We start from the raw sequence: 57,671 nt of genomic DNA, 5'->3' as shown, positions 1-57,671 counted from the left end.
TGAGGTCAGTCGAATAAGTCAATAGGTTAGTACGGCTTGGCTCAATTAACAAGCCAAGAGACTCCAAAGTCATTGCATTATGGATAAATCTCGGTTGGTTAGCAGACGCCACACGAAGTACTCCATTTTTATCAATGTAGGTAGCGATACTATTTCTGGTAAAATAGCTTGCATCAATCATTCTGGCATTAGCGAAGTCCAAGACATGAGCTACTTTCTGTGTTGGTCTTTGAAAACCTTTCACCACCGTATCCAGATTGGTAGAGGTTTCATTCAACTGCTTTCCAACAGTATTAGCAGGGTAGTCCGTTCTAGCAGGGTTATGAGTAATTTCCTCAGACGCATACGCATGAATCAATGATGGGTCTATTTGACTTGGAGCATAGGAATCTCCAACAGTTGTGTACGTAGTGTACAAGAAGTCTCGAAGCTCGTCTTCGGTATTGTAGATTTGTACAAGGGTTGCTTGAGAAAGGTCGTTGCTCAAGATAATCCCATTGTAGGAGTTGCTAGATTGTACAGCGATTTTGCCGTTATATTCGGGTTTTACCCGTACTACCATTGCCATAGGAGTATAAAAATTTATAAGGTGACAAACTGAGAATTGACAGTAAAAAGAGAAATCCCATCTGTATAATAAGATGGAGCTGGAGTGAGTGTAGAAAACTGCACTTGCCAGGTGTTGGTAGATTCTTTGTTGATACCTACCAATTTTAAAGGCTGTTTGAGCGTACCAATAACTTTACACGTGCCGTTTTTGTCTTTTATCAGCGCTATAAGCTTTTTGCCTCTGTAGGAGTTGATGGCTATAGTCTGGTCTTTTGAATCACGAGGTACTTCGATATCAATCGTTCCTCTAAAAGCCTCCCCATGTTCGGTGGTTTCTAAGGGTTCGGAGTACATCCCATTCACAAAAGGAATGCTAACCACATCGCTTGCACTGGTGACTTCAATTCCTCCCATTGGAATATTCCATAAGCCTTTATTTACCTTGATTCCACGAACCCTCTCAACAAGAATAAGCCTGAGCTGTCGGAGCCCAGACGCATTACTTTTGCCATTGATAGACTTGGTGCCAATAAGTGTATTCATGGCTCAAATCTATGTTCAAAAAATCGAAAATGTTAGGATAGAAATAGAGGATCTACCAACACCAAAAAGCCCCCATACACGATGTACGAGGGCTTTTTGGTAAGTTAATCTAGTGGATTATAAATGACAATATGCCTAATTCATTGAATAGGTCTGAAATCTAATGAAAACTACCCCAACTTTTTTTCCAATTTTCTTCGCTGGTAGGATTGGTGATTGCGCCACATTTGGCGTAAACGTTCTGCAATTTTGCCATCATCCTCGATAGCATACTTATCCATAAAGTTTTCGACAGCGTTGTAGTCACTTACGCCAAGCTCTACAAAAACTTCACAGTGCGCCAAAAATATCTCTCTGAAATGGAATTCCAAAGCTTGTACAAATAATAATACTTTGGCAGGGTGTAAAAAATGATTCTTGAGCGAGTCGGGTAGTAGTAGTGTTACCAATGTACTTTCGTCGTGTTCTGTTCTGGGCAAGCTATGAACATAACCAATCTTCTGACAACCCAACTCGGTGAGTTTTCCTAAGAAACTTCTACGAGTCAGGTCAATTACAGACGTATCGTCACCATAGCGGCTTATCACAAACTTTCTTACATGAGGTTCCTTGATACTTATTTTGGTTTTGAGCATCTGATTAATTGTGATTTTGTACTTTTCTAATAAATTCGGAGGGTGCGATTGGCATTTCGTGTGTTTTGAATCCCTAGGGTAGAGTTGAGTTTCAATGCAAAATCGCTGTGTTTTTGTAACCGTGTGTAACTCTACTGATTATCAGGATTTTACCACAATTTATATAGCTGTAACCACTTTTCCAAATTTGTAACCAGTTTGTAACTTGTTGTAACCAGCCTTTTTCTTTCTTATTTGGTTACAAACTATTTGTAACTTTTCTACAAACTTTAGAATAAAAGATAGTTAGAATACATTGATGTAAATAAATGATAGTCAGATGGTTACAAATTTGAAAAGTTAAGCGGTTACAAAGTTACAAGGATACTCAATTTTTATGAATCAACCCTAAGAGAGTCAGAGAGAGAAGGGAACGCCAACTCAAGACGGAGAGAAATGTATTAAAAAGCGGATTGTATTTTTGTATAATATTTATAAGGTAGATTAACTAGAGTAGTGTATCGCATAAAATACCTACCCACCTACATAAAAATACCCCTGCTGTGGTTATCAGCAGGGGTAGCAGGGGATTTAGCTTAAATTGTTTTTGAGGGTCACTTTATTAAACTTGCGAGCTCTTGGGCATATAGGTAAGTTATATACTGTTGAACATCATTTGTACGATATTCTCTATTTCGCCAAGCAGACTCTATTTCATAAATCCACTGTTCTAAAAGTTCGATTTTAAATGGAACTTCGCCATCATAAAAGACTACTTCATTTACAACTAAATTTTCGTAATAATTTTCGTAATCTTCATATTGCTCGTCAATTTCCTCTTGTGTTAATCTATACACATCAATTTTACTGATATAATTGAAAATTGACTCTACATTAAATTCAATTTCATCAACAATATGTCCCCGCTTTTGGGGTAGAATCTTTAGTTTCTCTTTAATAAAATTCTCTATTTCAGTTTTCATCATACACAAAGTTTTAGTTTAGGTCTGAATAAACCACCCTAGGTTCATCTTTGCCAGTGCTTATGCGAACTCCATGTTCATTAGAGTAAAAGACATTCACATTAATACTTTTGAGGCTCCCATCCTTATTTAGAAGCTCTTGATACATGATTCTGTTATCGGCTATTTGGGTTCCCTCACATCCAATAGTGATATCATTCAAGTAACCCTTCGAGCCATTAAAGCTCACGGTAAATTTATTTCCTGTTGCCTTATACCCCATGGTCACAATGGCATTTACAACAGCCAAGCTTTGAATCATCGGTAGCTTAAATTTTATTAATAATTGCTCTTTCATGATATTCTGAGGTTTTATTCAAACGATGGGTGTTGTCAACAATCTCAAAGCCGACTTCATTAATCTCCAATAACCCTGGTCGAGTGACTAAGTGTTGCTTCACACTTGGAAAGGCTTTTTCTGCCTCGTTAGCATTACCTTCAAAAATATCTAATAATGCCTCCTTTACTTTTTCAAAGAATATCGTTTCGTCTACGTGCTCCTTGTTTAAGACAGTCCTCATAGGACCTACATTTGACATTTTACAGACAATATATGTTTTCATTTTCTAGCTGTTTAAATACGATTTATAGATGGTTTCTTTACTGACGTGTATCAAAGCTTCTTCATCAACCTGAGCTTTGAATACCTCAAACGATATGTATTTGCTCTGGTCTTTGCCGTACTCCCAGAGGTCTACATAAAACTCCTGGGCGCTCTCAAGGAAGTCTATCCCTATCAGCAAAAATATTCGCTGACCTTTTTGGTCTCTCCACCAAGTACCACGTCTAAATTGTGCTGCTATTATATCCATAGGTAGTAAATGATTGTGCTCCAAATCAGAATGGACAATAGTATAATTACTCTCCAGCACCATTTACTTACTGTTAGATCTCTTTTTGTCTTCATCTTTTTTACGGTGTTTTGATGAGTTCAAATGCCCCGCCCAGCTTTGTGGTGTATGAAAAGTTTTGCCACAGCAGGTTTTGGCTTTAAAAGTATATTTCTCCAAGTGTTCTGGCGTTTTTGGCTCATAGGTAGGCTCTGGAGGTATATGCCCCAAGTCCTGCTTAATCTCTCTGACAATACCCTCAGCTTGGGTTAGCATCAACAACAATACAGACTTTCGGTAAGAAGTAGTCTGAAGCTCGTCAAGATACTTCTGAAGAAACTTGACTCTTGCAGGCAGGTTATTCGTCATTGGCTAGTATCGGACAAAGTTGATAACCACGTTCCCATAATTCAGCCAATACCTTTTGTACCTTTTTCTGGCTGACTTCTTCTATTTCCTCGAAGTTCTCCATCAGTACGTCTGCCATATCGTCCTCGATGTTTGGTAATAGATTGTAATGCTCTCTGAGTTTTTTTCTTTCGTCTTGTGTCATTTTCTTAACTTTGGTTTGGTTAATAATTTTTAATCAGGGTGGCCATGCTGTGGAGCTTTGTCCGGCAAGATTTCGACTCCTCAGCATTGGCCACTTATTCTTATCATACTGTACTAGAATGGTAAGCTCTTTTTCTCTGGTAGTCCTCGGCTCGTAAGATCGGTACCAGGTGTTTGTATATAGAAATGTTCTATTGACTGCGGTTTGGGTAATTCTATGGTAGACCAGGACTTTATCTTATTATCATATACCTCTCTGGTAGCACACTTGATATTAATCCTTCTATCTTCCTGTATATGTTTGGCATCAAGTGGGTTCAATGTCCAGTTTTTCATTCTACAGTACATCACAATCTTGTCTTTGAAGGTGGCCGCTGTGATATCACTGCTTACTTCCATTTTATAGGTTTCAAAGATTTTATACCTTGGTATGTAGCAGTTAAGGGTTTCGTTATCCTCCTGAAAGTACATATTAGCCCACTGTAAGAAATTAGGTCCCAATTTGTTGCGGTAGGTATTCGCCATGATTTCAGACATAGGAGGCTCCACTTTACCGTACTCCATAAATGCCTGAATACATTGTGCTGCCATATTCATAAAGGCATTCCATTCGTCACGGTTAAAATGCTGGAAAAGGCTTTTCCCAAACTCATCTATAGGTCTACGGACTTCCCTATACTCGCCAGTACTGTTGTAGTGATAGTAATCCGAAAACGCCAAAAACCACAATCGACGAAGTGTACTGTCGTCTGAGTCCATCGGTGGAAAATTGCTTGAGATATGGAGCTTTGGCGTATCCTTAAACATCAAGTTGTACGACTTGGTACCCTTGGGGTTTACCTTCATAAAGGTGGTAACAAGGGCAAAGAAAAACGGGAAATCCAAGTACTTCGCACCATCATCTACCAAGAGGTAATCGGTATGCTCCGTTACGTTTTCATAGATATGTCGGTTTTTGGTAAGGTCTTTTTCTCGTCCATCTAGGGTTTCGTACTGCATCAGGTGCATAAGGCTTTTACCGAAAATAGATTTACCAGTACCACCCTGCGATTTTTCAGAATCACGCATGACATAATCCAAACTCCACACACAGTAGGTATTGGCATCATCCTTTTCACGATGCAAAAAATACCCATAAGCGCAAAGCTTGGCTATGAGGTGTTGCATCTGTTCCTTTTGCTGTTCAGGTTTTAATAATGGACCAGCTATTGAGAATTGGTGCTTTTTACGATAGGCTTCTTTGTCCAAGCCTGAGCGGTCAAGATTATCTTCCAGCTCGTTGCGCCAGTAGATTCTTGAGGTGTTAATCAAGAAGTTTAAGAAAGGGTTATCGTTTCGCAATATGTCGATAATTAAGTCTCCCTCTTCGTCTTTACGGATTTTGAAGTAGGGTTCATTCCGTTTTACTTCCAGCTCCAAATCGTTACCATGTTCGTCAAAACACAAAGGTTTTATTACCTCATTTTCCCACACATATCTATCAGCTTTTTGGGCTTTGATAACCTCGATATCGTTTTTGGTAACTCGCCAAACCTCATTTTTGAAGAACATAAATTGCGTATTGCGGTCGTGATCCTTAAACTCCAAAGTGATTTTGGGCAGACGACTAAAAGTAGATTCGCTAATGTCCTTCGAGCGGATAAAGGCATCCAACAGTTCAGGTTCGGCATGAATGCTTTCCAAGAAATTATCAATAAACTCCTTGATTTCTTCGACCGTTACCGACTTGACGATATTCTTGTCTATTCTGACATACTGAAACACGCCAGCTCTGGTGGCTATCTGGGCAAAGCCATTGCGATACAAGAAGTTGAGTAATACTTTTGGGCGTCCACTGTATTTATAGACCTCTTTACCCTCTACAATTTTGGGTAAACCTTTCGAGTCTAAAGCCTTTACTTTATTCCAAAACCTAAATGGATAAGATACATTTAAAAGATTACGGAAGTCATTGGCTCCGTAATGGTTCAGGTAGTCTCGTACATCCTTGCAGTATTTAGGGCGGTTCTCATCGTCAAACTTCCCTGTTTTGATATGACGTAGGCTATCAGGTAAATAAATCGTATGGATATCCAAATGATACATGGCCAGCTCAAAAGCTTTTGATTTGCCAGTGGCATCTATGTCTGGCAAATTGTACACCCTATGAGCCCATCCCTTCAGCTTTTTGATATCGATATTCCAGGGCTTTACGGTTTCGGAGTTGAACCACACCACCTCAAACCCTAGCGCTGCCACATTGAGGGCATCGCTACCACCAGTACAGATAATAATATCCAGAAGCTTTACTTCTTCTTCATCATCGCCATTGGCATAGCGCTGTACATTGGCGTACATTTTCGCAATACGAGACTCCCCAAACATATAGTTTTGGGGTTTGTCACCATAGCTTACAAATCTACGAGAAGGGTCACTTTTAAGCGGTTCATAAAACTTTTGCCATGTACCCTCATTGTACATAAAAATAGGGTAGGACTCCGTAGAGTAGAAAGTATGCACTACCTTCTTGCCAGTTTCCTTGTCACGCCCCACAAGGCTCGACGACTCCAATACAAACAAATTATAACGCTCAAGTAGTACCATAGCGTTACGATAGGCGGTATCGTCGGCTTGCTCGTCGTTTTTGGAATCCTGCTTTTGCAAATAGCTCCATACATACTTAGAAAAAAGAATCTTGAGGTGGCTCAATAAAGGTTTTTCCTGAATTACCCACGAGCGTTTACCGATTGGATCTGATTCCTCAGCATCTGTTTTGCGGTATTCAGGTTTGGGTTTGGATGTGGCCACACCCAGCGTTTTAGAAGCTATATTGAAAGTTTGTTCTATCCATCTGCATGCGCCCCTAAAGTCAAGATTTTGCTCAGTCATTACCAAGTCGATAGGACTGTACATCTTATCGCCAAAATCATTGACATAGTAATGTTTACGGCCTTCGTTGAAATATAAAGTAGCACTTGGGGTGCGTTCGTCTCTAATGCTAAACTTATGGTTCTTTTCCCTGGAGGCTTTTTCAGCTTCAGGGAAAAGTTCTACTATGATATCGAGACCTCCGTTTGTATGTTGATAGTATTCTTCTACTGTGATATAAGACATTTTCAGATAGGGGCTTGTTGTGTTTCAGAAAGTTGCATTAAGTGCTCAAGCATATTTTCGAAGCGTTGTTTATAGTCCAACCATATCTCCAAATCTTCGTCTGCTCCACTAATGCCCCAAGCCTTATCTTTATGGGCTCTGCCAATACAAGTGTTCAGAAAGTCCAACTTGTTTTTACAAATCTCGATAGCCGCAGGGCAATCGTCTTGCGAGAGCTGCCCCGCCAGATAAAGGCGCAACAATTGATAGCTAGTAGTATGTGAGGTAACAGTCATTGTATTTGGAAATTAAAGCCGATGGTATGGATACGTTGAAAAGAATTACACTGTGGGTTCCAGATTTTTTCGGAGAAAAAGGCATGAGAGTATAGCTCCGAAGGCCAATCGTTAACCGAGTTCCAGTAGTTAAATTGTTGATAAACAGTAAATTCACATTCCCAGAATCCACCACCTAGGTGTTTGATATTTACCTGAGACCCTTGCGAAAAGGCCATAAAGGTTCTGGCAAACTCCTGAATCGTCCGTGGAGTTTGCAAAGACGTAGCTTTGTTCATTATTGTAAGTGGGGGTTACATTTTGATGTTTAAGCGAGCTTTAATTACCTCAAGAGTGCTGGTGTCTTCTTCAAGTTTTGATAAGTACAATTTAATTGTATCAACGACTCTCTTTGTTACTACTAGGGAGGCTCTATTTGCCTTGGCATTTTGAAAGTCAAAGAAACCTTTTTTTGTACCAAAGTATGGATCTACAGATTCAAGTCCTTTTAAAAGACTCCTTTCTAAGTTATTGTTTAACAATAAATTACTTAGCTCTCCTCTCCAATATTCCACTGAAAAATGATTTTCAGTAGTTCCCGCTTGATAAGTTTCAAAATTTTCCATGATGTTCGGTTCTAATAAATTGTTATATTTACTCATTAGATTTTAGTTAGTAAAAACTACTTTGTAAAAGTAAAATTTATTTTTACTTTATCCAAGCGTGTTTTACAAAAAATATTAACATGAACGAAAATTTTGCATCTCGTATAAAGAAGCGCAGGGTTGATTTAGGACTTACACAGGACGAATTGGCGCAAAAAATACATAATACATCTAAACAAACTATTTCTAATTGGGAGAAAGGAGTATCCAAACCAAAATATGATGAATTAGTAAGTTTAGCAGCAGCACTTCATACAACAGTTGGGTATTTAGTTGATGGGGTTCAGCCAGTAGCTCAAAATGAGCCACCTACTGGTTTTCTACTAGTAGAGAAAGATGAGCTTATAAAAATGCAAAGACGCATGATAGAGCTACAAGAGCAGATAATTGAAAAACAAGCCCAACAGAATCAAGCTATTTCTACACCTTCGGAAAATTCTGTTCTTAGGTGAAAATTGAAAGCGTAAATTATTTTTTAACATCTATAAACATACAATTAAATGGGAATCTTTGATAAGTTTTTCAAGAATGCATCTAGTGAGTCTAAGTTTGTTTACACTCCAAAATCAGAACAAGAAGCATGGGTTGCAATTCTTTATGCTTGTGCAGGAGCTGAAGGAAATGTATCTGACGTTGAAATTGAAAAAATTTCATCAGTAGTCGTTTTAAAAACCTTGTTTAATCCTTACAAAACTCAACTCGTACCAACACTTTTTAAACCTGTGGTTGATGCTTTTAAACAAGTTGGTTCAAAAGCCTTAATTGATAGCAGTGCTCCATTAATTGCTGACGATAATAAAGCTACTCTATTCTGTTTAGTATTTGATTTATTACTTGCGGATGGTACACTTGGTGAAGGTGAAAAGGAAATTGCTGAATATTTAATTGAAAAGTTAAATCTCGATTCAGGGATAGCAGAAAAAATAATAGAAGTACTTCTGATTAAGAATAAGTATGCTGTTGTAATTAGAGGCTAATAATTAAAAAAAAGCTGAGTGGCAGTGGAAATTCTCTATACGTCAACGAGAAAAATGCCCCATACGTTAAAATAAGCGGTATTAGTGGTAACTTTTCGGTGTTCGAATCTCTCCGTCTCCACCAAACAAAAACGCCTCTCGAAACATTTTCGAGAGGCGTTTTTTATTTTATTTGAAAAGCCTTTTAACAATCTTATCTTTTAGTTTGATGAGTTTTAAGATTTTTTTAACATCATCTAATCGATTGTTCAAAATTGCTTTGTCATTTGCTGTTTGTAATGGATTGATCACGTGCCCATTGAAGTTGGATTGAACCGATTCTCCGGTTTTAATATTCTTGAAACCATTACGCAAATATAGTTCGTTGGTTACCATGTTTGACAACATTGGCGTGTAGTAGATACAATCTTTGAAGTAATAGTGAGTTACTTGTGAATAACGAGTACTACCTTCTGCCTCTACTTTTGAACCTCCGTGAATAATATTTGAAGACCAAATCAACGCATCCCCTTTTTTAGCATAGAAAAATTTCTTATCAAATTCAGAAACATTCATGATGCTTTGCATGAAGTCTTCGTATTGTACGTAGTCGTTGTAGGTTGTATCCTCTGGAGCATCTTTGATGTGCGCAAAGTTGTATTCTGGCATACGGTGTGAGCCACTGTAGTAGAATACTGCACCATTTTCTGGAGTGACATCTTCCAATGCAACCCAAACTCCACACATAAAACGTGCAGGAATTGAGCTAAAGTGAATTGTATCTGAGTGTGCTCTTTGTTGAGACCCAAACTTGAAATTTAGGGTTTGGAATGGAATAGGCTCACGGTCGTAAAGCATTTCCAGGGTCTTCATGATAGTGTCGTTTGACGAAATCTGTTTGGTACTATCTGAATATTGCCAAAGGTCCTGAATACGAGTTTTATCTCTGTAAACAGTTACAGGAAAGTCTTCGTTAAAGCCCTTTTGATTCATATCGGCTTTTACTTGGTCGATTACATCCTCTGGAAAAACATTTCTTAATACAACAAAACCATTCTTGTTATATTCGGTCGCTAGTTGTTTCTCTTCTTCGGTGAGATTCTTGGTTTTGAGGATTTCGTTAAAAAAAGGAGATTCTACCCAAGGTAAATTCATAATATAAATGATTTATTATTTTTGATTAAACTAAAATCTTTAATAGGATTTTTTTACGGGTTCCTCTGATAGCAATTGATAGGTATATGCATTAGCCACAAAGGAAAAGACTCTACAAGATAGCTTATTTTTCTGAAATTTTGAAAAACTACTTTACATCCCACTATTTCGAAGTGATAGATCATGGTAATATGTATCTTTGTGTAAAACTAGGGAAAAGTATTGTTTCATGGAAAACAAAGCTATCCAAATTCAAAATTGATTAAAGAAAATTAATACTCTGTAAACAGCAGAATATAGCTTGTTTAATTTGATAAAATGTCAGAAATCTTAACCAAATATTTAACCCAAAGAGAGTCTTCTCAGCTTGAATTTAAAAGTAAAATTGATAGTCCTTTTAAAATAGCCCGTACTATTTCGGCATTTGCTAATACCGCTGGAGGTACTCTTTTGATTGGTATCAACGACGACCGTTCGGTAAAAGGTTGCTCGGAATTAGAAGAAATGACTAAGTTGGCAGAGGCTGCTGAGCACTTGGTTATTCCTCCTCTCGAAATTCGTTATCGTGCGATTATGTGGGAGAACAGGAAAAAAGTTCTAGTCGTTGAAATCGATGAGAGTTCTGATAAACCTCATGAAGCTTTGGACGAAAAAGGCAATCGGACTGTTTATGTTCGTGCCAATGATCAAACAACGCCTGTATCCAAAGAAATGTCTCAAATTTTGGATAAGACCGACAAAGCTGTTGAAAGTGAATTGTTGGAACAACAAAATGTAAAATACTTAATGGTATTTTTGAAGAAAAATAAAAGAGTGTCTGCAAGAGAATACGCCAAATTGGTTAATATTTCGGAATACCGTGCTAAAAAACTATTAGAGACATTAACCTATGAAGGAATATTATTGATGTTGTCCAAACAGCGACCTCCACAGTTTGTGTTAAAACAACAATAAATATCAGACTATTTCAGATTTGGGATTTCTGATTTTTTGTCGTTGTTGGTCTTTTTTGCCATTGTTGGTCTTTTGACCGACAATACGTGCGAAAGCAAGTATCAAATTTACCCTTATGAAATACAGTATTTCTACTAAAGTAAATGTTCGTTTTTATAGTCTACGAGTTTCTGATACTTGTGTTGTTGCTCAAAAGACCAACAACGGCTGAAAAAAAGCCTACAGCTCAGGCACTAAAGCCCAACTCAATGTACAATTAGCTTAGTGTTTACTACAATGTCTTCAGGTTCAAGTGTTTCCTTTTCTGCTTGGATGATTTTTAACAATAGTTGCGCCGCTTTTTCTCCCATTTGATACGCGAACTGTTCTACCGACGCTAGTGGAGGGTTATCCAAATAAGTAGTAATAGGAAGATTGGCAAAGCTTACAAACACGATATCTTTATTCGGAACAAGACCTTTTTGTTTGCAGGCTTGCATGGCATACAGTGCCACATAGTCATTGAAGCAAAAAACTGCCTCTGGCAATTCTTCACCATTCAACAGCTCAATCATTTTCTTCGTGGTATCTTCTTTACTTAAATCAGTAGATTTAATATAGTTTTGAATGATGGGAAGATTAAACTTTTTCATAGCGCCCCAATAACCCATTAGGCGCTCGTCGGAGATTTCTAAACTGGCAGGGCCATTCAGAATGGCCACTTTTTTAATGCCTTTTTTGGCCAAAAAATCTATTACTTCAAAAGCAGCATCTGCGATATTCCCTCTTACTTTATTGACGGCAACATCTTTGGGCGCTCTGTCGAAAAATACAATTGGGATACCATATTTTTCTAATTCTCTAAATTGATAATATTGGGTAGTTTCGGCCGAAATAGAAGCAATAACGCCATCGACACGGCTACTGATGAAGGATTTGATTGCTCTATTTTCTCTTTCCAGTTTATCACGAGATTGACTAACAACTACATTATAATTTTCTGCTGAAATAACATCTTCAATGGCGGTAATCGCTTGGGAAAAAAACTCTTCTTGTAAATGAGGAAGTACAACGCCAATTGTATAGGTTTTATTCTTTTTGAGCAAAATTGCCGCAGGGTTCGGAACATAATTGAGTCTTTGAGCCATTTCAAAAACCTTCTCTTTCGTTCTCAAACCAATTCGTGGATGATTTTGCAATGCGCGTGAAACGGTCGAAATCGAAATATTCAACGCTTGCGCTATATGTTTGATTGTAACTTGTGTCTTTTGCATATTTTTCAGGAAGTCCCAAGCCTAGGCTTATGGAACTGCTAAATTACAAACATTCCTGCAATAGTCTTAGTAGGATTTACGATTCCCTAAATTGTGCAAATCTGTGCAAATGTTTGATTATACCCTTTACAGCCCATTTTACTTAAGATTTGTTAAATTGAGACTTTACCCAATCGGCTATGCTAGCTTTTTGCTTAAAAAATTGATTCCTTTGAATATCCATTTGTGCCAACTGTATAAAAAAACTTTCAGATTGTGTTTTTTCAAGCTGTTTGGCCTACGGTGACAAGTAGGTTACAAGTCGAAGAGTAAAGCTTCTTGTTTGATATTCATCGAAAAGTACCAAGTCTATGTCATCTTACCTTATGCAATCTTTTTGAAACAACTTAACATGTATCCTGAATCAATCATCAAAAAATTTGTCGAAACCTTCTCGGCTGAACCAACCATTACAGTTCGTGCACCTGGACGTATCAATCTCATTGGCGAGCATACGGACTATAACGATGGCTACGTTTTGCCAGCTAGTATAGACAAGGCTATTTACTTTTCTGTTTCTCCACGTCCAGACAACGAATGTCATGTTGTTGCTTTCGATTTGGATAGTTCAACCGTTTTTTCGGTAGATAATCCTGTTGCTTCTGAGCATTCTTGGTGTAATTATTTGATTGGGGTAGTAGATGAGCTTCAAAAAGCAGGTAATCAGTTTGGTGGTTTCAATTTGGTTTTCGGAGGGGATATTCCTTTGGGCGCTGGAGTTTCTTCTTCGGCTGCAGTCGAAACAGGTCTTTCATTTGCAATCAATCATATCTATGAATTAGGCTTATCGACTTTGCAAATGGTGCAAATCTCGAAAGCTGCCGAAAATAATTTTGTTGGTGTAAACTGTGGTATAATGGATCAGTTTGCTTCAATGTTTGGCAAAAAGGATTCTGTAATCCGTTTGGATTGTCGTGATCTTTCGTACCAATATTTCCCAATTGCATTACCCGACCACGTGGTTGTTTTATGCAATACTGGCGTAAAACACTCATTGGGCGATTCTGAATATAATACTCGTCGCTTGGAATGTGAAGAGGGCTTACGCTTGATTGCAACTCAATTTTCTGAGGTTAAATCTTGGAGAGATGTGTCATTTGATATGTTGGCTCAGGTGCAGGCTTCGATGACTGATGCTGTGTATCGTCGTGCCAGATATGTGATTGGAGAAATTGAGCGTGTAGAAGTGGCTTGTGAGGCTCTTTTACAACATGACCTAGCCACTTTTGGGCAAAAAATGTATGAAACCCATCATGGTTTACAACATGATTATGAGGTTAGTTGTCCAGAATTAGACTTTTTGGTAGACCAAACCAAAGATAACGCTGCGGTCATTGGTTCTCGTATGATGGGAGGTGGTTTTGGTGGTTGTACTGTTAATATTGTCGAAAAAGCCCAATTAGACGCTCTTATTTCACAATTGACAGAGGCCTATCAAAAAGAGTATAGCCGTGAATTAGTGTATTACGTAGTCGCATTGACCAACGGAACAGAATTAGTCTAAAAAAATAATCATGTCCCTAAGTAAAATTTAGGCATGGTAAAAAACAAAAAAGCTCAAAGTATTTTGCTAACAGCTTAAAACTATTTATGAATTTCGACGAAAATCCACATCGTAGATATAACCCACTTACTGAAAGTTGGGTATTAGTATCACCGCACCGTGCCAAACGTCCTTGGCAAGGTCAGGTAGAAAAATTAGCAAATGACGAACGTCCAGCACATGACCCTGAGTGCTATTTGTGCGCAGGAAATACGCGTGCCAACGGCGAAGTAAATCCTAATTATGAGCAAGTGTATGTCTTCGATAATGACTTTGCTGCATTACTGAAAGATACGCCAGACGAAAAATATGAAGATGGCGAATTGTTTTTAGCAAAAACGGAAAAAGGTGTAGGTCGTGTGATTTGCTTTTCACCTGCTCACAACCTTACCGTTCCAGAAATGTCGGAGGAGGGAATCCGTGCTGTTGTAGATGCTTGGGTGGCGGAATACAATGTTTTAGGGGCAAAGGATTTTATCAATTATGTTCAGATTTTTGAGAATAAAGGCTTTGTCATGGGATGTTCAAACCCACATCCACATGGACAAATCTGGGCACAAAGTGGTATTCCTGATGAGCCTTTGAAAAAGCAAAACGCACAAGCTAAATATTGGGCAAAACACAATCGTTCGCTTTTGGCTGATTATTTGGAAAAAGAATTAGAGAAAAAAGAGCGTGTATTGTTTGAAAACGAGCATTTTGTAGCTTTAGTGCCATTCTGGGCAGTATGGCCATTTGAAGCCATGTTGATTCCAAAACGTAAAATGGCGCGTATCAGCGAAATGACTTCTGAGGAACGTGATGCATTAGCAAATGCTTATAAGCGTTTGACGGTGAAATATGATAACTTGTTTGAGACATCATTTCCTTATTCTGCTGGTATTCACCAAGCGCCAACCGATGGTTTGCCTCACGAAGAGTGGCATTGGCATTTTGTGTTTTACCCACCTTTATTGCGTTCCGCAACGGTTAAGAAATTTATGGTAGGTTATGAGATGTTAGCCAATCCACAAAGAGATATTTCAGCGGAAAAAAGTGCTGCAATTTTGAGAGATTTATCAGAAGTGCATTATAAAAGTATCTAGTAAGTTAGCGAATTGTGATTGAGTGTGTGAAGATGAACCATTTGAAAAGTCTCCAATCACTCAATCACAAAACGCCACAGATGCCTATATTTCAGAAGTAAATTTGACAACCTTATTTTTTACAGGTTTTATACTTTTGAGGTAGGTATAAATAGCTTCTATATCTTTTACCTTCATACCACTGTACATGGTCCAAGGCATCATAGTTTGAAATTGACCTTTGCCAACTTTTGGAGATTGGTAGGTACTATCTGCATAAGCTTTGAATCTAGCTACAAACGCTTCTTTGCTCCATTTTCCTATCCCTGTTTCAGGGTCTGGTGTAATATTGGGCGAAACCAGTGTCCCGTATCCTGGCATTGGGAATACGAACCCTCCTGCATAATCCATTCCCGGTACTTTTCCTCCTTTATCGTCTGGTTTTGTATGGCATTCTCTGCAAGAAGCTATCGTAATTAAGTATTCTCCATACTTTAGCACATCATCTTCACGAGGTTTGGACATTGCTTTAGCTTTCTGCGGAATGGTATTAATGATAAAATTCATTGGAAAATCCGAGGTAGAAGGAGGCGGTGTATTTTCAAGGGGCTTTAGTGTTCTGATATATGCGATAATATCATTGGCATCTTGAGGATCCATCGAGGCGTAATAAGGGTATGGCATAATAGGAAAAAGTGCATGTCCGTCTTTACTCACACCAGTAGTCATGGCTCTGTAAATTTCACCATCTGTCCAATTTCCAAGACCCGAAGGGGTGATATTTTTGGCAGTATAACTTCCGGGAAAGCCTAATTGATGATCGAAGGTCTCTCCGCCTTTACCTTCTGTACCTGCAATAGGAGGGGCAGCAAATAGGGTATAATCCCTCGTACTGTGACAGTCAATACAAACCGCCACGTGATTGGCCAAGTATCTACCATTTTCGATAGAAGCAGCGTTGGGTTTAATACTAATCTCAGGAGGAGGACCCACATCGGGCAGGGCAAGAGATACATAGGATAGGATGCCGACGATTCCGATTATTACTATTGCAAAGATTAATAAAAGAATTTTAGGTAGTTTTTTCATAGTTTATGGAGTTATACATTGTAGGGTTTACATGAGAAATAATCTTAAATACCTAAAAAATATATAAACATCCAATCAAACTATTTGAATCTTATTAAGTGGTATGTATTTGTAAATGAGTTGATTGTGTTGGGCTTGGTGGCAAAGGTGTATATATACGCAAAACCTTGATAAGATTCTTTTGTTAATATCTTTACCACCAATTTTTTTCTACAAAATATCTTTTTTTATTCTTGCCGAAAACTCTTCTAAATCTTGGTCTGTAAAATCCAAATGGGTTACAAAACGAACTTGATGTTTGCCAAATGTCGCTGCCTTGATACCAACTTCAGCCAATTTTTTGACATAGTCAGAAGATAGAATACCATTATCCAAGGTGAAAATCACAATATTGGTATCTACTGGTAATACTTCCAGAACCTCTGCTTTTTGAGACATTAATTCGCCAATGGCTCTTGCACGCTGATGGTCTTCTGTAAGTCTGTCAATATGATTATCTAAAGCATAAATCCCTGCGGCAGCCAAATACCCTGCTTGACGCCAACCGCCTCCCCAACGTTTACGCACACGACGGGCTTTTTTGATAAAGTCTTTTGTTCCCAATAAAACAGAACCCACAGGAATACCAAGTCCTTTGGATAGGCAAATCGACATAGAATCGAACAGTTCACCATATTGTTTTGGCGATTCTTTAGTTTCGACTAAGGCATTGAAAATACGGGCTCCATCCAAATGCAATGCCATGTTGTGAGCCGTACAAACTTCTTTAATCTTGGCAATCTCTTGAATATCATAATAGGCCCCCCCTCCTTTGTTTACGGTATTCTCTAAAGATACCAATCTCGAAATAGGATGGTGCAAGTTGTCTGGCTGAATTACATCGATAATTTGCTCAGCAGTGATTCTTCCTCTATTGCCATGAAGTAAATTCACAGATGCCGATGAGTTGGAGGCAATACCACCGCCTTCATACAAATACACGTGTGAGAGTGCATCACAAATCACTTCGTCACCTTGGTTGACATGGACATTGATGGCAATTTGATTGGTCATAGTGCCTGACGTACAGAATAATCCAGCTTCATAACCGAACATTTCAGCGGCTTTGGCTTCCAGCTTTTTGACGGTGGTATCTTCTTCAAAAACATCGTCGCCAACTTCTGCACTAAACATGGCTTCTAGCATGGCTGGCGTTGGCTTGGTAAAAGTATCGCTTCTTAATTCTAAAGGTCTTAATTCACTCATGGGATTAGTAGTTGATGATAATGTATTGTTTACAAAAATTGCTATCTAGATTTTCGGCAATTTACTTAATTTTGGAGAAGTGAAAAAATAACTACTTCTGTTTCCAAACTAATCAATACCTTGAATCAACTAACTAAAGCTTATCTGTGCCTATTACTAGGCGTATTTTGTATTGCATGGTCGGCAATATTTGTCAAAATGGCTCATGCTCCAGCGCTCACTTCTGGTTTTTACCGATACTTTTTTTGTTTTGTGGGGTTATTGCCTATCTGGTTAGTAAAAGGTGTAAAAGTACCTTCTGCGAAAACGATGAGCTGGATTGGTCTGGGTGGACTCTTATTTGTGCTGGATATGTCTTTCTGGAATATTTCTATCCTAAAAACTTCGGCTTCGGTTTCTACTTTATTGGCTAACAATGCCTCTGTTTTTGTGGGTTTGGGGGCTATGTTTTTCTTCAAACAACGTCTCTCTCGACGCTACTGGATGGGCTTAGGTGTTTCTTTGCTAGGTATTTTTATTGTAGCAGGAAAAGATTTAGCGCAGAATCAAAGCGTAGGTGTTGGGCATCTAATGGCGATTACAGCGGCGGTATTTTATGCAGGATATATGCTTGTGACTCAAAAAGTACGCGGAGGCATAGATACGGTCAATTTTATGGCATGGTCGCTCATACCGTGCATGATTCTTTCCTGGGGAATATGTTGGTTTGGTGACTGGCAGTTGCTTGGTTTTGATACCCAAACATGGTGGGCTTTTATCGCCATGGGCGTAATCTGCCATCTGGCGGGTTGGTTGTCCATAAATTATGCTTTGGGACATATTCCTGCGGCGGTGGTGTCACCAACCTTGTTGCTCCAACCCGTATTGACGGCTGTTATATCTTATTTTTTACTCAATGAAGTTTTAAGAACAGAACAAATTGTAGGTGGTCTGATTGTAATGCTTGGTATTTATTTGGTCAACAAACGCAATTGAGATTGTAGTCTCTGAACCAAAAGATTGATAAGGCGTTTGGTCAATTCTTCTTCATTTTCTAGAAAAAGTTGATATTCTTCAAGTGTAAAATGCCCTGCAATGACACCTTCGAGATAGTGCTTAAACTTCATGTCTCTTTTTACCGAATGACTAATATATTCTAGTTGTTCTGTTTCAGATAATTTGTAAAATGCTCCTTTTCTAACCGAAACATACTGTCGAAAAATAGCAAGTAATAGCTCATTCTGTTGTTTGAGGATAGGTCTGAGCGTTTGATTTTGAAAGTTTTCTAAAACAGACTCACTGGGTTGTGTAATGATTTCTGGACGCATAAATACTTTTTTATACTTTCCTAGAGTCTATACTTGCAAAGGATATTCAGGGAGAAAATGTTAATTTTTCTCCCTGAACTTTTACCTAAAACTGCTTCAAATAAGATATTTTACTAATCAGATGTTGTTCTTGTTGTTTGGTAAAATCAGTGCCTGTAAATCCTCTTTGGTTGAATACTAAATAAATATATGAAAGCGGGCGGTATTCCCACGAAAATCTAACATTGAAAGTATCTCGATTGTTTTGGGTATTTTTTTGGTAAAAACCAATCAATTGCAAACGTGGATTCAGCGCCAAACGTCCTTCTATGCTATAAAGCTGAACGCTTTTAGATTCTTTCAAAATACCTACTTCTTTAAACTCATTGTTCTCAAAACCTAAATTAAAGGACGAATGAGGTGAAGGCGCCAGTCTCAAACTAAAAGAGGTATAGTTCAAGCTTCCATCATAATATCCTCCACGTTCGTGGTTTAGGAAATAAGAAATCTTTTTCGACTGGTCACTTCCCAAATAAAGTGTGTAGCGATTGTAATTGTATTCAGCAGGTTTGATTTCGATATCTAAGGGTGCAAAAGATTCGTCGAGTCTTTGATAATAGTTGGCATAAAAAATACCCGCAAATCCACCAGATTGAAGATTGACCCAAATAGGATTAAAATTAAGCTGGCGTTCTTGTAAAGTACCTGTTGAGGCTTTATGATAATACTCGATAAATACGCCAGGTTCGAAGCTACGTACCCATTTTGGCAACCAAGGTTTTCGAACAGTCAAATAAAAGCCAGGGGTATTGCTCAGTACATCGTTTCTTGACACAAAACCCATTTCAGGATTATACTCCTTGCTGACGTAAGACTGCGTGTACCACGCCACTACCTGATTGTTTCTGTAATGAAGCTGATTGTAAGCAGCTAAGCCTGTATTTGATTCGTTGGAGTTTTTAGAAAACATCGCCATCGAACTCAGCGAAAGCACATTGGATAAGCGGAAAAAGCCGTCTACAGCACCTGTCAGGTTGTTATAATCATTGGTGTTTTTGAGTGTAAAGAGTGCTCCAATACGGTTTTGAGAACCAATGTTTTCCGAAAACCTTCCTACAAAAAAATCTGTATTACCAATATTTCCGCCGTCATGCTGACGAATAGCAATAGCGCCAAAATTCCTTTTCTCAGAGCGATAGACCATTCTTGCACCTACTTCAATGGGTACAGGACGGGCGTTTGCATCTAAGCCAATTCTTCTACTAAAAAATGGTTGAATACGCATCGCACCACCTGCCAAATCTTCAATGGGTGACAAACCTACGCCAAATAAAGAAGCATTTTCAAGAAAAAACTGACGACGTTCTGGAAAGAAAACCGAAAAACGTGTCACATTATTCACCTGACGATCGGCATCAGCTTGGGCAAAATCTGTATTGAATGTTAGGTCTAAAACGGTATTAGGATTAATCGCCCATTTGATTTCGCCACCGGGCTTGAAAGTGCCATAGCCACCTTGTTTTTCGTAGTCTGTTCCTTTGTAATTATCATACGCATACAACATATACGGGATAGCACGAATATTCGTGACAGAGGGTGGAGGCGCCATAAGACTATCCAAAATGCCTGCATATTCCATTCGATTGACCGTAAAGGAGCGAGGATATGGCGACCAAGAATACGTGGAGTTACTCGAACGACGATTTCGGAAAAAATTAATTCCCCAAGAGTGCGTTTGTTGATTTTTAGGATAACGAAGTGTTTGCCAAGGAATAGCCATTTCGGCTACCCAACCAGAGTCGGAGCGAGAGGTACGTACACGCCAAAGTCCATCCCAGTCTACATCATATAAACGGTCGTCAAATGCCAAAAGGTCGCGCTGTGTCCCGTAAGGATTGGTTACAAGGGTCATGGCATTTCTTTTGTCATTGAAGCCATCAATAGTTACCCCGAACGAGTCGTGATTACGAAGTTCAAAATCTCTTCTAAAGTCTGGGGCTCTCAAAAACTTTTTTCCTAAAGAATCATGACAGATGCCTGCGATATACAAGAAATCTTTGTTGTACAACAGCTTGACAGAGGTGATTTGTTTGGCTTTCTCACCCTGATGCGGTTCTACCTCAAACTCAAGTTGGACTGTGGGCGCATTTTTCCATTCAAGCTCATCGAGCTTTCCATCCACTTTTAAGGATTTTGAGATGCTATTTGCAGTAGTTTTTTGGCGTTCTTGCTTAGGTGTGAAGGTATTCTGAGCCAATATCGATTGAGAGAGAAGTAAAAAACTTCCTAGCTGTAAAAGCTTAAACATACTGATAAAATTTACTTGTTGATGGAAGAAAGAGGTTGATTTTTGGAAAAACAAAGTTCTGAAAACTAATTAAAAGGTACTGTAAATTTGTGTTGAATGGCAATTGAAATCAAGGAGTAATCGTTTGTCCATTAGCGTGCTAACTCTTTTTTTGCTAAAATAAAACTTTGAAAGTTGAATACTTGAAGCTATAACTAGCCAAGAAAAATTATGCCCATTGCTCAAGGCCGACTCCCGTTAGCTATACGCCGATTGCACATAAAATTAGGGACAAAGCAAAGCTAAGTCCCTAACCCCTAACCAAATTAATTTTAATCTTTTAACCAAAGTTGAGATTCACAAAATGGATGTCTCACCAGTCCATTCGCTACGTTCAGAAGAACCTCAACAAGTTTGTTAAACGAAGTGTAACCAAAAAACTTCTTGCAAAAATCATATTATTAGGACTAACCGCTAAATTTATTCGCCAAGCTTGAATAAGTACTCGACCAATGACGTTTTCAGCGTAAAAGGCACTTATCATTCGCTCGAAGTTGTTTGTCGAAAAAGCTTTTATTTTTTAACCTAGGGCGTTTTTTACACAAAGGATTATTCTTAATTTTGGTAAACAAGATTACCAAGAAATAGCCTTAGGTAAGATTTTGGATACAGACAAAATAGAATTTGATTTTTATACGAAGTTGAAATACAGAATTTTAACCAAAATTCTTGTTTACACATATTAACGCATTACATTGGAAACATCAGCCGCTCTCAATCATACACGCACTGTTATTTTACAGGATATCCCGCTAAAGAAAATTCTGGCTAGACGAGCAGTTTATCATACGCTTTTCTGGATAGTAATTAGCTTGTACAATACCCTTTATCTAGGTTTTTTGAAGGATGACTATTCAGAAGCTTTTTTTGAGTTTGCTGTAAAATTTCCTTTTTACCTGACCCTTGTGTACGGTAATATCTACTACTTTATTCCAAAGTTTTTATTGAAAGGTAAATATCTCCAATACGTAGTCTTGTTGACAGGCTCCACTTTGTTGGCCGTAGCCTGCTTCCAAACATTGATTAATCATTTGATTTATATCAACTATTGCCCTGTTGGTTACCGCTCAGATATTTTGTTTGATCCCAAGCCAACTGTCAAACGAATGTTTGACATGATCTCGGTATTTGGTATGACTACGGGAATTAAATTGACTAAAGATTGGATTGGACACCAAGAAAAAATCAAAGATCTTGAAAAACAAAATTTGAAGAATGAATTGGAGTTTTTGAAATCTCAAATTCAACCCCATTTCTTTTTCAATACCTTAAATAACTTATATTCATTAACGCTGAAAAAATCTGATTTGGCTCCAGAGGTTGTAGTAAAGCTTTCTGACTTAATGAGTTATATGTTGTATGAATCAGACAGTTTAGAAACGACTCTTCGCAAGGAAGTAGAACATATCAAAAACTATTTGGATTTGGAAGGTTTGCGATTTGGCAAGCGTCTACACTTGAATTTTGATATCATAGGAGAGGTGGACAAAAAGAAAATACCACCGCTTTTACTTTTACCATTTATCGAAAATGCATTTAAGCATGGTACTTCTCATGAAACTGGAGAAATTCATCTTAAAATCGAGTTGAATATCCTTCATGACAAATTGGTTTTTGGTGTGACAAACCCAAGGTTTGAAAATCAATCTTCAAGGAAAAAACACAAAGGACTAGGCTTGAAAAATGTACAACGTCGTTTGGATCTTTTGTATGGTAAGAACTATAAGCTCCAGATATTACCAACGGCCAAAGAATATTCGATTAGTCTAGAATTACCTTTTGAGCCTGTTGTTTTAAGCGAATCAAAATCAAATAAATAGCAGCATGACCCTTGGTAATTGGATTTCCACTTATGCTTAGGTCATGTTTAAACGCTATTTTTCCAAGGTTTGACGATATTCCCAAAACTAAATTTATATGAAATTAAAAACGCTAATTGTAGACGATGAGCCATTAGCCCTTGACGTGCTTGAGACTTTTATTCAGCGAGTAGAGGGATTGGAGCTTGTAGGGCGTTGTGAAAATGGCATTCAGGCATTTAATTTATTGCAAAAAGGAGGGATTGACCTTTTATTTTTGGACATTGAAATGCCAACTTTAGATGGATTAGAATTATTGAGAAGCTTACACAATCCACCCAAGGTAATTATTACAACTGCCTATCGTGATTATGCTGTAGAAAGTTATGAGTTGGATGTAGTCGATTATTTGGTAAAACCTATCCCTTTTCAAAGATTTGTCAAAGCTGTGAATAAGGTTCAACAAAAATCAGAAGAGATAGACTTAGTGACCGAGGCCAACGCTTTCAAACCTCAAGCTCCTGCTGGTAAGCCAGAGGCAATGTTTATCAAAGTAGACAAACGAATCGTGAAAGTGTATTTCAATGATATTTTGTTTATTGAAAGTTTGAAAGATTATATTCGAGTGCACACAACTTCTGAATCTTATGTGACTTATCAAACCATGAATGGCATAGGAGAAATACTACCAGAAGATGATTTTGCTCGAATTCATAAATCATTCATTGTAGCGATTCATAAAGTAACTTCTATCGAAGCTAATGACCTGATTGTCAATAATCGCTCATTGCCGATTGGAAGAAGTTTTAGAGAAGATATTCTTGAGAAAATTTATAAAACAGGAGTTTTAGCAGTGAAGTAAGTTCTGACTCGGATGATAAAAAAGCCTAATTTGTCTCGATTGCGGAGTCAAATACATATCTCACTTTTTTACCTACCTCCGAAATCCAACATCAGAAATCCGAAATAGATAATTCTCTCAATTTCATCAAAAAAGCGGTCAGAAATTATTTTTCTGACCGCTTTTTTGATGCTACTACGCTCTATCCAACTCGGCTCAAGACGTAATCATTGCGTCTCTACTGCTAGAATAAAAATTTTTTTAATTCACTCTATATCAACTCACTCAATTAGGAATAACACATGTTTTGATGGTATAATGCTGAATATGAATCGTATAAGTAAGTAAAGTATGACGTTTCTACAGCAGCAAATACGATATTTAGCATAATCACTCAATCACTAAATCACAAATCACTCAATTCTATAAGCAGGACAAGCCCTTTAAAAAAGTAACACTATTTGCAGTTATTATACAATTTACTGGTAGTTTTGCGCTGGGATGTAAAGAGGACTTTATGGATAGTAATCTAAGGAATACACAACTTTGGCTGGCATTTAAAAGTGGCGATAGTGAAGCACTAGGGCAATTAGCTAGTGAGCATTACCGTGTACTTTATAACTATGCCACGAAGTTTACCAAGGATAGAGAACTGATCAAAGATTGTATTCAGGATTTATTTTTATACCTATGGGATCAACGCGAAAATCTTCATTCGTCTCCTTTTGTGACTATTTATCTCTTAAAATCGCTTAAGCATAATCTTTTCAAAAAACTCAATCAAGAGAAGAAATGGGTCTTAGATGATTTTGATACAGAGTCACCTTTTTCGGAAAATACCAATATCGAATCTACTATTATTGCTTTGGAGCTTTTTGCAGAAAATGAGCAAAAAGTGAGAAGTGTCTTAAATAACCTTCCTAAACGACAACAAGAGGTTATTTTTCTCAAATTCTACGAAACGCTAAGCATCGAAGAAATTGCTGAAATTATGGATATGAACAAGCAATCTGTTTCTAATTTATTACAAAGAGCTATTCATAACCTAAAACAAAATTGGCAATTAGCGGTGTATCTTCTTTATTATCTGTACTTTAATGTCAGACTTCAATAGTTTTTTCTTTTCTAGAAAAAATATTTCAAAAAAATAACTTCCAAAGTGAGTATCTGAGTAGGAGCAAAGGCTATTACTAGCAAAGTGCGAAAAATACAAGATATTCTATGTTCGATTACAAAAACTTTTCAGCCAATGATTTTGCGATGGACGCATTCTTTCGAGAATGGGTACTGAAGCCTACACCCGATGCTTCAGCATTTTGGAAAAACTGGTTGTGGCAAAATCCAGAAAAATCAGAAGTCATTGAGAAGGCTCGAAAAATTGTAATCACGCTAAAAAATGCCCAAGAGGAAATTTCTGAAGATGAAATTGATATGGCTGTTGCGCAAATTGTAGCCGCTGCCAATCAACGTGGAGCACAGCCCAAGCCTGTTATTCGTCCAATTTGGTCTTCTACAAACATGATTCGCTGGGCTGCCAGTATCGTTGCTGTATTGGGACTTACTTGGTATGCTTACGATTATTGGGGCAATAGACCCTCAGAACTATATACCCAAACGGTGGCAACTGTAGTAAGCAACCCTAAAATGCTCGAAACTTTCAATAAATCATCCGAGCCTATGGTGATTACCTTGCCAGATGGAAGTTCGGTCATTTTACAACCCAAAAGTAGGATTAGCTATCCTGCTCAGTTTGAAGATTCTGTTCGTGCGGTGGTGCTTTCTGGAGAAGCATTTTTTGAAGTTGCTAAAAATCCTCAACAGCCTTTTTTGGTATATGCCAACGAATTAATAACCAAAGTGCTCGGAACGAGTTTTACCATCAAAGCTTTTGCTAATGATTCGCAAGTAAAAGTGATTGTGAAAACGGGAAAAGTGTGGGTCTATACAGCCAAAGACGCTCAACGACCTCAGGCAATAGAAGCGACGGCCCAGGCTATTTTGACACCTAATCAACAAATTACGCTACTCCGAGAAAGATTAGCTTTACAAAAAGTAAATATCTCGGCGCAAATGATGCGTGAATTACCAAGTATCCAAACGCAGAGCTTTGAGTTCAAGCATACGCCATTGTCGGAAGTTTTTCAGATGTTAGAATCAACTTACCATGTAGAAATTGACTATGACCAGCAATTAATGTCAGCTTGCGAACTTACGGCATCCTTGGGCGATGAGCCTTTACCAGAAAAGTTAAAATTGATTTGCTCAGTAATCGAGGCTACTTATGAGGTGCAGGAAGGAAAAGTAGTCATTCACGGAAAAGCTTGCAATTAAGATGCTTTAGGCTTTAAGCAAACTTTTATGCATTCATGAGAAATGTTTTTCCGTGAGCCCATAACTGGGAGCCGAAAGCCCAATAGTCGCTAACTAAGCTTATTTTTTATCAATCAAAAACAATCAGCAATCTCAAATTTACTCTAAATGCCTTTTTTCTATAAATCAAAATCACCTCCGATGAGTGGAGAGATCTTTGAAATCTCGCTCAAATAAAAAAAGCCGACGGTGCTACCAACACCATCGACTTATTCTTGTACATCCGAAAGTTTCTCAGGCTTTTCATCAAGATTCTTGATGGACAGGATGCTTTATGTCAGTTTTTCAACCAACCAATCAAAATTATGTCAAAAAAACGACAATTCACTAAGATTCCAATCAAGATTATGCGAATCTCCTTTGTGCAGATGATTGTCTCAGTTTTGTGCATGTCAATTGCCAATGCTGGGAATGTAAAAGCTCAAGATTTACTCGACCAAAAAGTGAGCATTGTCTCTACTAATCAGGCTTTTGAAAAAGTGTTGGAAACGCTTGAGCAGGAAGCTCATGTGAAATTCATGTATAGTCCTCAGCTTATCGCTTCTGGGCGTAAAGTTTCCATTTCAGCCAAAAAAGAAAAGCTTTCTACCCTGTTGGAAAGTCTTTTAAAACCTCTCAAAATTTCCTATGAAGTCGTAGACCGAAAAATACTCCTCAAACGTACAGAGGTTGGAGGTTTTTTAGAAAACAAAGTGACTACAAGCGTAGCTCAAACGATCAAAGGGAAAATCACCGACGCCGAAAAAGGTGATGGAATTCCCGGAGTAAGTATCGCCATAAAAGGTACTAACCAAGGTACTGTCTCCGACGAACAAGGTAATTATTCCCTGACAGTTCCTGACGAAAAGGCTGTTTTAGTGATTACTTCGGTGGGTTATATCAAGGCTGAAGTAGTAGTAGGAAATAGATTTACGGTAAATATTAGTCTTAATCCTGATACTCAAAACCTAGGTGAAGTAGTGGTGGTAGGATATGGTACTCAAAAGGTTACAAACGTTTCTGGTGCTATTGCCACGGTGAAAGGTGCTGATATTGAGCGACTTCGCCCTGTACGTCCTGAAGATGCTTTACAAGGTCGTGCTTCTGGGGTAACGATTATTTCCAATGGTTCTCCAGGCTCAAAGCCAACGGTGTTGATTCGTGGTATTCCTTCTTTTTCGGGTACAGACCCTGTGGTAATTATCGATGGTGTACCCCAAACCTTAAATGACTTGAACGCTATTAATGCAGCAGATATCGAGTCAATGAACGTATTGAAAGATGCTGCCACTACAGCGATTTATGGGGTAAAAGGAGGAAATGGCGTAATTGTAGTAACCACCAAGAACGGTGCGAAAAATCAAAAAGCTGAAGTTTCGGTAAGTTCAAACTACGGTGTTCAACAAGTAATGAGAACCATTGGGGTACTCAACGCTACAGAATACGCCGCAATCCTTAACGAAGGAAGTACTTTAGCGGGTGGCGGTCTGATTTTCAAAGACCTATCTAGTGTTGGTGTTGGAACAAACTGGCAAAAGCAAATCTTCAAAGAAGCTCCTTTGCAATCGCATAATGTTACGGTTCGTGGCGGAAGTGAGCAAGTCCAATACTTTGTTTCTGGAGGCTATACTGGGCAAGATGGTATTGTCGGAGGTGGAAAAAACTCAAACTTTAACCGTTTGAATTTGACTTCTAATTTGACTTTTCAACTTAGTAAAAAGGTTAAGTTATTATCCAATACCAGCTTTGTAAATATCCAAAGTGTTGGAGTTCAAGAGAATTCATTTAACTCGATTATTGGTAGTGCACTCAATTTTGACCCAACCGTTCCTGTCTTGAATACCGTTCCAAATACTGTCGGGAAATATGGATTTAGTAATTTGTTGTTATCTGAAATTTTTAACCCATTGACTAAGCTTGACAACAACTACAATCAAAGTAATGGTAACAAATGGTATGGGAAATTAGAGTTACAATATGAGGTTATTAAAAACTTGACGCTTGCTTCTCGATTTGGCTATACCAATTGGAATAACACTTACAAATCATTTACTCCTCTGGCTTTCTACGGTCCACTCAATGTTGAAAATACCATGAATGCCGATGGTTCAACCGTGACGGGTCGTCATAATAGTGTTTATGAATCAAAACGTACTGATAATACTTACACATTCGAAACATTCGGAACATACAATTTTGCGCTCCCAAATGAGCACCATTTTGAAACAGTTGCAGGTATTTCATTAGCCAAAGTTTCTGGTGACGAAACCAATGGTTCTCGCCAAGATGTACCATTTAACTCATGGGAATTTGCCGATATTACTGCCGCAACAGGTGTTAATACAGCCGACAATGTTAATGCTATTTCGATGGGAAATAGTCAATATTTCCGTAAAAACCTTTCTTATTTTGGACGTGTCAATTACGATTGGAAAGATAAATATCTGGTATCATTTTCTGCTCGTCGTGATGGTTCTTATGCGTTTGGGGTTGATAATAAGTTCGCGAATTTCTATGCAGGTTCTTTGGGTTGGGTAGTTTCGAGCGAAGACTTTTTCAATGTAGATTTTATTAACTACCTCAAAATCAGAGGAAGTTACGGTACAATTGGTAACGAAAACGTAAGTCCACAATATGTTGGCATTATTTCGGGTGGCCCAAGCTATGCAGGCGATGCCAACAGTAATGGATATACCTTTGGTAATACCTTTGTGAGTGGCTCAACCGTTGGTTCTTATGCCAATACTACCTTGCGTTGGGAAAAACAGATTCAAAGTAACGTAGGTTTTGATGCTCGCTTTGGAAAATACTGGTCACTTTCGGCTGATTATTTCGATAAATCTGTGGATGGTCTTTTGTTTACTCCTTCTGTTTCATTATACCTCGGAACTGCTGCACCTCCAACTGCCAATATTGGTTCTACGAAAAGTAATGGTATTGATTTGAACTTAGGTTTTACGTATCCTATTTCAAAACAAGGACAATTTAGCACGAATATTACTTTTACTACGGCTAAAAACCTAGTAACAGCCACTAACTCAGATGGTACTGCCATCATTCCGGGAGGCAACTATTTCAATGGACAATCTCAAAGCGTGACCCGTTTCCAACAAGGATATGCGCCAGGGTATTTCTATGGATATAAAACAGCAGGTTTATTCCAAAATGCTGCTCAAATCAGTGAAGCACCGACTCAAACAGGAGCAGTGCCGGGAGATATCCGTTTTGTGGATGTAAACAAAGATGGTAAGATTACAGATTTAGATAAAACAGAAATTGGTAATCCATTCCCTGATTTTACGATGGGTTGGAACCTTAGTTTAAGTCTGAAAAACTTTGATTTTACGATGTTTACCTATGCTTCGGTCGGAAACGATGTATATCGTGCCTATGAGAGAAATGCTATTTATTCTAATAAAGATAGAAGCGTTTTAGGTCGCTGGAGAGGCGAAGGCTCAACTAATGATGCCAAATTCCCTCGTTTCACTTTTGTTGATGCCAATAGCAATATCCGTGTGTCAGACAGATATGTGGAGGATGGTTCTTTTGTGAAAATCAAAAATGTTCAGGTAGGATACACTTTGCCAACTAGCTGGGTATCAAACAAAGTATTTAGTAAGATTCGTGTTTATGCACAAGTAAAAAATGCTTACACATTTACTCGTTATTCAGGGTTTGACCCAGAAATCCCGGGAGGAATTTTGGATACGGGTGTTGACCGTGGGGTATATCCACAGGCACGTACTTGGTCATTAGGACTTGACTTGAAATTTTAGTTTAATCTTATTAAAAAACACTGAGAAAATTAACTCGGTACTGGATTATGAATACGAAAAAATACATATATACATTCTTGGTCATTGGGGCACTTTGTGGAGGATGCACCCAATGGGTTGACTACAGTCCAAAAGACGACTACAAAGTTACAGATGCAGATTACCTTAAGTCTGAAACTGATTATAGAAGTATGGGAGTAAGTGTTTACACACCAATTCAATGGCTAAATCAGGTAGTTCCTATTGGAGATATCGCCTCTGATAATGCGGTTGCAGGGGGTGAGAATGCTTCTGATGTACTGAGCCTACAACAAATAGATGACTTTTTGGTAAACAGTCAGAACGGAACTTTGACAGAAATTTGGAAGGCAGCCTACGAAGGCATAAACCGTGCGAACTATCTGTATCAATATAAAGATAGCAATCCATCAGGAGTCGCTGTCAACTTTACTGGTAAAGATGCTTTATATGGAGAGGTGGCGTTTTTGAGAGCCTATTATTATTTTACCTTGGTTAAAGTGTTTGGAAATGTTCCACTTTTTGTAGATAAAAAATTGGGAATTGCTGATTCTAGAACGCTCAAACAAGCTAAACCAGCTGAGATTTATGCTCAGATTGAAAAGGATTTAACCAACGCCATTGCGGTATTACCAACTACTGATCCTAAAAATGGACGAATTACCAAATATGCAGCTCAGGCGCTTTTAGGCAAGGTATATCTCTATCAGAATAAGTTTGACGCCGCCGCACCAGTGTTAAAAAGCGTAGTCGATGGTCCATATACTTTAGTAAGTAATTTTGGAAGTATCTTCTTGCAATCTGGTAAAAATGGTTCTGAAGCGGTATTTGAAATTCAATATTCAAATGCTTCTCCTTATTACAACTGGGGTGGTACTACTCGTGGACAAGGTAACTATGCTGTTCAACAATGTGGTATTCGCGGCTTAACGGGCAATAGTCCTTATGCTGCGGGTTGGAGTACCAATTTGCCTACTCAAGATTTGGCGAATGCCTATGAAGCAGGAGATACACGTAAGGCTGTGACTTGCTTAGATATAGAAGCATATAAGGCTGCAAATCCTAGTTTCAATATTACTTATCAGGTAGCACCATACAAAAATACAGGTCTGTACAATCAGAAATATCTTCCTCGCAAAGGAGAATCAAGTGGACAGATTGAGTTGAACTATTTGAATAATCAACGTATTATTCGCTTGTCGGAGGTGTATTTGATGTATGCGGAGGCATTAAACCGCAAAGCGTCTCCCGATGATGCAACAGCTTTAATATATCTTAATAAGGTTCGTCAAAGAGCATTTGGCGATAATAACCACAATTTATCGGCTACTGGCACAAGTCTTCGCGATGCCATCTGGAAAGAGCGTCGTCTCGAACTTGGTATGGAAGGTGACCGCTTCTTTGACTTAGTAAGAACAGGTCAAGCAGCTACAAAGTTGACGGGTTTTACGGTGGGTAAAAATGAAATTTTCCCCATTCCACAAGTCGAGATAGAAGTTTCGGGTCTTGTACAAAACCCTGGTTATTAATCTAAATCTTTATTTTTTCTTTGAAAAACATGAATCTTAAAAATATAGCATCCAGCATTGGATTGGCATTGGCAGTATTCGTATTGCCATCTTGTCAAGACCAACTCTATAATGATATTGCATTTGTGGATAAGGCAAGTGTGCCAAGTAAGCTTTCGGCTTTATTTGAAATCACACAAGACAATACGGGTATGGTAACCATAACACCCAACGGTGAAGGCGTTGCCTACTTTTCGGTAGCTTCTGGTCTGGCTGGTGCCACCCCAGCTACGGTAAACCCTGGCGGGAAAGTTCAGTGGAAATATCCTGAAGGCAATCATAGTGTGGTGGTGAAAGGCTTTAATGTGGGAGGAAAGAGTACAGAAACGACTTTACCTTTGACTGTATCTTTTAAGGCTCCAGAAAATGTAGAAATGACTGCCACCATTGACCCAACTAATCCTAAAAAGGTTAATGTAACGGCTAAAGGCTTATATGAAACAAATTTCAAAGCCTATTTCGGTGAAACTGCAAATGAGGTACCTGTTTCATTCAACGAAGGGCAAACAATAAGCTATACTTACAACTCTGTTGGCACATTCACTATCAAAGTCGTAGCGTTGAGTGGCGGTGCTGCTAGCACAACGGTTACCCAAAATGTAACAATTGTGAGTCCTGTGATACTTCCGTTGGATTTCGAAACTGCTGGACAAGAATATACTTTCTCAAACTTCGATGGAGGTTCGGTAAGTATCATCAATAACCCTCAGAAAAGTGGTATCAATACTTCTTCAAAAGTTGGGAGAATGATCAAATATGCAGGTCAGCCTTGGGGTGGAAGTTTGATTACTTTAGGTAGTGCGATAGATTTTTCGGTGAATAAATTCTTTGCCATGAAAGTGTTCTCTCCAAGAGTGGGCGCGAAGGTGTTATTGAAGGTTGAAAATGCTACTGATGGAAGTGTTAGTTATGAAAAAGAAGTAACTACCACAAAAGCTAATGCTTGGGAAGACCTCAGTTTTGATTTTAGTGCCATTAATACCACTAAGTCATACCATAAAATTGTACTAATCTTTGATTTAGGTACTATGGGTGATGGTTCTGCTAATTACACATTCTTATTTGATGATATTCGTTTGTACAAGCCAGTCACGGCTGAAAGTCTGACAGTGCCATTGACATTTGAATCTTCTACCTTAAAATACGATTTCGTCAATTTTGATGGAGGAAATGCTAGTGTTGTTGACAACCCACAAAAGACAGGTATTAATACTTCCTTGAAGGTAGGTAAAATGGTTAAATCTGCGGGTCAGTCTTGGGGAGGTTCATTTATCACTTTAGAATCGCCAATTGACTTTTCTGCTAAAAAAACCTTTAAAATGAAGGTGTATTCTCCACGAGTAGGAGCTAAAGTCCTTTTAAAAGTGGAAAATCTAACCAATGGAGCTGTCAGTTTTGAAAAAGAAGTAACCACCACCAAAGCTAATGCGTGGGAAGAACTAACCTTCGACTATAGCGGTATCAATGCAAGTCAGTCATATCAAAAAATAGTGCTGATTTTTGATTTGGGAACTATGGGCGATGGGTCAGCCAATTTTACTTATTGGTTTGATGATATTGTTCTTCAATAAAATGGAGTAAAAAAAGAAATATGTCAGAGTAATAGTGCGACATGAGCAATACATCATTTCCACTATTACTCATTAGACTAATTTTCTAGAATTATTTATTCATGTTTAGATTTTGACTTTTATGAAATATACAATAAAATCAATTACAGCATTTTTGCTTGCAAGCGCACTTGGTCTGACAGCCTGTAAGCAAACAGAATTTGGTTTTGGTGATATTATTACTCCGAGCAACTTAACTATTGTTGCTGATGTGATTGGAGTAGATGCTAATAATCCAAACGGTAATGGAACAGGAAGTGTGAATATCGCTGCACAAGCAGGTCAGGCACTTTCTTATAAAATAGACTTTGGCGATGGTAATTCTCAGATGGTACCATCAGGTAAAGTTGCCTATAAATATGCTAACCCTGGCACCAACGAATATGTGGTTTCCGTAAATGCGATTGGGACAGGTGGGGCTATGACCACACTTAGTAAAAAGGTAAAAGTGTTTGTGGCATTCGAAATTCCTAGTAATATCCTTACCGCTATGACTGGTGCTGGCTCGAAAGTTTGGATTACGGATAATGAGGCAATAGGACATGTGGGAGTAGGGCCTTCGGATGGTTTTACCCCAAGTTGGTATGCTGCCGAGCCAAACCAAAGACCAGCCTGTTTGTACGATGATGAAATTACTTTTGCTAAAACTGCCAATAATCAAATTACCTTGAATGTCGATAATAAAGGTCAGTCATCATTGATTGGCGCTGCAACGTCCTTCTACGGTGTTTCAGGACCAGACGGTTGTTATGATATTAGTACAGGTGGTACAAAAGAGTTGAATTTTTCACCAGCAACTTCGGCTTCTACGTCCTCAAACTCTACAAGAGTACAGTTTAAAGTTCCGGGAAATGGGATTGTGAATTTTGGAACAGGAGGAACCACTTATGAAATTTTAGCACTTTCAGAAAATAGTATGACACTTAGAAGTATTGGCTCAGATGGAAATGCTTGGTATATGAAGCTAAAACCTAAGTCAGCAACCACGCCAGTGACTGAAAAGAAACTCGTTTGGGCAGATGAATTTAATACTGATGGTGCTCCAAACCCAGCGGTTTGGGGATATGATTTGGGAAATAATAATGGCTGGGGAAATAACGAGGTTCAAAATTATACCAATCGTGCGGATAATGCTGTAGTGCAAGGTGGCGTTTTGAAAATTACTGCTAAAAAAGAGAGCTATCAAGGCTCAAACTACACTTCAGCTCGTTTACTTTCTCTCAATAAGTATTCATTTACTTATGGACGTGTAGATATTCGTGCCAAACTGCCTGCAGGTGGAGGTACATGGCCAGCGTTGTGGATGTTGGGTTCTAATATTCAGACAGTTGGTTGGCCTGCTTGTGGTGAAATTGACATTATGGAAATGATTGGGAATAAGCCCAATGTAATCTTAGGAACTGTTCATCACCCTAATCATTCAGGTGGAAATGCTGATGGAGGAAGTACCACTATTACCAATGCTACCACAGAGTTTCATATCTATTCTGTTGATTGGTCGGCAAGTAGTATTAAATTTTATGTTGATAACAAATTATTTTACACTTTTGCCAACAATAGTACGCTACCATTCAACAAGGACTTTTTCTTTATCATGAATATTGCCATGGGAGGAAACCTAGGTGGAACAATAGATCCAGCCTTTACTTCAGCGACTATGGAGGTGGACTATATCAGAGTTTATCAATAAAAGGAGTATTAATGGTGTTATGCCAAAAATCAAAAAGGCGGTCGAGAATTATTCTCTGACCGCCTTTTTTGCGAATATCAACGCTTTAGGAACAAGTATTGCGTCTCTACGAGTGAAATTTAACTAAAAACATTTACTCATTCACACAATCAGGATTCACTGAATATTAGTAAGCTCTAGCAAAGATTACACGACGAGACGAAGGATTTCCTGTATAAATACATTTGCCTTCTTCTTCTTTCGCATCCAAAGGAATACAACGAATAGTAGCTTTGGTTAATTCTTTAATTTTTTCTTCTGTTTCTGAAGAACCATCCCAGTGTGCTGAAATAAACCCTGGTTTTTCGTCCAAAGTTTTTACAAACTCATCCCACGAATCAACTTCAAGGGTATTTGCTGTTCTGAAAGACAAAGCTCGGTTATAGATATTCTCTTGGATTTCTTCCAATAGATTTTGGATAACCTCTACCACGCCATCAATTTCATACGTCTTTTTCTCTTTTGTATCACGACGGGCAATTTCAACCGTGCCGTTAGCAAGGTCACGAGCACCAATTGCCAAACGTACAGGAACACCTTTCAATTCGTATTCAGCAAATTTGAAGCCTGGGGATTGTTTGTCAGAGTTATCGAATTTGACAGAAATTCCCAATTTTTTCAAAGTTTTAACAATAGGTAAAACTTTTTCAGAAATAGCCTCTAATTGTTCAGCACCTTTGAAAATAGGTACGATTACCACTTGAATTGGCGCTAATTTTGGAGGTAATACCAAACCTTCATCATCAGAGTGAGCCATAATCAAAGCACCCATCAAACGAGTAGAAACACCCCAAGAAGTACCCCAAACATAGTCTTGTTGGTTTTCTTTGTTAGAGAATTTTACATCAAAAGCTTTGGCAAAGTTTTGACCTAAGAAGTGAGAAGTGCCTGCCTGTAAAGCCTTTCCATCTTGCATCATCGCCTCAATACAGTATGTATCATCTGCACCTGCAAAACGCTCGTTGGCAGTCTTTTTACCACGAATAACAGGAACAGCCATAAACTCTTCAGCAAATGTAGCATATACATCTAGCATTTGTTCCGTTTCAGCAATGGCTTCTTCTTTAGTAGCATGAGCTGTGTGTCCTTCTTGCCACAAGAATTCGGCAGTACGTAAAAACAAACGAGTACGCATTTCCCAACGCACAACGTTTGCCCATTGGTTAATCAACAAAGGAAGGTCACGGTATGACTGAATCCAGTTTTTATAAGTACTCCAGATAATAGCCTCAGAAGTTGGGCGAACCACTAACTCTTCTTCAAGACGAGCATTGGGGTCAACAATTAATTTACCTTTATTATCAGGGTCGTTTTTCAAACGATAGTGTGTCACTACAGCACATTCTTTGGCAAAGCCTTCTGCATTTTTTTCCTCAGCCTCAAACAAACTTTTCGGTACAAAAAGAGGGAAGTAAGCATTTGTATGTCCAGTTTCTTTGAACATATCGTCCAAAGCACGCTGCATTTTTTCCCAAATAGAATAACCGTAAGGTTTGATCACCATACAGCCTCTAACGGCAGAATTTTCGGCTAAATCGGCACGCTTAACAAGTTCGTTGTACCACTCAGAATAATTTTCGCTACGTTTTGGTAAGCCTTTGCTCATGGGTTGTTTTATGGTTGGTTAATGCCTCTTTAGCTTAAAATGAGATTAGAATAACGCTAAATCGGCGAAAAATGTACAAAACTAATGGGGGAAAACGTTCTTTTAATAGTCTAAATACCAGAAATGAATATAAAATAAGTATTTGTTACCCATTCGGTTATGTTCGAGACCATGGTAATAGCATGATCAACAGTCATCCCAAATCTATTACTAAATAACAAAACTATAACCTTAACTTAACCTTATTTAGTTCATTTTCAAAGTATTGGATAATTGGAACATTTAAAGATTTAATTTTGTTAATGTTGTGTTAATTATCTTGCAAAGATAAGTTTTTGTAGTAAGTTTGTTACAAGAAATTTTTGCTAAGTTATTAATCTGGCCAGTTTATCTTAGAAAAAAACAATTCATTACCTTTTGAGATAGTACTGGTTAATATTTGAAAACGTAGCAAAACGCACTGATTGCTGATAAATATTAATAAATTATTTGTTTTATTGACAATACTCCTACAATCTAAAATTCAAACAGCTATGAGCCTTCAGCATTCAATAAAGCACCTTTCAGCTATAGCGTTGATTGGTTTAGTTTGGGGTTGTAATACCTCCAAACAAGCAATTGTTTCCAAAAGCTCAAGTGGTGAAGTTTACGACGACTTGTACGCTTCGACAAGTGACGTAAGACCTACTACTTTGGGTGGGCGCATATACAATGAGCAAGGTTATGATGAATCTACTTATCAAGCTCCTGTATATCGCAATGGTAATTCTACGAACAATTCGACACAGGGCACCAATGAATATTATTCTCAAAATTGGTTAAATTCTCGTTCAGTTTATCAAAATCAAGACGACTATTCTGCTGGTTATAACAATGGCTACAACAATGGTTTTGCGAATGGTCTAAACAACGGATACGGTAATTTTGGTTTAAATAACTGGTACTCAAATCCAGCTATCTCATTCGGTCTAGGATATAGCCGTTGGTCTCCTTTTGGTTATTCAACTATGGGTTATTACGATCCATTGTATTCTAGTTTTTATGACCCATATTGGGGTTGGTCAAGTAGCCGTTGGATGTATGGTAACTCATTTGGGTATGGATACAGTCCTTATGGCTATGGCGGTTTTTATGATCCTTATGGTTATGGATATTCGTCTTTGGCCTATGGTGGTTATTATGGAGGATACTACGGTGGCTATTACAACAACTACAATAATTATGTAGGTTCTGTTATTGGTGCTGAGACTCCAGCCAAGTATCGTTCAAGACCAGCTTATGCAGCTTCTGCGTATAACTCGGATTTCAACAATAATAGAGGAGCAGCCTATAATCGTGGTAGTCGTACCAACGCAGATTATTCAAATACCAACTCAGACTATTATTCACGTCCGAGAAGAGATGGTAGCAGTGCTAACTACAACTCAGGTACTACTACGAACTCTTCAAGAAGTGCTAACAGTAGCTATTCTAACGGACGCAATAGCTCTTGGGATTGGTCATCTAACAACAACAATAATAGATCGACTAATTCGAACACAAATTCAACTTGGAACAATTCTTCAAGTGGAAGTTCGTCAAGTGGCAGCTCTGGCGGCGGTGGCGGCGGAGGTCGTTCACGTGGTCCAAGATAATATTAACAAATGATTAACACTCGAAGCCTCGCAGAGTTGTACTTTGTGAGGCTTTTTTACGTTAAATTAACAACAAAGTCCGTTATACTACCTCCGCATGATGAGGGGTAATTCTCATAGAACTGTCCTTATTATAAAGAATATGATTTTAAACCGTAAGAATAACATGAAAGATATTCGTAAAGTATTACTTGCGTCTCTACTTATGAGTTCGATAAGCGCTAGTTTTGCACAAGATAATAATTATGATGCATTGGCGAGACTCTTTTCACAAACTGCACCAAGTGGTTCTGCTCGATTTCAAGCACTAGGTGGCAACCACTCAGCTTTGGGTGCAGATATCTCTTCCAATTCTAGCAACCCTGCTGGTCTGGGTTTTTATACTCGTTCTGAATTTTCTATTTCTCCTTCTTTTCAAATCAATTCAAACACTAGTAGTTATATCGATACCAAGAAAACTAACGCCAATACCGATAATTTTAATATAGCCAATATTGGAATTGTATTTGGTGGACAAGAACCAAGATATAAAGATAGCTGGAGAGGAAGTTGGTCTATTTCTTACAATAGACAAAGTTCGTTGTATAATAAAGTAAGTTTTGCAGGACGTAACCTTCAGAGTTCACTCATGGATAGTTTTGGTGAGATTACAAACCGAGATATTAAGGATAACGGTTTAAGCTTACAAGACTTTAAAGATGGCTTGACTAATGATGCTCCTAATTTTTATTATCAATCTGACATGTATTATTGGTCATTTTTGATTAATCCAAATGGTACTAACTCAGACCCATTTGTTGGTGCTGAAGGAGGAAAGTCTGTTGACCAGCGATATGATTTTCAAGCATCTGGTCGAACAAGCCAGTGGACAATTGGTTATGGCGGTACTGCCAATGAAAAGTTCTATATAGGTTTCTCTTTGGGGTTGCCAAGTTTTAGATACGAAACTCAAACGGATTTTACTGAGAATATCGTTAACTATGATGCCATTCGTTCTTTCGCGTTTTCTAAATATCTTACTACAACAGGACAAGGTATCAACTTGACTGTTGGAACTATCATAAAGCCAACTAATAATTTCCGTATTGGTGCTACCATTACGACACCAACTTGGTATTCGATAGATGAAACTACTTCATCCACCTTGAATGTCGATGTTGATCCTAGTAAAATGGGTGGTATTAAGCTTTCTTCAGATGTAATATCTGGCGGAAATACGATAGGTAGCAAATTAGTGTCCTTAGGATACGGAATTAATACCACAGGAGGTACTTCGTATATCACTCGAATTCCAAAGTTATCTACCCAACCAGTAAGTTCAAATTATGAATTAAGAACTCCTTTCAAAGCTAGTGGTGGAGTGGCTTATTTCTTTGGTAAAAAGGGCTTCCTATCGGCAGATGTTGAATATGTAGCTTATAAAGGTATGAAATTAAGTACGAATATGAACGATGCTTATTTCAAAGGAGATTTGGATTTTTATACAAAGTCTATCCAGAATACCTATAAAAATGTTTTGAATTTAAAAGTAGGTGGAGAATATCGTATGGGCTTGTTTGCAGCACGTGGAGGTTTCGCTTATTATCAAAACCCTTATAATTCTAATTTTGATAACGATGCAGTTAATCGCGCAATGATGGTATACTCAGCAGGTGTTGGTATCAAAACGGGAACTTTCTATGTAGATTTGACAGGCTTGTATGGTAAAACACAACAAGCATATAACCCTTATGTGTTGAACGATTCGTCTTTATATGCAACTGCCATTATGGACCAAAGCTGGACAAGAGGTGTTTTGACGTTTGGGGTTTATTTTTAAGAAATAAAATTATCAAAAAAGGGTCTCCAATTAATTGGAGACCCTTTTTTGATTTATGACTGTTTCTCATTGATTTCGTCCAACAACCAAAGTAATTGTTGAACCTCAATATTTCCATCAATTTTGATATCAGCACGCATATAGAAAGGTAAACGTGTTTGATATCTCTTTTTGAGGTCCTCGAATAGAGCTTGATTTCCGCTACTTTTATTAATCAAAGGTCGATTGTTGGCATCAGATAATTTGATGCGTTTGAATAAATCCTCTGGCTGTACATTGAGAAAAACACTGATGCCATTGGCTTTGATAAAATCCATATTATCAAAAAAGCAAGGAACACCTCCACCCGTAGCAATAACCAGTTTTTGATTAGGCGAAAATTGCTTTAAAATTTTACTTTCTATTTCTCTAAAATGGTTTTCCCCATTCCATTTAAAAATTTCAGGAATAGTTTGATTTTCATGGCGTTCAATTAATTCGTCCATATCTACAAACTTATATCCTATGGCTTTGGCTAATTGTCTTCCTAGCGTACTTTTCCCTGAAGAGGGCATTCCTACTAAAAATATATTTTTCATATTGGTTAACATCGAATGGCCTTTTGGGAAAAGCTATTGCAATTTTGATAAAACTTCTTCTTTATCGGGTGTTGCCTTGTTTGACCATTTACCTTTTACAGTACCATCTTGCAATAACCAAATTACGGGATTGGCACGAGCAATGGTTTTTAGCACTTTAACATCAGCATTCAACACTACAACATCTAATTGATTTTGCTTGATAAAGTTTTGAGCGGCATCATCTGTTGAGGCAGTTACAAACCAAACCGTTACATCAGAGCCTTTTAGTCCTTGAATCAATTGCTTGATTTCTTCGATATGTCCTAAATTGGCTTTTTCAACAAATGGGCTTACAATCATCAATTTCTTTCCGACAAAACTTTCTGCTTTGTAATCAATAGAATCACCTGTTCTGTAAAGGTTATAATCTGTAATACGGGCTTTTGCAGCATCCTCATTCAACTGAATCATCTGTTTGAACTTCCAGGTTGTATCTGTTGGATACTCCATAAATTCTTGCTCTTTACCACCTTTCTCCATGATATACTTAAACTTTGGAGCTTCAGCAGGCTTCATGTTATTCTGAATGTTTTCTCCGATGGCATAAGGTAAGCCGTCGTTTACTGGCAAATAATTAACAGCATAAGTTCCTAGTGCCAAACAAAATACTAAAGATGCAGCTACCGCCCAACCTGTTTTTTTGTCAGCAAAAATATGACGTTGCCAAAGTATTATTAAAATAAAGAACATCAAAATCATGTCCTTGATAAACGAAGTCCAAGGTTTTAGTTTGATGGCTTCTCCAAAACAACCACAATCTGTCACTTTGTTGAAATAAGCAGAATAAAAAGTCAAAAAGCCAAAGAAAACAACAGTGGCTAATAATATCCATGAAGCACTTTTGAGTTTATATTGGACTAGTAAGCATACCCCCAACACCAATTCTAGCGTACACAAAAAGATAGATACATATAATGCCAAAGGTACCCAGAAATGCCAAAAGCCTGCCATCCAAGGAAAGTCAGTTGCGAATACATCGAAGTATTCTTCCAACTTGATTTCGGTACCAATAGGGTCGTTGAGTTTGATAAGTCCTGAAAAAATAAATATTACACCAACAAAGATTCGGGATAAATGTGCGAGGAATTTCATGATAGATAAAAAGGGGATTCTTGTATATTAGGGCTAAAATGTGAAATGTTAGTTTGGATAGAAAACTTTAAAACAACCAAAAATATGCCATTTTTGAAAGTATAGTTAAATATACAAGTATTCAACCAAAATACATTTCAATTATTTTCTAGATGAAAGAACAAAATTAAATCAGCTCATTACATAAAACTGTTAATGAACTGTTAAAATGGAAATGAAAATGAGAAGATTATAGAATTTTAAATAAGCGATAGTTAATAGTCTTGCTTTTGTACAAATATTAAAATTACTTTCAAATTATCCAATCTTCACATTTTCAAATTCAAAGAAACTACTGTTGCTGTTGTTGCTGTTGAGCCATACCCATTTGGATAAGACAAAAAACTGCATAGTTCAACATATCCTGATAGTTGGCTTCAACACCTTCAGATACCAATGTATGTCCTTGATTATCTTCGATTTGTTTAGTTCTGAAGATTTTCATCAAGATTAAATCTGTCATTGAGCTTACACGCATATCACGCCACGCCTCACCATAATCGTGATTTTTGTTTAATAACAAATTCAAAGTTTTGCTCACTTGTTCATCGTACAAATCACCTAATTCTTGCTCAGAGAACTCCATTTGTGATGAATTATCCAACTGCTTCTGAATCATCGCAATAATACAATAGTTGATGATGCCGATAAATTCACCTTCAATACCATCATCAATTTTCTGAACACCTTTTTCTTGAATAGAACGAATACGTTGTGCTTTAATAAAAATCTGGTCTGTCAGACTAGGCAAACGCAGAATACGCCAAGAAGTGCCATAATCTTTATTTTTTTTCTGGAAAAGCTCTCTACAAATCGTAATTATTTGACGATACTCAAATTCTGTTTTTGTCATTTTTGGGAAAAATCTGTTGCTAAATATTTACCATTTATTGAATCTTAGCAGGGTACAGATAGGTTATCTATGTGAAACTGTTTTTGCAAAAATACCGCATTCAGTTCAAAATTCTAACAATATTCTTTTAATCAGCCTTAGAATCTAGTTTAAGGATACCATTGTGTGCCAAGTTTAGAATTGCTTTTATCTTTGCACCATCAACTTTTATATGTGCGTATGACTACTTTAATTAATTGCCGTGGCAAACTTATCGATCTTGCTCAACCTCGTGTCATGGGTATTTTGAATATTACTCCTGATTCTTTTTTTGAAAGAAGTCGTGTACATACCGAAACGGAAATTTTGAATCAAGCAGAAAAAATGCTGTCTGCGGGAGCCACTTTTTTGGATTTGGGAGGACATTCTACTCGTCCAGGGGCAACGCCTGTATCGGAGGAGGAGGAAATCAAAAGAGTTTTGCCAGCCACAGAAATTATCCTCAAACATTTTCCCGAAGCATTAATTTCTATTGATACATTCCGTTCTAATGTTGCAAAAGCTTGTGTAGAGGCTGGCGCCGTGATTGTCAATGATGTTTCAGGCGGTTTATTGGACGATAAAATGTATAAAACCGTTGCAAGTTTTGGAGATGTTCCTTACATCCTCATGCACATGCGTGGAACCATCGAAACTATGACGCAGTTGACCCAGTATGATAATCTGGTGTTGGAGGTTTTGGATGAATTACAGCAAAAGGTAGCTCAGTTAAGAACCTTCAATCAACGTGATATTATCTTGGATTTGGGATTTGGTTTTGCCAAAAATCTTGACCAAAACTATGAATTGCTCAATCACTTACCAGATTTTGAGGTGATGAATTTACCGATGTTAGTTGGTGTTTCAAGAAAATCTATGATTTGGCGAAAATTAGATATTTTGGCGTCTGAGGCTCTAAACGGAACTACCGCACTCAACGCAGTTGCTCTAATGAAGGGCGCAAATATTCTGCGAGTACACGATGTAAAAGAGGCAATAGAGACCATTAGTTTGATTAAAGCTGTAAATGCGAGGTAAGTTAGTGAGCAAAATAAAATCTAATTTTTCTGTTTTAGGCACTAAGCAAAAGGCACAAGGCAAAGAGTGTTAAAATATTTTTAATAATCACAAACATACTTTTTTCCAAAGCCCACCGCCGAAAGCCGTTACCAGAAAGCCTAAGCACAATCTTAAATTTTGAGCTTTCAGCCCTGAGTATTCGTCAAATAGTTATCTACCGTTACAAAAAAAACACTCTTTGCCTGTTGCCTTTTCCCTAAAAGTATAAAAACTATTTATTTAGTTTTGTAATTAAAAATTTAGTTATAAATTCGAAGGGTAAATGTCATAACCCTTATTACCCTTCGAATTACTATGAAGAAACTCCTATTACTCCCTCTTTTTATTCTTCTATTTCATACCTTGACTATTGGTCAAAGTGGACAAAACTCTTGGCAAGAGTTGATTGCTAAAGGACAATATGCTAAGGCCATTCAGTTGTTATCGGCAAAAGAAGATACCCTTTCTCAAAATAATGTAATGACCTTGGCATTTTGTCATCAAAAATTAGGACACCTTCCGCAAGCCAAAAAGTACTATTTGCAGTTACTGGAAAAAAATCCCCAATCTCAAGAACTATTGATGAGCTTGGCTGGCATAGCAGACCGAGAATCAAATATCCCTCAAGCGCTGGGCTATTACCAAAAGCTTGTATCGCTCGATACTACCAATCATTTCTATCTGAAAGAAGTAGCAAGAAACCTTGTGAAACAAAGAAAAAATGAAGAAGGGATAGCTCTACTAGAAAAGGCTGTCAAATTAGATTCTTCTGATATTGATGCTTTGGCAGATATTTCTAATCTTTTATTGAATGAAACTCAAGAAAGTAAAGCGATTAATTACATCAAAAAAGGAATGGAATTGGATAGTAATTCTATTAAAATGAGACAATTGCGGGCTAGATATGCTTATCGTAATTTTGATTATGAACAAGTACGAAAAGATTTGAAGTACACCCTTTCAAAAGGTGATTCTTCCGTTTTGTATCAGCGATTATTGGCAACTTCCTATTTTTATTTGGATAGTCTGGCGCAGTCTATCTTTCTTTTTAATCGCTTGATAGAAAGGGGAGAGGATAACGAACTGGTTCGTGCAGGATTTGGATATGCTTTATTAGCGGCTAAAGATCAAAATATGATTATCAAAGGAACTCAAAATATGTTTACAGCAATTAAGCTTGGAACTTCAGAAAAGATTTCAGATTATCGTCTGGCTATTGCCGATGCTAACGTTCGATTGAAAGAGTATAACTGGGCAGCAAAAGAATACAAGCATATTATTGATACTTATCAACGTCCAAAGGCCATATTTAAACTAGCAGAACTTTATGAAAAGCATCTAAAGGATGCTGAATTAAGTAAAATCTATTACCAAGAATATGCTAGAACTTGTCAGCTAGAAAAGACTAAGAAGAATATAGATTGTGCTAATATCAATGTAGCCCTACAAAAACTCAATCTTGCGCCAGTCTCCAAAATCTATGCACAAGATGTAAAAGGGGTCAAAGCTGATTCATTAAGAATAGATACTGCAGATTCATTGCAAGTGGAGGATCATTAGTATCTCAGTGGCAAAGTGAACAGGCACAAAGGGACAAAGGGTATTTCATTTTAGTGGTATAGTGAACAGGTGTAAAGGTACAAAGTGTTTGTTATTTCAGTGATAAAGAAATAGGTGTAAAGGCACAAAGTGTACAATGTTTTCACATTGTGCCTTTGTGCCTGTTCACTACTTATTCACTCTTTTATGCTTAAACCTCCTATGCGACCAGAGCCAGTCAGATGGGTTTTCTTGGATTGATTTTTCTAGAGTTCTCGCATATATCTCCGTGATTTCCCCCAATTGATATTGATCATAAGGACGTTCTACCAACAACGAATAATTGATTACATACTTTCCACGACGCTTTCTTACTAATTCTCCATAAAGAATAGGATAGTTAAAACTACGAGCCATTTTTTCTGTACCCAAAAAGAAATCAGTTTCTTGATGTAAAAAAGTAGTCCAATAAGCCAAATCTGGTGTTTCGGCAGCTTGGTCAGAGATAATCCCCACAATACGAGGTTGCCCTTTCTTTTTCACCATTTCACGAAAAGTTTGCTTCATCGGAATGGGCGTAATATTAAAACGAGAACGAATGGTGTACATTAGTTTATCAAAAAACGGATTCGAAAGAGGTTTGTAAATAACATCTATGAGCACACCTGTCTGGGTAGTTCTAGGAGGTATAAGTTCCCAACAATTGATATGGCTCGACATAATTAGCATCACCTCATTATTACGTAAGCATTCATCAATCACATCTTGTCCATTGATCTCCACCATTTTCTCTAAGTCTTTTACCGAAATTGTGAGTAATTTTAGGGACTCAACAATCACATCGCAGAGGTTATGATAAAAATCTTTCGCTAGTTTTTGATGCTCTTTGGATGTTTTTTCAGGAAATGAATTTTGTATATTCATCAAAACAACCTTTTTCCTATACTTAATAATGTAAAAAGTTAGGAAAAATAGAAAATCTGAAAAACCGTACAAAAGTGGCATTGGAAGCCTAGAAAGCATTCTAAAAAACAACATATAAGAGATTTGATAAAAATCAGATTACTACTGAATTATGGTAGCGTAATTATTTTGGATAATACTCGAAATACTGAATATTTTAGAAACATAAATTCCAAATAAACATTGGTAAATTCTGCGAAAAAAGATTTTTTACATTAAAAAATCGGCAAAAAGTTGCTTAATATTTGAAAAATTACCCCAAATTCATTATTTTAGATAAATGATTATTGATTTACATTATCTGCCAAGCCTAGAGTATTTTGCTTGCATTTTGCAGCACGATACCGTTCAGATAGAGGCTTACGAGTATTACGAAAAGCAAAGTTACCGAAATCGTTGTAAAATACTTGCTTCAAATAAAATTGATGTTCTTTCTGTTCCAGTACAAAATGGAAACTCGAAAATTATCGTTAAGGACATTAAGGTCGAGTATCATCAAGATTGGGTACGTCGTCATTGGGGAGCTATTTATTCTGCTTACGGGAAAGCACCATTTTTTGAATACTATGCAGATTATTTTGCAAAAATATTTGAAAAGAAACCTGACTTTTTGTTCGATTTGAATATGGAGTTGCTGACAATTTGTCTTAAACTTTTGAAAGTCGAAAAAAAGATTATATTTACAGAAGAATACGAAAAAGTAGCTCAAAACGATTACAGAGGGCAAATACATCCGAAAAGGTCTTACAGCCAAAATAATATTTATGAGCCAGTAATGTATCGTCAGAATTTTGGCAGTGATTTTGAGCCTAATTTGTCAATCCTCGACTTATTATTTTGTCAGGGAAATCAAGCCAGAAAGATACTTGAGCAATCAACTCTCAAATGAACAAACTTGGCGAATTTAGTGTTATTTAGGTAGTTTGGAAGTCTCAGTTGTCATTGCTTTTAAACTATGAACCAGAAAAACAGAAACTCTTTCGCATGGAGGCAAAATTTTCAAACAGAGTTAAGGAGGTAATCTCTCTAGCCCGCGAAGAAGCGATCAGGTTAGGACATGATTACATAGGCACGGAACACCTCGTTTTGGGTATGATTCGTGAAGGCGAAGGAATTGCACTCGAATTAATCAAGAAGTGTGGGGTAAATCTCGAAGACCTACGTATTACCATCGAAAAAGCTACTCAAGGAGTGGCTCGCTCTAATTCCACCATTAAAAACAAACAGGATATCCCTTTGTCTCGTCAAGCAGAGAAAGTCCTTCGTGTGACTTACCTAGAAGCACGTATATTTAAAACGAATCTTGTTGGAACTGAGCACCTGTTGATGGCGATTCTCAGAGATGAGGACAACTTGGCTCGCCAAATTTTGGAAAAGTTCCAAATTAACTATGATATGATTAAGGACATGGTCGAATATCAATCTAACCCAAATATCAAATCGGGACCGTCTGATACAGATGATAACGATGATGACGCAAGATCTTTTGCGAGTGGCTCGGGCATGGGTAGTGGTGCAACGGCTAATAAGGGAGCAGAGAAATCTAAAACTCCAGTATTGGACAATTTCGGTCGTGACCTCACCAAAATTGCTGAAGCAGGAAAACTAGACCCAATTGTAGGTCGTGAAAAAGAAATCGAACGTGTAGCTCAAATCTTGTCTCGCCGTAAAAAGAACAATCCAATCTTGATTGGTGAGCCAGGAGTAGGTAAAACGGCTATCGCTGAAGGTTTGGCGCTTCGTATCGTTCAGAAAAAAGTATCTCGTGTGCTTTTTGGCAAACGTGTTGTTACTCTTGACTTGGCTTCTTTAGTGGCTGGCACAAAATACCGTGGTCAGTTCGAAGAGCGTATGAAAGCGGTAATGAACGAACTTGAAAAGTCTCCAGATGTAATCTTATTTATCGATGAGCTTCATACAATCGTTGGAGCTGGCGGTGCATCAGGTTCTTTGGATGCTTCAAATATGTTTAAGCCAGCTTTAGCTCGTGGCGATATCCAAGTTATCGGTGCAACTACTTTAGATGAATATCGTCAATATATCGAGAAAGACGGTGCCTTAGCTCGTCGTTTCCAAACTGTAATGGTTGATGCCACTACGGTAGAAGAAACTATCGAAATTTTGAATAACATCAAAGACAAATACGAAGATCACCACCATGTAACATACACTCCAGAAGCTATTGAACAAGCAGTGAAGTTGTCAGAGCGTTATATTTCTGACCGTTTCTTGCCAGACAAAGCAATCGATGTATTAGACGAAGTAGGTGCTCGCGTACATATCTCAAATATTACAGTACCTGATGATATTGTGCAGTTGGAAGGAGCTATCGAAAATATCAAGAAGGAGAAAAATGCGGTAGTTAAATCTCAAAAATACGAAGAGGCTGCTCAGTTGCGCGACCGTGAAAAACGTTTGTTGGAGCAATTAGACAAAGCAAAACGTGATTGGGAAGAAGACACCAAACGTCGTCGTTACACAGTTGCTGAAGAAAGTGTAGCAGAAGTAATTGCACAAATGACTGGTATTCCAGTAAGTCGTGTTGCTGCTACTGAAGGTCAGAAATTGTTGAACATGAACGAGGAATTGAAAGGTAAAGTTATCGGCCAAGACCAAGCGATTGTGAAGTTGGTGAAAGCTATCCAACGTACTCGTGTAGGTTTGAAAGATCCGAAAAAACCAATCGGTTCATTCATTTTCCTAGGACCTACAGGTGTTGGTAAAACTGAATTAGCGAAAGTCCTAGCTGGATATTTGTTCGATAAAGAAGACGCTCTTATTCGTATCGATATGAGTGAGTACATGGAGAAATTCAGTGTATCTCGCTTAATCGGAGCGCCTCCAGGATACGTTGGTTATGAAGAAGGTGGTCAATTGACTGAGAAAATCCGTCGTAAGCCTTATGCTGTTGTATTGTTAGATGAAATCGAAAAAGCTCACCCAGATGTATTCAACTTGTTGTTGCAAGTATTGGATGATGGTATCTTAACAGATGGTTTGGGTCGTAGAGTAGACTTCCGTAATACAATCATCATCATGACGTCAAATATTGGTGCTCGTGATTTAAAAGATTTCGGTACTGGTATTGGTTTCTCAACAAAATCTAAAGCAGATAGCTTAGACGAAACTGTAAAAGGAACTATCCAAAATGCTTTAAGAAAAGCATTCTCTCCAGAGTTCTTAAACCGTTTGGACGATGTAATCGTGTTCAATTCACTTGAGCGTGAACATATCCATTCAATTATTGATTTAATGTTGAAAAAATTGTTTACAAGAATTTCAGCATTGGGTTATACTGTGGAGTTGACCGAAAAGGCAAAAGATTTCATAGCAGAAAAAGGATACGACCAACAATATGGTGCTCGTCCTTTGAACCGTGCAATCCAGCGTTATTTGGAAGATCCTGTAGCTGAAGAAATTCTGAAAGGTGATTTAGCTGAAGGAGATGTTATCTTGGCTGATTATTCTGGTGAAGGAGATTCTCTAACACTGACTCGTACTTCTGCGGCAGCACCTGCAACAGAAGAATAAAATAAGTACACTATTTAAAAGAGAGCTTGGTGAAAACTAAGTTCTCTTTTTTGTTTATGGATGTAGCATAATGGAATATGACATAAAACATGAACCATCCCTAATTTAGCGATTGAGTGATTAAGTAAAAATTTGTATTCAATCAGTAGAGACACAATGATTGCGTCTTAAGTTATTCATATCTAGGGTAGTAGTATCAAAAAAGCGGTCGAAAACATATTTTTCGACCGCTTTTTTGATAAAAACTTCGAGAATAATCCCAATCTTGATAATTCGGGATGCCTCATGTTTGATGATACCATGCTAGATTTTAACTCAGCATAGGACTAAAAAATATATTCACATAATCACTCATTCTCTCAATCAGTCAATCACTAAATTCGGGGTGTCTCATGTTCAATTCCTTTGAATTTAGAGCAAAGAATCCTTTCAGATGGAGCTTATTCTTTATTGACTTTACTTCTTACTTCATCAAATTTTGCACAATTACTCAAACAGTCTCCTTGTTTATTGAGCTTAAATTTGTTTTGACTACTATCTGTCAGGTCATAGTTTCCTCCAGAATCTAAACTTACTGTGCTGAAGATACAAGGTGCTACTTTTGCATTAAATTTATTGATTAAACCCACTTGATTGACGCCTTTTGAAGCTACTGCTAATCCATTGCTAAATGGTTCTAAAGACTGATATTCTGGGTTCACTTGGATTTTTCCTTTGGCGTCTACATATCCGAATTTTCCTTCTGCATTTTGCACTAAGAAATAATCTTCTTTAGAAGGTGAAAATGATTTGAACTGACATTTGGTGATATACTTACCTGAAATATCTAAAGTCCCCCATAAACCATCTAGTTTAATAAATAGGATTTGTCCTTGAGCAGTTGTTTGAATACTTTCAAAAGGCTCTGGTGTGATTACCTTAAAGTCATCTTCTCTTACTAAAATTATCTTTGCATTTTTACCCTTATCTTCTGTTCTAAATGTCTTGATGACATTCATATTTTGCATGATAGAATCGGTAACAGCATAACTAATTTTCCCAGCGTCAGGGTATTTGGTAACTGGTTGTACTATAATGCCTCCATTGATATCGATTACTTTATCTGCTTTACAAGTTCCGATTTTACTCCCTTTGGCGTCTAAATTACAACTCACAATTTCTTTTACTACCAAAAGTCCTTTTTTGTTGATTTTTCCAACAGATTCATACATCAATGGAATAACTTCTTTGCCTTGTAGATTGATAAAACCAAATTTTACTCCTTTACCATCCACTACTTTACTAACAGGGATAAGGTCAAATTCACCTAAACTTCCGATAGAGTTAAATTGCGGATTAATAATAACCTGAAAATCTTTATTGATTATACCCAACAGATTATTATCGTCTTGCACAATTGCTAAACCTCTTGAGTCAAAGTCACTAATGGCCTTGAAAGGTTTACTTACCTTTAGATTTTGAGCGTTGAAAACCTGTTGTTTATTTTCTTCAATACCTTTGATAAAACCCTGAGAATCTGCGTCTGTTAGTATTCCGTATTCAGGTTTCAAAAGAATATCTCCGTTGATAGTTGCCACGCCAAACTTATCACCAATCTTTACTTTCATTAGGCCATCCTTGCCTATAGGCGCAATCAAATCAAAGGTAGGAACAGGGGGCTGTTTATCTCCCAATTTCATAATTCCCCATTTGTTATTCAATTTGACTGCTAGACTTGTGGGACTAATAATGGTCATTTCGTCATAAAACGGTGAAAGAAACGTTCCAGTTTTGTCAAAGGAATTATCAATAATCGAATATTTACCACTCGCTATTTTGACTAAGCTAAAACCATTAGACAGCGCTTTGGCTGAAACTACATTTTCAAAAATATCACTTTCGACACCATTGTTATCAACAAAAAACCAATTGTATTTTTTTACCAATGCTTTACCTAAGTTGAAAGGTTCTGCATCTTCATACTGTGCAGGTATATATTCTTCTCCACAAAGATTTACAAAGCCCCAGACTTGATCTTTTTTGATACGTGCCATTCCTTCTCGATAGTTTTCAACAAAACCATATCTTACATTGCTTCTTAGCTTGTTTAGGGGAAATGCCTCGATGCTTTTTCCGTCTAAATCTGTTGTTCTTTCGAGTGGAACTCCAGATTTGTTATTGAAGCACATGAGAGCGTTAGCATTTTTACCTCCATCCTTATTTTGTGCTTCGGTAGTTATGGCAAATAAGACCATAAGTACTGTGAAAAATATGGATAGTGGGTAAGTATTAAATCGTGAGTTTTGTGTTACAAAATAAGTTTTCATAAGAATGTCTTATACAAAAGCAAGGTATAAATTAAAAGTTTGTTAGATTAATGAATATAAAATCGCACACATTTCATGCCATTGTCCTAAAGAACAAGATTATTGTAGGCTACTTTATGTGCATCGAAGAAAATGCCGCAAATTTTTAATAAATGTTGGTGCGGTTTTAAAAGAGAATTGTTGAATACAATAGCTAAGTGAAGTGAACGGCGGTATCAGAAGTTCCAAAAATAATCTGTTTTACTAGATTTTACAATAAAAACCTCTTCAAAAGTAAACGAACCACTCAATGTAAAGTCACCTTATTCTCTTGATTTATTTTGTCATCTTAGTTGGTTCTGCTATTTTTGGGATTCAAAAAACTTGAATGCATCTGGCAATCTGACATTTGTCGGCAAACATTCATTTTCATTAAATTATTCAACAACAATGGGTTTACTAGAAAATAAAGTAGCTTTAGTAACTGGGGCTTCTAGAGGTATCGGACGAGCAATTGCTATTCGTTTTGCTCAAGAAGGAGCTCAAGTGGCTTTTACGTATTTGTCATCAGTAGAAAAAGGACAAGCTTTGGAAGCTGAATTGGCCGCTTTGGGTATCAAAGCGAAAGGATATCGTTCTGATGCTTCTGATTATCAGCAAGCAGAAGATTTGATGAATCAAGTTGTTGCCGACTTCGGTAAAATCGATGTTTTGGTAAACAATGCTGGTATCACAAAGGACGGTTTGTTGATGCGTATGACTGAAGAACAGTGGGATACTGTAATTCAAGTAAACTTGAAGTCGGTATTTAACTTGTCAAAAGCTGCTACAAAACCAATGATGAAAGCAAAGTCTGGTTCGATTATCAACCTTACTTCTGTAGTTGGTTTGCGTGGTAATGCTGGTCAAGCAAACTATGCTGCCTCTAAAGCTGGTATCATCGGCTTTACAAAATCAGTAGCTTTAGAATTAGGTTCTCGTAATATTCGTTCAAATGCAATTGCCCCAGGTTTTATCGAAACTGAAATGACGGGTGAGTTGAATGAAGCAGCTACTGAAGAATGGAAGAAATCAATTCCTTTGAAACGTGGAGGTCAGGCTGAAGAAGTGGCAGACGCTTGCGTATTCTTAGGCTCAGATATGTCTCGCTATATCACTGGTCAAGTATTGCAAGTTGATGGTGGTATGTTGACCTAGGAAATGCCAATTTCCTACTAAAAAAGCAATAGGTTTTCAAACTCGAAGATCTATTGCTTTTTTGTTTTTACCACATTTTAAAAGTATTCTTGCCTTAAATTGCCATTTGTCGGGCTGTAACTTTGCAAAATCTTCCTTTTTAGGTTATTTTGAGTAAAATATCAATTGTGGAACGTCGTTTGCTTGATAGACGTGTTACTTTTCCTATTCTTAAAAATGTGGTCAAATGACTGAGGCTCGTTGTTTGCTAACGGACATTGTGAGTTTTGCCTAGTACTTTGTTTCTATGAAATTCGACTTTTTATTTCAATCATCTCCTTGGTTTATTTTGCTCTGCTTGTTGGCAGGGGCGATTTACGCATTTGTTTTATACCAAATTTCTCCAACGCCTTGGAATAAATCTACCAATCGCCTACTAGCGGCTTGTCGCTTCGTTGGTGTAAGCTTAATTTGTTTACTACTCCTTAATTTCTTGATTCGTCAGGTAACCCAGTCTGTTCAAAAACGTACTTTGGTGCTGGCTATTGATAATTCTCAGTCTATGGGAGTTGCTAACAAGCAAACTTTGAATGGAGTACTTTCTCAACTAGAATCATTGAAAGAGAAGTTACAGGAAGAGGATTTTGAGATTTCTTGGGCAACGTTGGATGGACAAAATCCAGAAAAGGCAACAGATATTCAGTTTAATCAAAAAAGTACGAACCTTTCAAGTTTACTTTCTGGAATCAAAAATGCACAAGAGGGAAATAATCTTTCTGATGTGGTGCTATTATCTGATGGTATTGTTAACGAAGGTATCAATCCTAGTAGCGAAAAGTTTACTTTCACCGTGCATACGGTTGGGCTTGGCGATACTATTCCCAAAAAAGATATAGCAGTAAAATCAGTCTATGCCAATAAGATTGCTTACTTAGGAAATAAATTCCCTGTTCAGGCAGATATTAGTGCTTATGGTTTTCAAGGAAAAACAGTAAGTGTTTATCTAAAGCAAGGTGGAAAAGTTTTAGAAAAGCAAGTCATTAATTTTCAACAAAAAGATGATCTCAAAACAGTTACTTTCAATGCGCTAGCATCTCAAAAAGGAGTGCAGCATTTTGTGGTTCAGGTAGATGTGCTTGGTGGTGAGTTTAGTAGCAAAAACAATCAACAAGATGTCTATGTAGAGGTGATTGATGGAAAAGAAAAAGTTTTGTTGATGGCACTTTCTCCACATCCAGATATCAAGGCCATCAAAAGTATGTTGGATAAGAATGAAAATTTTGAAATAGATGTCAAAATTTTGACCGAAAATCCATTCCCAGATTTATCAAACAAAAACTATGATGTATTGATATTACATCAGTTGCCAGATTATTTCAATTCTTATTTAAATATCTATAAACCATTACTTGATAAAGGAATACCAACGTTGTTTGTGTTGGGAAACCAAACGGGAACAACGTATCTCAATCAGTTGAATCAAGTAATGCGTATCAATTCTCAAGCAGGTCAAACCGACAAAGTAACTGGATATTATAACGGCAATTTTAAATCGCTCAATTTTGAAGCTGAGTCTTTGGACTTAATCAAACAATTCCCACAGGTTTCGGTGCCTTTTGGTGATATTACACTTTTGCCAAATTCGGAAGTAATTCTTTATCAGAAAATAGGTTCATTGCAAACACAGAAGCCTTTATTTGCAATAAACTCTGGGCCTAAAAAATCTGCTATTTTTGCTGGAGAAGGTCTCTGGACTTGGCGTTTGGAAGAATTTGATTTGACCGAAAAGCAAGAATTAATAGATGATATATTCTTGAAAGTAGTACAGTTCCTTTCGGCCAAAGATGATAAACGAAAATTGAGAGTATATCCGATTTCAAATGAGTTTTTGTTAAGCGATAAAGTTGTTTTTGAAACAGAGATATACAATGGCATTTATGAAAAAATGTATAATATCCCTGTGGCACTCGAATTAAAAGATGAAAAGGGGCGTGTTAGAAAATATAACTATACACCATCTGCTGATAACTCTAAGTTTGAAATTAGTGCCTTGCCTGCGGGCGTGTATCAGTACAAAGCCAATGCGAGTGTGTTGGGTAAAAACGAACAAAGCACAGGTGAATTTATTGTAAAAGATTTACAGGTAGAATTAAGCAATACTACTGCAGATTTTGATTTGCTAAGACAATTATCAGCACAAACAGGAGGGAAGTTTTTATCAGCAAGTCAGCTTTCACAGCTTGAAAAGCAAATTTTAGCGCACAAAGCTCCAGAAAAAATTGAGGCCAACGAAGACCTTAAAGAGTTTATTAATCTCAAATGGGTATTCTTCTTAATTATTGCATTGCTCACTACCGAATGGGTTGTTAGGAAGTATATGGGCGGGTATTAGTTATTAATGTAGAATTGTGAGTTGTGAATTTTAAATTTTACTTAATACTATCTTGTATGTTTATTTGAGTGGAAAATATCTTCTGCGATATGATTAATTCATTAAGAAATATTTTCGAATAAATTAATTTTTGAATGATGGGTTTGTTTACAAATTCTTGAAAAAGAAGCTCTTAGTAAAGAGCTTCTTTTTTTGTTTAAGATTTTGAAAGATAGAGTTTTACCTTTGGCGATATTCAGGGATTTAAGTAATTATCAGTTATAAGTATTTTCACTTAAAATAAATAATTTTAGTCAAATAGATACATTTGGCCTAAAATCGCTATAGTTTGAACTCATGGCGTTATGAGTTATTGGATTATTTTGTGGTAATTTGTTGTGTGATTCAGAGAAATACCCAAATCTTATTTGGTTTTTTCTTTAAATTGCCATTGGTTCTTAGTTTTTGAAGAAAATTATCCTGATTTATATTTTGAAAATAGACTAAATCATGCGTTTTTCTACCTAAGACCTACCGATTATTCTCTATTTGTTACATATTATTTTTTTACAATAAAGTTTATGAGTAATTCAGCAAGTACCTTGTTCGACAAAGTGTGGGATGCACACGTTGTTCGCAAAATTGAAGATGGTCCAGACGTATTTTTGATTGACCGCCACTTCATTCACGAAGTAACTAGCCCAGTGGCATTTTTGGGTCTTGAAACGAGAGGCATTAGTGTGCTATATCCAGAAAGAACTTTCGCTACTGCTGACCATAACACGCCAACAATCAATCAACACTTGCCTGTAGAGGATCCACTTTCTGCTAATCAGTTGAAAGCTTTGGAGACAAACACAGCAAAGTATGGTATCTCTCACTGGGGATTAGGTAACCCTAAAAATGGTATTGTACACGTAGTAGGACCAGAAAATGGTATTACTCTTCCGGGTATGACTATCGTTTGTGGTGACTCTCATACGTCTACTCACGGTGCATTTGGTGCTATTGCATTTGGTATTGGTACTTCTGAAGTTGAGATGGTACTTTCTTCACAATGTATCATGCAGCCTAAGCCTAAGAAAATGCGTATCACTATCAATGGTACATTGGGTAAAGGTGTTACACCGAAAGACGTTGCTTTATTCATTATTTCGCAAATTACAGCTTCAGGTGCTACAGGATACTTTGTAGAATATGCTGGTGAGGTATTCGAAAATATGTCAATGGAAGGTCGTATGACTGTGTGTAACCTTTCTATCGAAATGGGTGCTCGTGGTGGTATGATTGCTCCAGACCAAACAACCTTCGATTATTTGGAAGGTCGTGAGTTAGCGCCAAAAGGCGAAGCTTGGGAAAAAGCTTTGGCTTACTGGAAAACTTTGAAGACTGACCAAGGTGCTACATTCGATCATGAATTGACTTACGAAGCTTCACAAATTGAGCCTCAAATTACTTACGGTACAAACCCAGGCTTGGGTACAGGTATCACACAAAAAATCCCTACTGCATCAGCAGTAAAAGACGGCGAAGCTTCTTATAAGAAGTCTTTGAATTATATGGGATTTGCTGAAAATGAGGAAATTATCGGCAAACAAGTTGATTACGTATTCTTAGGAAGCTGTACAAATGGTCGTATCGAAGACTTCCGTGCATTTGCTTCTATCGTAAAAGGACGTAAGAAAGCTGATAATATCACGGCATGGTTGGTGCCAGGCTCTCATATTGTAGAAGCACAAATTAAAGAAGAAGGTATCTTAGATATCTTGACAGAAGCAGGTTTCTTGTTGCGTCAACCAGGATGTTCAGCATGTTTGGCTATGAACGACGACAAAATCCCAGCTGGCAAATATGCAGTAAGTACTTCAAACCGTAACTTCGAAGGACGTCAAGGCCCAGGCTCACGCACACTATTGGCATCGCCATTAGTAGCCGCTGCCGCAGCAGTTACAGGTGTTGTTACTGACCCTAGAGAGCTATTGTAATTATAGCTTTCGGCTGTAGGCTTTCAGCAATCGGCAAATTTTCTACACTCTTTAAAACATCATAACCATATGAGGGACTTTAGAAAACTTCATATTTGGCGACAAGCACATGAGATTTGTTTATTGATTTACAAAGAAACTCAATTGTTTCCAATTGAAGAGAAATACGGAATAACTTCACAATTAAGAAGAGCCGCGGTTTCTGTTCCTAACAATATTGCTGAAGGTTGTGGTACAATCGGAGAAAAAGAATTTGCTAGATACCTGAAAATAGCCTATAGTTCAGCTTCGGAGGTTGATTATTTATTGTTATTATGTTCCGATTTAGGTTTTTTGCC

The 57,671-nt window shown here is 37.5% G+C and carries 49 protein-coding genes (2 of these 49 running past the window's edge); 24 read left to right on the top strand and 25 right to left on the bottom strand.

All coding sequences use genetic code 11. The annotated features are described in order from the left end of the window. The 13 genes from QM524_RS11615 to QM524_RS11555 form a co-directional block, all read right to left on the bottom strand. Positions 1-568, bottom strand: partial view of a phage head spike fiber domain-containing protein gene (locus tag QM524_RS11615; protein WP_283344720.1) — the 5' portion only. 1,172 nt of this gene lie to the left of the window's left edge; 568 of the gene's 1,740 nt are visible here — the first part of the coding sequence; its start codon is at positions 566-568; its stop codon lies beyond the left edge, outside the window. A gap of 14 nt (positions 569-582) precedes the next feature. Then, on the bottom strand, positions 583-1,092 hold the full coding sequence (locus QM524_RS11610; protein WP_283344719.1) for a hypothetical protein: 510 nt from the start codon (positions 1,090-1,092) through the stop codon (positions 583-585). A gap of 170 nt (positions 1,093-1,262) precedes the next feature. After that, positions 1,263-1,727 carry a hypothetical protein gene (locus QM524_RS11605; RefSeq protein WP_283328326.1) on the bottom strand — a complete coding sequence of 155 codons (465 nt, stop codon included), beginning with the start codon at positions 1,725-1,727 and terminating at the stop codon, positions 1,263-1,265. 593 nt (positions 1,728-2,320) lie between these two features. Beyond that, positions 2,321-2,692 (bottom strand): hypothetical protein, encoded by a 372-nt coding sequence (locus tag QM524_RS11600; protein WP_283344718.1) that lies wholly within the window; start codon positions 2,690-2,692, stop codon positions 2,321-2,323. A gap of 10 nt (positions 2,693-2,702) precedes the next feature. Beyond that, positions 2,703-2,990 (bottom strand): hypothetical protein, encoded by a 288-nt coding sequence (locus tag QM524_RS11595; protein WP_283344717.1) that lies wholly within the window; start codon positions 2,988-2,990, stop codon positions 2,703-2,705. A 7-nt stretch (positions 2,991-2,997) separates the two neighbouring features. Next, complete coding sequence (locus QM524_RS11590) at positions 2,998-3,291, bottom strand: hypothetical protein (protein WP_283344716.1); 294 nt, start codon at positions 3,289-3,291, stop codon at positions 2,998-3,000. Positions 3,292-3,294: 3 nt separating this feature from the next. Continuing rightward, positions 3,295-3,540, bottom strand: a complete 246-nt coding sequence (locus tag QM524_RS11585; protein WP_283344715.1) for a hypothetical protein — start codon at positions 3,538-3,540, stop codon at positions 3,295-3,297. Between the two features lie 63 nt (positions 3,541-3,603). Beyond that, positions 3,604-3,927, bottom strand: coding sequence for a hypothetical protein (locus QM524_RS11580; protein WP_283344714.1), 324 nt, complete (start codon positions 3,925-3,927; stop codon positions 3,604-3,606). Next, complete coding sequence (locus QM524_RS11575) at positions 3,917-4,111, bottom strand: hypothetical protein (protein ID WP_166549083.1); 195 nt, start codon at positions 4,109-4,111, stop codon at positions 3,917-3,919. The genes QM524_RS11580 and QM524_RS11575 overlap by 11 nt, the downstream gene beginning before the upstream one ends. A 113-nt stretch (positions 4,112-4,224) precedes the next feature. Further along, positions 4,225-7,203 carry a primase-helicase family protein gene (locus tag QM524_RS11570; protein ID WP_283344713.1) on the bottom strand — a complete coding sequence of 993 codons (2,979 nt, stop codon included), beginning with the start codon at positions 7,201-7,203 and terminating at the stop codon, positions 4,225-4,227. Positions 7,204-7,205: 2 nt separating this feature from the next. Then, positions 7,206-7,478: a hypothetical protein gene (locus QM524_RS11565; protein ID WP_283344712.1), complete on the bottom strand. Its 273-nt coding sequence runs from the start codon at positions 7,476-7,478 to the stop codon at positions 7,206-7,208. Continuing rightward, on the bottom strand, positions 7,475-7,756 hold the full coding sequence (locus QM524_RS11560; protein ID WP_283344711.1) for a hypothetical protein: 282 nt from the start codon (positions 7,754-7,756) through the stop codon (positions 7,475-7,477). The genes QM524_RS11565 and QM524_RS11560 overlap by 4 nt, the downstream gene beginning before the upstream one ends. A gap of 15 nt (positions 7,757-7,771) precedes the next feature. Further along, positions 7,772-8,083 carry a hypothetical protein gene (locus QM524_RS11555; protein ID WP_283344710.1) on the bottom strand — a complete coding sequence of 104 codons (312 nt, stop codon included), beginning with the start codon at positions 8,081-8,083 and terminating at the stop codon, positions 7,772-7,774. A 119-nt stretch (positions 8,084-8,202) separates the two neighbouring features. On the opposite strand from QM524_RS11555, the gene QM524_RS11550 reads away from it, so the two are divergent. Continuing rightward, positions 8,203-8,574 (top strand): helix-turn-helix domain-containing protein, encoded by a 372-nt coding sequence (locus tag QM524_RS11550; protein ID WP_283344709.1) that lies wholly within the window; start codon positions 8,203-8,205, stop codon positions 8,572-8,574. A gap of 48 nt (positions 8,575-8,622) precedes the next feature. Then, positions 8,623-9,099, top strand: coding sequence for a tellurite resistance TerB family protein (locus QM524_RS11545; protein ID WP_283344708.1), 477 nt, complete (start codon positions 8,623-8,625; stop codon positions 9,097-9,099). Between the two features lie 168 nt (positions 9,100-9,267). On the opposite strand, the gene QM524_RS11540 is transcribed toward QM524_RS11545, so the two are convergent. Then, the gene (locus QM524_RS11540) at positions 9,268-10,233 is read right to left on the bottom strand and encodes a phytanoyl-CoA dioxygenase family protein (RefSeq protein WP_283344707.1); all 966 of its coding nucleotides are present in this window, start codon (positions 10,231-10,233) and stop codon (positions 9,268-9,270) included. A gap of 318 nt (positions 10,234-10,551) precedes the next feature. Here QM524_RS11540 and QM524_RS11535 point away from each other — a divergent pair, with 318 nt between their 5' ends. Continuing rightward, positions 10,552-11,187, top strand: coding sequence for an AlbA family DNA-binding domain-containing protein (locus QM524_RS11535; protein WP_095162503.1), 636 nt, complete (start codon positions 10,552-10,554; stop codon positions 11,185-11,187). A 245-nt stretch (positions 11,188-11,432) separates the two neighbouring features. On the opposite strand, the gene QM524_RS11530 is transcribed toward QM524_RS11535, so the two are convergent. Further along, a complete protein-coding gene (locus tag QM524_RS11530; RefSeq protein ID WP_166577047.1) occupies positions 11,433-12,440 on the bottom strand; it encodes a LacI family DNA-binding transcriptional regulator in 1,008 nt (335 codons plus the stop codon). A gap of 391 nt (positions 12,441-12,831) precedes the next feature. On the opposite strand from QM524_RS11530, the gene galK reads away from it, so the two are divergent. Then, positions 12,832-13,983, top strand: coding sequence for a galactokinase (galK, locus tag QM524_RS11525; protein ID WP_283344706.1), 1,152 nt, complete (start codon positions 12,832-12,834; stop codon positions 13,981-13,983). An 86-nt stretch (positions 13,984-14,069) separates the two neighbouring features. Continuing rightward, positions 14,070-15,107: a UDP-glucose--hexose-1-phosphate uridylyltransferase gene (locus tag QM524_RS11520; protein WP_283344705.1), complete on the top strand. Its 1,038-nt coding sequence runs from the start codon at positions 14,070-14,072 to the stop codon at positions 15,105-15,107. 84 nt (positions 15,108-15,191) lie between these two features. Here the strand turns inward: QM524_RS11520 and QM524_RS11515 are convergent, their stop codons facing one another. Together QM524_RS11515 and QM524_RS11510 are read right to left on the bottom strand one after the other, a co-directional pair. Next, positions 15,192-16,175: a c-type cytochrome gene (locus QM524_RS11515; protein ID WP_283344704.1), complete on the bottom strand. Its 984-nt coding sequence runs from the start codon at positions 16,173-16,175 to the stop codon at positions 15,192-15,194. A 210-nt stretch (positions 16,176-16,385) separates the two neighbouring features. Beyond that, positions 16,386-17,420 carry a threonine aldolase family protein gene (locus QM524_RS11510; protein ID WP_283344703.1) on the bottom strand — a complete coding sequence of 345 codons (1,035 nt, stop codon included), beginning with the start codon at positions 17,418-17,420 and terminating at the stop codon, positions 16,386-16,388. Positions 17,421-17,540: 120 nt separating this feature from the next. On the opposite strand from QM524_RS11510, the gene QM524_RS11505 reads away from it, so the two are divergent. Further along, a complete protein-coding gene (locus tag QM524_RS11505) occupies positions 17,541-18,395 on the top strand; it encodes a DMT family transporter (protein ID WP_283344702.1) in 855 nt (284 codons plus the stop codon). Here the strand turns inward: QM524_RS11505 and QM524_RS11500 are convergent. Both QM524_RS11500 and QM524_RS11495 read right to left on the bottom strand, forming a co-directional pair. Continuing rightward, positions 18,371-18,727, bottom strand: a complete 357-nt coding sequence (locus tag QM524_RS11500; RefSeq protein WP_283344701.1) for a glyoxalase — start codon at positions 18,725-18,727, stop codon at positions 18,371-18,373. The genes QM524_RS11505 and QM524_RS11500 overlap by 25 nt on opposite strands. Before the next feature lie 85 nt (positions 18,728-18,812). Further along, the gene (locus QM524_RS11495) at positions 18,813-21,014 is read right to left on the bottom strand and encodes a carbohydrate binding family 9 domain-containing protein (protein ID WP_283344700.1); all 2,202 of its coding nucleotides are present in this window, start codon (positions 21,012-21,014) and stop codon (positions 18,813-18,815) included. Between the two features lie 734 nt (positions 21,015-21,748). Between QM524_RS11495 and QM524_RS11490 the strand changes: the two genes are divergently transcribed. The 8 genes from QM524_RS11490 to QM524_RS11455 all read left to right on the top strand — a co-directional run bounded on the left by QM524_RS11490 (position 21,749) and on the right by QM524_RS11455 (position 34,704). Then, positions 21,749-22,873, top strand: a complete 1,125-nt coding sequence (locus QM524_RS11490; protein WP_283344699.1) for a sensor histidine kinase — start codon at positions 21,749-21,751, stop codon at positions 22,871-22,873. Positions 22,874-22,970: 97 nt separating this feature from the next. Continuing rightward, positions 22,971-23,714 carry a LytR/AlgR family response regulator transcription factor gene (locus QM524_RS11485; RefSeq protein WP_283344698.1) on the top strand — a complete coding sequence of 248 codons (744 nt, stop codon included), beginning with the start codon at positions 22,971-22,973 and terminating at the stop codon, positions 23,712-23,714. Between the two features lie 496 nt (positions 23,715-24,210). Then, positions 24,211-24,807, top strand: a complete 597-nt coding sequence (locus QM524_RS11480; RefSeq protein WP_283344697.1) for an RNA polymerase sigma factor — start codon at positions 24,211-24,213, stop codon at positions 24,805-24,807. 107 nt (positions 24,808-24,914) lie between these two features. Further along, positions 24,915-26,024 carry a FecR family protein gene (locus tag QM524_RS11475; protein ID WP_283344696.1) on the top strand — a complete coding sequence of 370 codons (1,110 nt, stop codon included), beginning with the start codon at positions 24,915-24,917 and terminating at the stop codon, positions 26,022-26,024. Between the two features lie 344 nt (positions 26,025-26,368). Then, positions 26,369-29,818, top strand: a complete 3,450-nt coding sequence (locus tag QM524_RS11470; protein ID WP_283344695.1) for a SusC/RagA family TonB-linked outer membrane protein — start codon at positions 26,369-26,371, stop codon at positions 29,816-29,818. Positions 29,819-29,865: 47 nt separating this feature from the next. Beyond that, entirely contained in the window at positions 29,866-31,365 is a 1,500-nt protein-coding gene (locus tag QM524_RS11465; RefSeq protein WP_283344694.1) for a RagB/SusD family nutrient uptake outer membrane protein, read from the top strand. A 29-nt stretch (positions 31,366-31,394) separates the two neighbouring features. Continuing rightward, a complete protein-coding gene (locus tag QM524_RS11460) occupies positions 31,395-32,975 on the top strand; it encodes a PKD domain-containing protein (protein WP_283344693.1) in 1,581 nt (526 codons plus the stop codon). A gap of 121 nt (positions 32,976-33,096) precedes the next feature. Then, positions 33,097-34,704, top strand: a complete 1,608-nt coding sequence (locus QM524_RS11455) for a family 16 glycosylhydrolase (RefSeq protein WP_283344692.1) — start codon at positions 33,097-33,099, stop codon at positions 34,702-34,704. A 166-nt stretch (positions 34,705-34,870) separates the two neighbouring features. Here the strand turns inward: QM524_RS11455 and proS are convergent, their stop codons facing one another. Beyond that, entirely contained in the window at positions 34,871-36,349 is a 1,479-nt protein-coding gene (gene proS, locus QM524_RS11450) for a proline--tRNA ligase (protein ID WP_283344691.1), read from the bottom strand. A 533-nt stretch (positions 36,350-36,882) separates the two neighbouring features. On the opposite strand from proS, the gene QM524_RS11445 reads away from it, so the two are divergent. Both QM524_RS11445 and QM524_RS11440 read left to right on the top strand, forming a co-directional pair. Further along, positions 36,883-37,983, top strand: a complete 1,101-nt coding sequence (locus QM524_RS11445) for a hypothetical protein (protein WP_283344690.1) — start codon at positions 36,883-36,885, stop codon at positions 37,981-37,983. 166 nt (positions 37,984-38,149) lie between these two features. Then, complete coding sequence (locus QM524_RS11440; RefSeq protein ID WP_283344689.1) at positions 38,150-39,802, top strand: hypothetical protein; 1,653 nt, start codon at positions 38,150-38,152, stop codon at positions 39,800-39,802. A 53-nt stretch (positions 39,803-39,855) separates the two neighbouring features. Here QM524_RS11440 and QM524_RS11435 read toward each other — a convergent pair whose 3' ends face one another. The 3 genes from QM524_RS11435 to QM524_RS11425 all read right to left on the bottom strand — a co-directional run bounded on the left by QM524_RS11435 (position 39,856) and on the right by QM524_RS11425 (position 42,406). After that, entirely contained in the window at positions 39,856-40,380 is a 525-nt protein-coding gene (locus QM524_RS11435) for a shikimate kinase (protein ID WP_283344688.1), read from the bottom strand. A gap of 33 nt (positions 40,381-40,413) precedes the next feature. Continuing rightward, on the bottom strand, positions 40,414-41,514 hold the full coding sequence (locus tag QM524_RS11430) for a BT_3928 family protein (protein WP_283344687.1): 1,101 nt from the start codon (positions 41,512-41,514) through the stop codon (positions 40,414-40,416). Positions 41,515-41,845: 331 nt separating this feature from the next. Continuing rightward, positions 41,846-42,406, bottom strand: a complete 561-nt coding sequence (locus QM524_RS11425; RefSeq protein ID WP_283344686.1) for a DUF1599 domain-containing protein — start codon at positions 42,404-42,406, stop codon at positions 41,846-41,848. A 219-nt stretch (positions 42,407-42,625) separates the two neighbouring features. Between QM524_RS11425 and folP the strand changes: the two genes are divergently transcribed. Further along, a complete protein-coding gene (folP, locus tag QM524_RS11420) occupies positions 42,626-43,462 on the top strand; it encodes a dihydropteroate synthase (RefSeq protein WP_283344685.1) in 837 nt (278 codons plus the stop codon). Between the two features lie 336 nt (positions 43,463-43,798). Then, positions 43,799-45,043 carry a tetratricopeptide repeat protein gene (locus tag QM524_RS11415; RefSeq protein ID WP_283344684.1) on the top strand — a complete coding sequence of 415 codons (1,245 nt, stop codon included), beginning with the start codon at positions 43,799-43,801 and terminating at the stop codon, positions 45,041-45,043. Between the two features lie 168 nt (positions 45,044-45,211). On the opposite strand, the gene QM524_RS11410 is transcribed toward QM524_RS11415, so the two are convergent. Then, a complete protein-coding gene (locus QM524_RS11410; RefSeq protein ID WP_283344683.1) occupies positions 45,212-46,060 on the bottom strand; it encodes a lysophospholipid acyltransferase family protein in 849 nt (282 codons plus the stop codon). A 205-nt stretch (positions 46,061-46,265) separates the two neighbouring features. Between QM524_RS11410 and QM524_RS11405 the strand changes: the two genes are divergently transcribed. Beyond that, positions 46,266-46,874, top strand: a complete 609-nt coding sequence (locus QM524_RS11405; protein ID WP_283344682.1) for a WbqC family protein — start codon at positions 46,266-46,268, stop codon at positions 46,872-46,874. A gap of 95 nt (positions 46,875-46,969) precedes the next feature. Then, positions 46,970-49,516 carry an ATP-dependent Clp protease ATP-binding subunit gene (locus QM524_RS11400; protein ID WP_283344681.1) on the top strand — a complete coding sequence of 849 codons (2,547 nt, stop codon included), beginning with the start codon at positions 46,970-46,972 and terminating at the stop codon, positions 49,514-49,516. Between the two features lie 440 nt (positions 49,517-49,956). Here the strand turns inward: QM524_RS11400 and QM524_RS11395 are convergent, their stop codons facing one another. Beyond that, positions 49,957-51,822, bottom strand: a complete 1,866-nt coding sequence (locus QM524_RS11395; protein WP_283344680.1) for a WG repeat-containing protein — start codon at positions 51,820-51,822, stop codon at positions 49,957-49,959. Between the two features lie 429 nt (positions 51,823-52,251). Between QM524_RS11395 and fabG the strand changes: the two genes are divergently transcribed. The 4 genes from fabG to QM524_RS11375 form a co-directional block, all read left to right on the top strand. Further along, positions 52,252-52,998, top strand: coding sequence for a 3-oxoacyl-[acyl-carrier-protein] reductase (gene fabG, locus QM524_RS11390; RefSeq protein WP_095162699.1), 747 nt, complete (start codon positions 52,252-52,254; stop codon positions 52,996-52,998). Between the two features lie 286 nt (positions 52,999-53,284). After that, complete coding sequence (locus tag QM524_RS11385; protein WP_283344679.1) at positions 53,285-55,369, top strand: vWA domain-containing protein; 2,085 nt, start codon at positions 53,285-53,287, stop codon at positions 55,367-55,369. A 560-nt stretch (positions 55,370-55,929) separates the two neighbouring features. After that, positions 55,930-57,333, top strand: a complete 1,404-nt coding sequence (leuC, locus tag QM524_RS11380) for a 3-isopropylmalate dehydratase large subunit (protein WP_283344678.1) — start codon at positions 55,930-55,932, stop codon at positions 57,331-57,333. A 69-nt stretch (positions 57,334-57,402) separates the two neighbouring features. After that, on the top strand, positions 57,403-57,671 hold the 5' portion of the coding sequence (locus QM524_RS11375) for a four helix bundle protein (RefSeq protein WP_283344677.1). It continues 94 nt past the right edge of the window; the window shows 269 of its 363 coding nt (coding positions 1-269); it begins with the start codon at positions 57,403-57,405; its stop codon lies beyond the right edge, outside the window.

This window comes from Flectobacillus roseus (assembly GCF_030056595.1).
GTDB lineage: Bacteria > Bacteroidota > Bacteroidia > Cytophagales > Spirosomataceae > Flectobacillus > Flectobacillus roseus.
Note: the sequence above shows the minus strand (reverse complement) of the source record. Positions and strands in the feature narration are given on the sequence as shown.

Bases quoted from the DNA above. Each gene is read 5' to 3' on its own strand.
- QM524_RS11530 (WP_166577047.1), bottom strand. From the start codon at position 12,440: ATGCAAAAGACACAAGTTACAATCAAACATATAGCGCAAGCGTTGAAT.
- leuC (WP_283344678.1), top strand. From the start codon at position 55,930: ATGAGTAATTCAGCAAGTACCTTGTTCGACAAAGTGTGGGATGCACAC.
- proS (WP_283344691.1), bottom strand. From the start codon at position 36,349: ATGAGCAAAGGCTTACCAAAACGTAGCGAAAATTATTCTGAGTGGTAC.
- QM524_RS11415 (WP_283344684.1), top strand. From the start codon at position 43,799: ATGAAGAAACTCCTATTACTCCCTCTTTTTATTCTTCTATTTCATACC.
- QM524_RS11595 (WP_283344717.1), bottom strand. From the start codon at position 2,990: ATGATTCAAAGCTTGGCTGTTGTAAATGCCATTGTGACCATGGGGTAT.
- QM524_RS11585 (WP_283344715.1), bottom strand. From the start codon at position 3,540: ATGGATATAATAGCAGCACAATTTAGACGTGGTACTTGGTGGAGAGAC.
- QM524_RS11565 (WP_283344712.1), bottom strand. From the start codon at position 7,478: ATGACTGTTACCTCACATACTACTAGCTATCAATTGTTGCGCCTTTAT.
- QM524_RS11405 (WP_283344682.1), top strand. From the start codon at position 46,266: ATGATTATTGATTTACATTATCTGCCAAGCCTAGAGTATTTTGCTTGC.
- QM524_RS11440 (WP_283344689.1), top strand. From the start codon at position 38,150: ATGAAAGATATTCGTAAAGTATTACTTGCGTCTCTACTTATGAGTTCG.
- QM524_RS11445 (WP_283344690.1), top strand. From the start codon at position 36,883: ATGAGCCTTCAGCATTCAATAAAGCACCTTTCAGCTATAGCGTTGATT.
- QM524_RS11425 (WP_283344686.1), bottom strand. From the start codon at position 42,406: ATGACAAAAACAGAATTTGAGTATCGTCAAATAATTACGATTTGTAGA.
- QM524_RS11580 (WP_283344714.1), bottom strand. From the start codon at position 3,927: ATGACGAATAACCTGCCTGCAAGAGTCAAGTTTCTTCAGAAGTATCTT.
- QM524_RS11590 (WP_283344716.1), bottom strand. From the start codon at position 3,291: ATGAAAACATATATTGTCTGTAAAATGTCAAATGTAGGTCCTATGAGG.
- QM524_RS11560 (WP_283344711.1), bottom strand. From the start codon at position 7,756: ATGAACAAAGCTACGTCTTTGCAAACTCCACGGACGATTCAGGAGTTT.
- QM524_RS11500 (WP_283344701.1), bottom strand. From the start codon at position 18,727: ATGCGTCCAGAAATCATTACACAACCCAGTGAGTCTGTTTTAGAAAAC.
- galK (WP_283344706.1), top strand. From the start codon at position 12,832: ATGTATCCTGAATCAATCATCAAAAAATTTGTCGAAACCTTCTCGGCT.
- QM524_RS11395 (WP_283344680.1), bottom strand. From the start codon at position 51,822: ATGAAAACTTATTTTGTAACACAAAACTCACGATTTAATACTTACCCA.
- QM524_RS11460 (WP_283344693.1), top strand. From the start codon at position 31,395: ATGAATCTTAAAAATATAGCATCCAGCATTGGATTGGCATTGGCAGTA.
- QM524_RS11485 (WP_283344698.1), top strand. From the start codon at position 22,971: ATGAAATTAAAAACGCTAATTGTAGACGATGAGCCATTAGCCCTTGAC.
- QM524_RS11570 (WP_283344713.1), bottom strand. From the start codon at position 7,203: ATGTCTTATATCACAGTAGAAGAATACTATCAACATACAAACGGAGGT.
- QM524_RS11385 (WP_283344679.1), top strand. From the start codon at position 53,285: ATGAAATTCGACTTTTTATTTCAATCATCTCCTTGGTTTATTTTGCTC.
- QM524_RS11520 (WP_283344705.1), top strand. From the start codon at position 14,070: ATGAATTTCGACGAAAATCCACATCGTAGATATAACCCACTTACTGAA.
- QM524_RS11465 (WP_283344694.1), top strand. From the start codon at position 29,866: ATGAATACGAAAAAATACATATATACATTCTTGGTCATTGGGGCACTT.
- QM524_RS11610 (WP_283344719.1), bottom strand. From the start codon at position 1,092: ATGAATACACTTATTGGCACCAAGTCTATCAATGGCAAAAGTAATGCG.
- QM524_RS11430 (WP_283344687.1), bottom strand. From the start codon at position 41,514: ATGAAATTCCTCGCACATTTATCCCGAATCTTTGTTGGTGTAATATTT.
- fabG (WP_095162699.1), top strand. From the start codon at position 52,252: ATGGGTTTACTAGAAAATAAAGTAGCTTTAGTAACTGGGGCTTCTAGA.
- QM524_RS11575 (WP_166549083.1), bottom strand. From the start codon at position 4,111: ATGACACAAGACGAAAGAAAAAAACTCAGAGAGCATTACAATCTATTA.
- QM524_RS11605 (WP_283328326.1), bottom strand. From the start codon at position 1,727: ATGCTCAAAACCAAAATAAGTATCAAGGAACCTCATGTAAGAAAGTTT.
- QM524_RS11410 (WP_283344683.1), bottom strand. From the start codon at position 46,060: ATGTTGTTTTTTAGAATGCTTTCTAGGCTTCCAATGCCACTTTTGTAC.
- QM524_RS11515 (WP_283344704.1), bottom strand. From the start codon at position 16,175: ATGAAAAAACTACCTAAAATTCTTTTATTAATCTTTGCAATAGTAATA.
- QM524_RS11540 (WP_283344707.1), bottom strand. From the start codon at position 10,233: ATGAATTTACCTTGGGTAGAATCTCCTTTTTTTAACGAAATCCTCAAA.
- QM524_RS11550 (WP_283344709.1), top strand. From the start codon at position 8,203: ATGAACGAAAATTTTGCATCTCGTATAAAGAAGCGCAGGGTTGATTTA.
- QM524_RS11400 (WP_283344681.1), top strand. From the start codon at position 46,970: ATGGAGGCAAAATTTTCAAACAGAGTTAAGGAGGTAATCTCTCTAGCC.
- QM524_RS11600 (WP_283344718.1), bottom strand. From the start codon at position 2,692: ATGATGAAAACTGAAATAGAGAATTTTATTAAAGAGAAACTAAAGATT.
- QM524_RS11555 (WP_283344710.1), bottom strand. From the start codon at position 8,083: ATGGAAAATTTTGAAACTTATCAAGCGGGAACTACTGAAAATCATTTT.
- QM524_RS11480 (WP_283344697.1), top strand. From the start codon at position 24,211: ATGGATAGTAATCTAAGGAATACACAACTTTGGCTGGCATTTAAAAGT.
- QM524_RS11455 (WP_283344692.1), top strand. From the start codon at position 33,097: ATGAAATATACAATAAAATCAATTACAGCATTTTTGCTTGCAAGCGCA.
- QM524_RS11435 (WP_283344688.1), bottom strand. From the start codon at position 40,380: ATGAAAAATATATTTTTAGTAGGAATGCCCTCTTCAGGGAAAAGTACG.
- QM524_RS11535 (WP_095162503.1), top strand. From the start codon at position 10,552: ATGTCAGAAATCTTAACCAAATATTTAACCCAAAGAGAGTCTTCTCAG.
- QM524_RS11475 (WP_283344696.1), top strand. From the start codon at position 24,915: ATGTTCGATTACAAAAACTTTTCAGCCAATGATTTTGCGATGGACGCA.
- QM524_RS11545 (WP_283344708.1), top strand. From the start codon at position 8,623: ATGGGAATCTTTGATAAGTTTTTCAAGAATGCATCTAGTGAGTCTAAG.
- folP (WP_283344685.1), top strand. From the start codon at position 42,626: ATGACTACTTTAATTAATTGCCGTGGCAAACTTATCGATCTTGCTCAA.
- QM524_RS11510 (WP_283344703.1), bottom strand. From the start codon at position 17,420: ATGAGTGAATTAAGACCTTTAGAATTAAGAAGCGATACTTTTACCAAG.
- QM524_RS11470 (WP_283344695.1), top strand. From the start codon at position 26,369: ATGTCAAAAAAACGACAATTCACTAAGATTCCAATCAAGATTATGCGA.
- QM524_RS11495 (WP_283344700.1), bottom strand. From the start codon at position 21,014: ATGTTTAAGCTTTTACAGCTAGGAAGTTTTTTACTTCTCTCTCAATCG.